The 57,671-nt window shown below is 43.5% G+C and carries 60 protein-coding genes (1 of these 60 cut by a window edge); 34 read left to right on the top strand and 26 right to left on the bottom strand.

What is annotated here, in order from left to right; genetic code table 11:
* From plsX to EKN56_RS08565, 10 genes are all read left to right on the top strand, one after another.
* Positions 1–306: the 3' end of a phosphate acyltransferase PlsX gene (plsX, locus tag EKN56_RS08610; protein ID WP_130591399.1), read on the top strand. Its footprint begins 723 nt before the window's first position; only the last 306 of its 1,029 coding nucleotides appear in the window; its start codon lies off the left edge, out of view; it ends in the stop codon at positions 304–306.
* 6 nt (positions 307–312) lie between these two features.
* Positions 313–1,266 (top strand): beta-ketoacyl-ACP synthase III, encoded by a 954-nt coding sequence (locus EKN56_RS08605; RefSeq protein ID WP_130591398.1) that lies wholly within the window; start codon positions 313–315, stop codon positions 1,264–1,266.
* Positions 1,267–1,288: 22 nt separating this feature from the next.
* Positions 1,289–2,218 carry an ACP S-malonyltransferase gene (gene fabD / locus EKN56_RS08600; RefSeq protein ID WP_130591397.1) on the top strand — a complete coding sequence of 310 codons (930 nt, stop codon included), beginning with the start codon at positions 1,289–1,291 and terminating at the stop codon, positions 2,216–2,218.
* A gap of 33 nt (positions 2,219–2,251) precedes the next feature.
* Complete coding sequence (gene fabG / locus EKN56_RS08595; RefSeq protein WP_130591396.1) at positions 2,252–2,986, top strand: 3-oxoacyl-ACP reductase FabG; 735 nt, start codon at positions 2,252–2,254, stop codon at positions 2,984–2,986.
* Between the two features lie 152 nt (positions 2,987–3,138).
* A complete protein-coding gene (gene acpP / locus EKN56_RS08590) occupies positions 3,139–3,375 on the top strand; it encodes an acyl carrier protein (RefSeq protein ID WP_029095374.1) in 237 nt (78 codons plus the stop codon).
* An 83-nt stretch (positions 3,376–3,458) separates the two neighbouring features.
* The gene (fabF, locus tag EKN56_RS08585; protein WP_130591395.1) at positions 3,459–4,700 is read left to right on the top strand and encodes a beta-ketoacyl-ACP synthase II; all 1,242 of its coding nucleotides are present in this window, start codon (positions 3,459–3,461) and stop codon (positions 4,698–4,700) included.
* Between the two features lie 139 nt (positions 4,701–4,839).
* A complete protein-coding gene (gene mltG, locus EKN56_RS08580; protein ID WP_130591394.1) occupies positions 4,840–5,859 on the top strand; it encodes an endolytic transglycosylase MltG in 1,020 nt (339 codons plus the stop codon).
* 2 nt (positions 5,860–5,861) lie between these two features.
* Positions 5,862–6,497: a dTMP kinase gene (gene tmk / locus EKN56_RS08575; protein WP_130591393.1), complete on the top strand. Its 636-nt coding sequence runs from the start codon at positions 5,862–5,864 to the stop codon at positions 6,495–6,497.
* Entirely contained in the window at positions 6,494–7,471 is a 978-nt protein-coding gene (gene holB, locus EKN56_RS08570; RefSeq protein WP_130591392.1) for a DNA polymerase III subunit delta', read from the top strand. Before tmk ends, holB begins: the two co-directional genes overlap by 4 nt.
* A 28-nt stretch (positions 7,472–7,499) precedes the next feature.
* On the top strand, positions 7,500–8,276 hold the full coding sequence (locus EKN56_RS08565) for a metal-dependent hydrolase (protein WP_130591391.1): 777 nt from the start codon (positions 7,500–7,502) through the stop codon (positions 8,274–8,276).
* Between the two features lie 274 nt (positions 8,277–8,550).
* Here EKN56_RS08565 and EKN56_RS08560 read toward each other — a convergent pair whose 3' ends face one another.
* Positions 8,551–11,565, bottom strand: coding sequence for a Tn3 family transposase (locus EKN56_RS08560; protein ID WP_130591295.1), 3,015 nt, complete (start codon positions 11,563–11,565; stop codon positions 8,551–8,553).
* Between the two features lie 159 nt (positions 11,566–11,724).
* On the opposite strand from EKN56_RS08560, the gene EKN56_RS08555 reads away from it, so the two are divergent.
* The 7 genes from EKN56_RS08555 (at position 11,725) to nagK (ending at position 18,602) form a co-directional block, all read left to right on the top strand.
* Entirely contained in the window at positions 11,725–12,297 is a 573-nt protein-coding gene (locus EKN56_RS08555) for a recombinase family protein (RefSeq protein ID WP_130591296.1), read from the top strand.
* 80 nt (positions 12,298–12,377) lie between these two features.
* Positions 12,378–13,571, top strand: coding sequence for an SIR2 family protein (locus EKN56_RS08550; RefSeq protein WP_130591297.1), 1,194 nt, complete (start codon positions 12,378–12,380; stop codon positions 13,569–13,571).
* Positions 13,561–15,321, top strand: coding sequence for an ATP-binding protein (locus EKN56_RS08545; RefSeq protein ID WP_130591298.1), 1,761 nt, complete (start codon positions 13,561–13,563; stop codon positions 15,319–15,321). The genes EKN56_RS08550 and EKN56_RS08545 overlap by 11 nt, the downstream gene beginning before the upstream one ends.
* A 16-nt stretch (positions 15,322–15,337) precedes the next feature.
* Entirely contained in the window at positions 15,338–15,550 is a 213-nt protein-coding gene (locus EKN56_RS08540) for a KTSC domain-containing protein (RefSeq protein ID WP_130591299.1), read from the top strand.
* A 217-nt stretch (positions 15,551–15,767) separates the two neighbouring features.
* Positions 15,768–16,478 carry an RNA ligase family protein gene (locus EKN56_RS08535; RefSeq protein WP_130591390.1) on the top strand — a complete coding sequence of 237 codons (711 nt, stop codon included), beginning with the start codon at positions 15,768–15,770 and terminating at the stop codon, positions 16,476–16,478.
* Positions 16,475–17,608, top strand: a complete 1,134-nt coding sequence (locus tag EKN56_RS08530) for an AAA family ATPase (RefSeq protein ID WP_130591389.1) — start codon at positions 16,475–16,477, stop codon at positions 17,606–17,608. Before EKN56_RS08535 ends, EKN56_RS08530 begins: the two co-directional genes overlap by 4 nt.
* An 82-nt stretch (positions 17,609–17,690) precedes the next feature.
* On the top strand, positions 17,691–18,602 hold the full coding sequence (gene nagK / locus EKN56_RS08525; RefSeq protein ID WP_130591388.1) for an N-acetylglucosamine kinase: 912 nt from the start codon (positions 17,691–17,693) through the stop codon (positions 18,600–18,602).
* 78 nt (positions 18,603–18,680) lie between these two features.
* On the opposite strand, the gene sodB is transcribed toward nagK, so the two are convergent.
* The gene (sodB, locus tag EKN56_RS08520; RefSeq protein WP_130591387.1) at positions 18,681–19,259 is read right to left on the bottom strand and encodes a superoxide dismutase [Fe]; all 579 of its coding nucleotides are present in this window, start codon (positions 19,257–19,259) and stop codon (positions 18,681–18,683) included.
* Between the two features lie 404 nt (positions 19,260–19,663).
* Here sodB and EKN56_RS08515 point away from each other — a divergent pair, with 404 nt between their 5' ends.
* On the top strand, positions 19,664–20,005 hold the full coding sequence (locus EKN56_RS08515; protein ID WP_130591386.1) for a Grx4 family monothiol glutaredoxin: 342 nt from the start codon (positions 19,664–19,666) through the stop codon (positions 20,003–20,005).
* 50 nt (positions 20,006–20,055) lie between these two features.
* On the opposite strand, the gene rnt is transcribed toward EKN56_RS08515, so the two are convergent.
* Both rnt and gloA read right to left on the bottom strand, forming a co-directional pair.
* On the bottom strand, positions 20,056–20,709 hold the full coding sequence (gene rnt, locus EKN56_RS08510; RefSeq protein WP_130591385.1) for a ribonuclease T: 654 nt from the start codon (positions 20,707–20,709) through the stop codon (positions 20,056–20,058).
* Positions 20,710–20,912: 203 nt separating this feature from the next.
* Complete coding sequence (gene gloA / locus EKN56_RS08505; protein ID WP_221931556.1) at positions 20,913–21,320, bottom strand: lactoylglutathione lyase; 408 nt, start codon at positions 21,318–21,320, stop codon at positions 20,913–20,915.
* Positions 21,321–21,562: 242 nt separating this feature from the next.
* Here gloA and EKN56_RS08500 point away from each other — a divergent pair, with 242 nt between their 5' ends.
* From EKN56_RS08500 to pdxY, 8 genes are all read left to right on the top strand, one after another.
* On the top strand, positions 21,563–21,802 hold the full coding sequence (locus tag EKN56_RS08500; RefSeq protein ID WP_130591383.1) for a DUF1289 domain-containing protein: 240 nt from the start codon (positions 21,563–21,565) through the stop codon (positions 21,800–21,802).
* 161 nt (positions 21,803–21,963) lie between these two features.
* Positions 21,964–22,485 (top strand): superoxide dismutase family protein, encoded by a 522-nt coding sequence (gene sodC, locus EKN56_RS08495; RefSeq protein WP_130591382.1) that lies wholly within the window; start codon positions 21,964–21,966, stop codon positions 22,483–22,485.
* Positions 22,486–22,827: 342 nt separating this feature from the next.
* Positions 22,828–23,271, top strand: coding sequence for a transcriptional regulator SlyA (gene slyA, locus EKN56_RS08490; protein WP_130591381.1), 444 nt, complete (start codon positions 22,828–22,830; stop codon positions 23,269–23,271).
* A gap of 200 nt (positions 23,272–23,471) precedes the next feature.
* Complete coding sequence (gene anmK, locus EKN56_RS08485) at positions 23,472–24,575, top strand: anhydro-N-acetylmuramic acid kinase (protein WP_130591380.1); 1,104 nt, start codon at positions 23,472–23,474, stop codon at positions 24,573–24,575.
* 67 nt (positions 24,576–24,642) lie between these two features.
* Positions 24,643–24,951, top strand: a complete 309-nt coding sequence (locus EKN56_RS08480) for an MliC family protein (RefSeq protein WP_168189632.1) — start codon at positions 24,643–24,645, stop codon at positions 24,949–24,951.
* Positions 24,952–25,050: 99 nt separating this feature from the next.
* Positions 25,051–25,704 carry a pyridoxamine 5'-phosphate oxidase gene (gene pdxH / locus EKN56_RS08475; RefSeq protein ID WP_130591378.1) on the top strand — a complete coding sequence of 218 codons (654 nt, stop codon included), beginning with the start codon at positions 25,051–25,053 and terminating at the stop codon, positions 25,702–25,704.
* A 105-nt stretch (positions 25,705–25,809) separates the two neighbouring features.
* Complete coding sequence (gene tyrS / locus EKN56_RS08470; RefSeq protein ID WP_130591377.1) at positions 25,810–27,081, top strand: tyrosine--tRNA ligase; 1,272 nt, start codon at positions 25,810–25,812, stop codon at positions 27,079–27,081.
* A 128-nt stretch (positions 27,082–27,209) separates the two neighbouring features.
* Positions 27,210–28,070, top strand: a complete 861-nt coding sequence (pdxY, locus tag EKN56_RS08465; RefSeq protein WP_130591376.1) for a pyridoxal kinase PdxY — start codon at positions 27,210–27,212, stop codon at positions 28,068–28,070.
* A gap of 84 nt (positions 28,071–28,154) precedes the next feature.
* Here the strand turns inward: pdxY and gstA are convergent, their stop codons facing one another.
* The 10 genes from gstA to EKN56_RS08415 form a co-directional block, all read right to left on the bottom strand.
* Complete coding sequence (gene gstA / locus EKN56_RS08460; RefSeq protein WP_130591375.1) at positions 28,155–28,760, bottom strand: glutathione transferase GstA; 606 nt, start codon at positions 28,758–28,760, stop codon at positions 28,155–28,157.
* 165 nt (positions 28,761–28,925) lie between these two features.
* Complete coding sequence (locus EKN56_RS08455; RefSeq protein ID WP_168189631.1) at positions 28,926–30,359, bottom strand: oligopeptide:H+ symporter; 1,434 nt, start codon at positions 30,357–30,359, stop codon at positions 28,926–28,928.
* Positions 30,360–30,483: 124 nt separating this feature from the next.
* Positions 30,484–31,116, bottom strand: a complete 633-nt coding sequence (gene nth / locus EKN56_RS08450; protein WP_130591373.1) for an endonuclease III — start codon at positions 31,114–31,116, stop codon at positions 30,484–30,486.
* Between the two features lie 19 nt (positions 31,117–31,135).
* Positions 31,136–31,831 (bottom strand): electron transport complex subunit E, encoded by a 696-nt coding sequence (locus tag EKN56_RS08445; RefSeq protein WP_130591372.1) that lies wholly within the window; start codon positions 31,829–31,831, stop codon positions 31,136–31,138.
* Entirely contained in the window at positions 31,832–32,458 is a 627-nt protein-coding gene (gene rsxG, locus EKN56_RS08440; protein ID WP_130591371.1) for an electron transport complex subunit RsxG, read from the bottom strand.
* 9 nt (positions 32,459–32,467) lie between these two features.
* Complete coding sequence (gene rsxD, locus EKN56_RS08435; protein WP_130591370.1) at positions 32,468–33,517, bottom strand: electron transport complex subunit RsxD; 1,050 nt, start codon at positions 33,515–33,517, stop codon at positions 32,468–32,470.
* Positions 33,518–35,695: an electron transport complex subunit RsxC gene (gene rsxC / locus EKN56_RS08430; protein WP_130591369.1), complete on the bottom strand. Its 2,178-nt coding sequence runs from the start codon at positions 35,693–35,695 to the stop codon at positions 33,518–33,520.
* The gene (rsxB, locus tag EKN56_RS08425) at positions 35,688–36,266 is read right to left on the bottom strand and encodes an electron transport complex subunit RsxB (protein WP_130591368.1); all 579 of its coding nucleotides are present in this window, start codon (positions 36,264–36,266) and stop codon (positions 35,688–35,690) included. Before rsxB ends, rsxC begins: the two co-directional genes overlap by 8 nt.
* Entirely contained in the window at positions 36,266–36,847 is a 582-nt protein-coding gene (rsxA, locus tag EKN56_RS08420; RefSeq protein ID WP_130591367.1) for an electron transport complex subunit RsxA, read from the bottom strand. The genes rsxB and rsxA overlap by 1 nt, the downstream gene beginning before the upstream one ends.
* 113 nt (positions 36,848–36,960) lie before the next feature.
* Complete coding sequence (locus tag EKN56_RS08415; protein WP_130591366.1) at positions 36,961–38,667, bottom strand: formate--tetrahydrofolate ligase; 1,707 nt, start codon at positions 38,665–38,667, stop codon at positions 36,961–36,963.
* Between the two features lie 246 nt (positions 38,668–38,913).
* Here EKN56_RS08415 and EKN56_RS08410 point away from each other — a divergent pair, with 246 nt between their 5' ends.
* From EKN56_RS08410 to rlmA, 5 genes are all read left to right on the top strand, one after another.
* Positions 38,914–39,906 carry a bile acid:sodium symporter family protein gene (locus tag EKN56_RS08410; RefSeq protein WP_130591365.1) on the top strand — a complete coding sequence of 331 codons (993 nt, stop codon included), beginning with the start codon at positions 38,914–38,916 and terminating at the stop codon, positions 39,904–39,906.
* 212 nt (positions 39,907–40,118) lie between these two features.
* The gene (locus EKN56_RS08405) at positions 40,119–41,045 is read left to right on the top strand and encodes a Kdo(2)-lipid IV(A) acyltransferase (RefSeq protein WP_130591364.1); all 927 of its coding nucleotides are present in this window, start codon (positions 40,119–40,121) and stop codon (positions 41,043–41,045) included.
* A gap of 290 nt (positions 41,046–41,335) precedes the next feature.
* The gene (gene cspE, locus EKN56_RS08400) at positions 41,336–41,545 is read left to right on the top strand and encodes a transcription antiterminator/RNA stability regulator CspE (protein WP_047780981.1); all 210 of its coding nucleotides are present in this window, start codon (positions 41,336–41,338) and stop codon (positions 41,543–41,545) included.
* Between the two features lie 200 nt (positions 41,546–41,745).
* On the top strand, positions 41,746–41,952 hold the full coding sequence (locus EKN56_RS08395; RefSeq protein ID WP_130591363.1) for a cold-shock protein: 207 nt from the start codon (positions 41,746–41,748) through the stop codon (positions 41,950–41,952).
* A gap of 183 nt (positions 41,953–42,135) precedes the next feature.
* On the top strand, positions 42,136–42,957 hold the full coding sequence (rlmA, locus tag EKN56_RS08390) for a 23S rRNA (guanine(745)-N(1))-methyltransferase (protein ID WP_130591362.1): 822 nt from the start codon (positions 42,136–42,138) through the stop codon (positions 42,955–42,957).
* Positions 42,958–42,999: 42 nt separating this feature from the next.
* Here the strand turns inward: rlmA and EKN56_RS08385 are convergent, their stop codons facing one another.
* The 3 genes from EKN56_RS08385 to EKN56_RS08375 form a co-directional block, all read right to left on the bottom strand.
* Positions 43,000–44,247 (bottom strand): mechanosensitive ion channel family protein, encoded by a 1,248-nt coding sequence (locus EKN56_RS08385; protein ID WP_130591361.1) that lies wholly within the window; start codon positions 44,245–44,247, stop codon positions 43,000–43,002.
* Between the two features lie 217 nt (positions 44,248–44,464).
* Positions 44,465–45,832, bottom strand: coding sequence for an L-serine ammonia-lyase (locus EKN56_RS08380; protein WP_130591360.1), 1,368 nt, complete (start codon positions 45,830–45,832; stop codon positions 44,465–44,467).
* A 272-nt stretch (positions 45,833–46,104) separates the two neighbouring features.
* Positions 46,105–46,683, bottom strand: a complete 579-nt coding sequence (locus EKN56_RS08375) for a CoA pyrophosphatase (protein WP_130591359.1) — start codon at positions 46,681–46,683, stop codon at positions 46,105–46,107.
* A 111-nt stretch (positions 46,684–46,794) separates the two neighbouring features.
* On the opposite strand from EKN56_RS08375, the gene EKN56_RS08370 reads away from it, so the two are divergent.
* Entirely contained in the window at positions 46,795–47,007 is a 213-nt protein-coding gene (locus tag EKN56_RS08370) for a YoaH family protein (protein ID WP_407656536.1), read from the top strand.
* A 5-nt stretch (positions 47,008–47,012) separates the two neighbouring features.
* On the opposite strand, the gene EKN56_RS08365 is transcribed toward EKN56_RS08370, so the two are convergent.
* Positions 47,013–47,531 carry a M48 metallopeptidase family protein gene (locus tag EKN56_RS08365; RefSeq protein ID WP_130591358.1) on the bottom strand — a complete coding sequence of 173 codons (519 nt, stop codon included), beginning with the start codon at positions 47,529–47,531 and terminating at the stop codon, positions 47,013–47,015.
* A gap of 454 nt (positions 47,532–47,985) precedes the next feature.
* Between EKN56_RS08365 and cspE (EKN56_RS08360) the strand changes: the two genes are divergently transcribed.
* Positions 47,986–48,195, top strand: a complete 210-nt coding sequence (gene cspE / locus EKN56_RS08360; RefSeq protein WP_130591357.1) for a transcription antiterminator/RNA stability regulator CspE — start codon at positions 47,986–47,988, stop codon at positions 48,193–48,195.
* An 88-nt stretch (positions 48,196–48,283) separates the two neighbouring features.
* Here cspE (EKN56_RS08360) and EKN56_RS08355 read toward each other — a convergent pair whose 3' ends face one another.
* Positions 48,284–48,544 (bottom strand): Arc family DNA-binding protein, encoded by a 261-nt coding sequence (locus EKN56_RS08355; RefSeq protein ID WP_130591356.1) that lies wholly within the window; start codon positions 48,542–48,544, stop codon positions 48,284–48,286.
* A 159-nt stretch (positions 48,545–48,703) separates the two neighbouring features.
* Positions 48,704–50,647 (bottom strand): exoribonuclease II, encoded by a 1,944-nt coding sequence (locus EKN56_RS08350; RefSeq protein ID WP_130591355.1) that lies wholly within the window; start codon positions 50,645–50,647, stop codon positions 48,704–48,706.
* A gap of 246 nt (positions 50,648–50,893) precedes the next feature.
* Here EKN56_RS08350 and ppnP point away from each other — a divergent pair, with 246 nt between their 5' ends.
* Complete coding sequence (gene ppnP, locus EKN56_RS08345; protein ID WP_130591354.1) at positions 50,894–51,178, top strand: pyrimidine/purine nucleoside phosphorylase; 285 nt, start codon at positions 50,894–50,896, stop codon at positions 51,176–51,178.
* Between the two features lie 81 nt (positions 51,179–51,259).
* On the opposite strand, the gene fabI is transcribed toward ppnP, so the two are convergent.
* From fabI to sapA, 6 genes are all read right to left on the bottom strand, one after another.
* Positions 51,260–52,051, bottom strand: coding sequence for an enoyl-ACP reductase FabI (gene fabI, locus EKN56_RS08340; protein ID WP_130591353.1), 792 nt, complete (start codon positions 52,049–52,051; stop codon positions 51,260–51,262).
* Positions 52,052–52,240: 189 nt separating this feature from the next.
* The gene (sapF, locus tag EKN56_RS08335) at positions 52,241–53,056 is read right to left on the bottom strand and encodes a putrescine export ABC transporter ATP-binding protein SapF (protein WP_130591352.1); all 816 of its coding nucleotides are present in this window, start codon (positions 53,054–53,056) and stop codon (positions 52,241–52,243) included.
* Positions 53,053–54,048, bottom strand: a complete 996-nt coding sequence (gene sapD, locus EKN56_RS08330; protein WP_130591351.1) for a putrescine export ABC transporter ATP-binding protein SapD — start codon at positions 54,046–54,048, stop codon at positions 53,053–53,055. Before sapD ends, sapF begins: the two co-directional genes overlap by 4 nt.
* A complete protein-coding gene (gene sapC, locus EKN56_RS08325; protein WP_130591350.1) occupies positions 54,048–54,938 on the bottom strand; it encodes a putrescine export ABC transporter permease SapC in 891 nt (296 codons plus the stop codon). The genes sapD and sapC overlap by 1 nt, the downstream gene beginning before the upstream one ends.
* Positions 54,925–55,890: a putrescine export ABC transporter permease SapB gene (gene sapB / locus EKN56_RS08320; protein ID WP_130591349.1), complete on the bottom strand. Its 966-nt coding sequence runs from the start codon at positions 55,888–55,890 to the stop codon at positions 54,925–54,927. Before sapB ends, sapC begins: the two co-directional genes overlap by 14 nt.
* Positions 55,887–57,587, bottom strand: a complete 1,701-nt coding sequence (sapA, locus tag EKN56_RS08315; protein ID WP_130591348.1) for an ABC transporter substrate-binding protein SapA — start codon at positions 57,585–57,587, stop codon at positions 55,887–55,889. Before sapA ends, sapB begins: the two co-directional genes overlap by 4 nt.
* Between the last annotated feature and the right edge of the window lie 84 nt (positions 57,588–57,671).

Raw genomic sequence — 57,671 nt, 5'->3', positions numbered from 1 at the left:
CTGGAAGGTGTAGTCAGAGTATTCCTTTCATTACTGTCGTCAGGGAAGCGGAAACGATTATGGTGGATGAAGTTAATCAGTTACTGGTTTAAAAAGAGTCTTTCTAAACGTTTCGGCCATTTAAATCCTGATCGATATAATGGTGCCTGTCTGTTAGGATTACGCAGTTCCGTGATTAAAAGTCATGGGGCAGCAAACCAACAGGCTTTCACCGTAGCCATTGAGCAGGCAGTGCAGGCTGTGGAACGTCAGGTTCCTACGCAAATTGCTGCTCGCCTTCAGGCTGTATTACCTAAGAGTGAATGATCGTCCATGTATACAAAAATTCTCGGTACTGGCAGCTACCTGCCTGTACAAGTGCGTACCAATGCCGATCTAGAGCAGATGGTAGATACAACAGATGAGTGGATTGTCTCCCGTACAGGGATTCGTCAACGTCATATCGCCGCAGCGGATGAAACCGTTGCCACCATGGCATGCCACGCCGCTGATAAAGCGATTGAAATGGCAGGGATTGATAAAGATGATATTGGGTTGATTATTGTTGCAACCACATCATCAAGTAATGCTTTCCCCAGTGCTGCCTGTGAAGTGCAAAAATATTTAGGCATTAAAGATGCAGCGGCGTTCGATATTGCTGCCGCCTGTGCTGGTTTTGCTTATGCCATTAGCGTAGCGGATCAGTATGTTAAAACTGGTTTTGTTAAAACCGCGCTGGTTATCGGTTCTGATGCGTTAAGTCGCACGCTGGATCCAGAAGATCGCGGTACCATTATTCTGTTTGGTGATGGTGCCGGTGCGATTGTGGTTGGCGCATCTGATGAGCCAGGAATTATTTCTACTCATTTACATGCTGATGGTCGTTATGGTGAGCTATTAACCTTACCTAATCACGATCGTGTTGATCCTTCCAAACCTGATTATCTGACGATGAAGGGTAACGATGTGTTTAAAGTGGCGGTAACAGAACTGGCCCACATTGTTGATGAAACCCTTGATGCCAATAATATCGATAAATCTGAACTGGACTGGTTAGTTCCTCACCAGGCTAACTTCCGGATTATTTCCGCTACCGCGAAAAAACTGGGTATGGAAATGGATAAGGTGGTCATTACGCTCGATCGTCACGGTAACACCTCGGCAGCATCGGTGCCAGCGGCACTGGATGAAGCGGTTCGGGATGGACGCATCCAACGTGGTCATCTTATTTTACTGGAAGCCTTTGGTGGCGGTTTCACCTGGGGTTCTGCGCTAATTCGTTTTTAAGTTAGGGTCTGGAAAAATAAATATGAATCAATTTGCAATCGTATTTCCGGGACAGGGTTCGCAAACCGTTGGCATGTTAGCTGCGCTGGCAGAAGCGTTTCCTGTCGTTCAGGAAACGTATGCTCAAGCATCTGAAGCGCTGGGCTACGATCTTTGGTCACTGGTACAACAGGGTCCGGATACTGAACTGAATAAAACATGGCAGACTCAACCTGCGCTATTAGCTGCTTCGGTTGCTATCTGGCGCGTTTGGCAACAGCAAGGTGGTAAACAACCTGCCGTGCTGGCTGGCCATAGTCTGGGTGAGTATTCAGCGCTGGTTTGTGCTGGCGTGTTGGACTTTAAAGACGCGATTAAACTGGTTGAGCTACGTGGCAAACTGATGCAAGACGCTGTACCAGAAGGTACCGGCGCGATGTATGCCATTATTGGTCTGGATAACGACGCTATCGCAAAAGCTTGCGAAGAGTCGGCTCAAGGGCAAGTGGTCTCTCCGGTTAACTTTAACTCACCGGGTCAGGTGGTTATTGCTGGTAATAAAGAAGCCGTTGAACGTGCCGGAGCCGCCTGTAAAGCCGCTGGCGCTAAACGCGCTCTGCCATTGCCTGTTAGCGTACCGTCACACTGTGCTTTGATGAAACCAGCAGCAGATAAACTGGCGGAAGCATTAAAATCAGTTAACTTCAACGCACCACAAATTGCCGTAATTAATAATGTTGATGTTAAAGCTGAAGCCGATGGTGAAGCGATTCGCAACGCATTGGTTCGCCAGCTGTATAGTCCGGTTCGTTGGACCGAAACTGTTGAGCATATGGCGGCTGAACAGGTGACATTCCTGTTGGAAATGGGCCCTGGAAAAGTTTTAACCGGATTAACCAAGCGCATTGTAGATACCTTGTCAGCCGCTGCGGTTAACGATCCAGCCAGCTTACAAAGTGCTCTGGAACTGTAAGCCGGAACCGAGTTTATCCTAAAGGGGAAATGCATGAAGTTAGACGGAAAAATTGCACTGGTCACTGGCGCAAGCCGGGGTATCGGCAAAGCTATCGCTGAAAAACTGGTTTCTGAAGGCGCTCGTGTGATTGGCACAGCAACGACGGAGAAAGGTGCAGAGGCGATTAGCGAATATTTGGGCACTCATGGAAAAGGATTAGCACTAAATGTGACTGATTCCGCATCTATTGAATCTGTGCTTGAGACTATTCGTGCTGAATTTGGTGAAATTGACATTCTGATCAATAATGCGGGTATTACCCGTGATAACCTGTTAATGCGTATGAAAGATGACGAGTGGCAAGATATTATTGACACCAATCTGACGTCCGTTTTCAGATTATCAAAAGCAGTTATGCGTGCGATGATGAAAAAACGTTATGGTCGGATAATTACTATTGGCTCAGTTGTTGGTACAATGGGTAATGCAGGGCAGACAAACTACGCTGCGGCTAAAGCTGGCATTATTGGTTTTAGTAAGTCGCTGGCGCGTGAAGTTGCTTCTAGAGGCATTACTGTCAATGTTATTGCACCAGGTTTCATTGAAACTGATATGACGCGTGCATTGACAGATGAACAACGGTCAGGCATTTTGTCACAAGTCCCAGCTAACCGCTTGGGCGAAGCAAAAGAGATAGCCAGCGCTGCTGCATTTTTAGCCTCTGATGAAGCTGGATATATTACGGGTGAAACCTTACATGTGAATGGTGGCATGTATATGCTATAAGAATCGCATTTTTTTTAAGCAATTTGCGCTAAATTTAGCTAAATAGTTTAAAATTGTGGTTCGACCAGCCGATATTTGGTTGCATCTTTTTCAACATTGAATAAACTACGAAAACCATCGCGTTAGCGAGTTTTGATAGGAAATTTAAGAGTATGAGCACTATCGAAGAACGTGTTAAGAAAATCATTATTGAACAACTGGGTGTTAAAGAAGAAGAAGTCAAAAACGCAGCTTCTTTCGTAGAAGACTTGGGTGCTGATTCTCTTGACACCGTAGAGCTGGTTATGGCTCTGGAAGAAGAGTTTGATACTGAGATTCCAGACGAAGAAGCAGAGAAGATTACTACTGTTCAGGCAGCGATTGATTATATCACTGCTGCTAACGCGTAATCAGACATATCTAGGCGGTCATTCGACCGCCTAAGTTTTTCTCATTTCCATATACAAATCATTCCCCCTCTGGAGGATTCAACGTGTCTAAGCGTCGAGTTGTAGTGACTGGAATGGGCATGTTATCCCCTGTCGGCAACACTGTAGAGACTACATGGAAGGCTCTCCTTGCCGGGCAGAGTGGTATCAGCCTAATAGACCATTTCGATACTAGCGCCTACGCAACGCGTTTTGCTGGTTTAGTTAAAGGTTTTGACTGTGAAGAGTACATTTCTCGCAAAGATGCCAGAAAAATGGACCCTTTTATTCAATACGGTATTGCTGCTGGCATTCAAGCCATGAAAGATTCCGGAATTGAAGTCACAGCAGAAAATGCACCACGCATTGGTGCAGCTATCGGTTCAGGTATCGGTGGCCTTGGCTTAATTGAAGAAAACCACAGCGCATTGATGTCTGGCGGTCCACGTAAAGTGAGCCCATTCTTTGTACCTTCAACCATTGTGAATATGATTGCTGGTCATTTATCCATTATTTATGGATTAAGAGGCCCAAGCATCTCTATTGCAACGGCATGTACATCTGGCGTGCATAACATTGGCCATGCGGCAAGAATCATCGCTCATAATGATGCTGATGTAATGCTGGCTGGCGGTGGTGAAAAAGCCAGTACTCCTCTGGGAGTCGGTGGTTTTGGCGCAGCTCGTGCACTATCTACCCGTAACGATAATCCTCAGGCAGCTAGCCGCCCATGGGACAGAGACCGTGATGGTTTTGTTCTGGGTGATGGTGCCGGTATTATGGTGCTGGAAGAGTATGAGCATGCTAAAAAGCGTGGTGCAAAAATTTATGCTGAAATCGTTGGTTTTGGCATGAGTAGTGATGCTTATCATATGACATCGCCTCCGGAAGATGGCGCGGGAGCAGCATTAGCGATGGAAAACGCGCTACGTGATGCTAACGTGACGCCGTCACAAGTTGGTTATGTTAATGCACATGGAACATCCACTAACGCCGGTGACAAAGCCGAAGCGCAAGCGGTGAAAACCATTTTCAAAGAAGATGCGAAGCGTGTGCTGGTAAGCTCAACTAAATCGATGACGGGCCACCTGTTGGGTGCGGCCGGTGCAGTCGAATCAATTTTCTCTATCCTCGCTTTACGCGATCAGGCGATTCCACCAACTATCAATCTGGATAACCCGGGTGAAGGTTGTGATTTGGATTTCGTTCCTCATGAAGCGCGTCAGGTGAAAGGAATGGAGTACGTATTATGTAACTCATTTGGTTTTGGTGGTACTAACGGTTCTGTACTGTTCCGTAAGGTGTAATGCCAGAATAAATAAGTTTTGTAATGAGTAAATAAACGGCCTGGTATATTCACCGGGCCGTTTTGCTTATAAAATCAGGATAATTTCGTTAAACGACCAAAACGTTTCAGAAACACGCTTGAAGGGAATGGCCAGGGCAATGAAGAAAAAAATTTTAGGGATCTTTGCAATATTAATACTGGCTGGCGCTGCCGGTGTATTTGCCGGGTATAAATGGCTACAGAAATATGCAGAGACACCACTGATTATTGAGCAGGAAACCTATTTTACGCTGCCAGCAGGAACCGGGCGTGTGGGCCTGGCACAGCTGCTGGTTGATAAAAAACTGATTGATGAGATTAAGCCTTTCCCGTGGTTACTGCGAGTACAGCCAGAGCTGGCTGGATTTAAGGCGGGTACCTACCAGATTACACCGGGAATGACGTTAAAACAGTTATTGCTGTTATTACGCTCCGGCCGTGAAGCTCAATTCTCAATTCGCTTTATTGAAGGTACCCGGATGAAGGACTGGATGCCTCTGTTAGCCGATGCTAATTTTTTACAACACACTCTAAATGGGTTAACGAATAAAGAGATTGCGGAGAAGTTGGGAATTCAAGACCCTGAACATCCTGAAGGTTGGTTATATCCTGATACTTATAATTACACCGCCGAAACCAGCGATCTTGCAGTATTAAAACGTGCTTATTCACGCATGAAGACGGCACTTGATGAAGCCTGGGCAGGCAGAGAAGAGAATCTCCCCTATAAGACGCCATATGAAATGCTGATCATGGCATCGATTATTGAAAAAGAAACAGCATTAGACTCAGAAAGAGATAAGGTTGCCTCAGTATTTATTAATCGAATGCGTATTGGTATGAAGTTACAAACAGACCCAACGGTTATTTATGGTATGGGTGAGCAGTATAACGGTAACATTACCCGCAAAGACCTGACTACGGCGACTGAATATAATACTTACGTGATTGGTGGTTTACCGCCAACGCCAATTGCTATGCCGGGGTTAGCCTCGCTGAAAGCTGCTGCCCATCCGGCAAAAACACCTTATCTCTATTTTGTCGCAGATGGTAAAGGCGGGCATACGTTTACCACTAATCTGGTAAGCCATAATCAGGCTGTACAGGTTTATCTCAAGACGTTACGAGCAGGAAAATAGCCATGACCAAAGGTAAATTCATTGTCATTGAAGGGCTGGAAGGTGCAGGTAAAACGACCGCCCGGGATACCGTGGTTAAAGCACTGCGCGACAGCGGTATCCAAAATATTGTTTTTACCCGTGAACCAGGGGGAACACCGCTGGCTGAGAAATTACGAGAACTGGTAAAACAAGGGGTTGGTGATGAAGTTCTGACGGATAAGGCAGAGCTTTTGATGATGTATACCTCCCGGGTTCAGCTGGTTGAGAATGTGATTAAACCGGCGTTAAGTCGAGGGGATTGGGTGGTAGGCGATCGTCACGATCTCTCTTCTCAGGCTTATCAGGGCGGAGGTCGGGGAATCGATAATCAATTGATGACAACCCTGAGAGATACCGTACTGGGAGATTTCCATCCGGACCTGACGTTGTATCTGGATATTCCTCCGGAAGCCGGATTAAAACGCGCCAGAGCGCGTGGAGAACTGGATCGTATTGAGAAAGAGTCCTTAGCCTTTTTTGAACGTACCCGACAACGTTATGTTGAGCTGGCGCAAGCGGATCCAACGATTGTGACTATTGACGCTTCTCAGCCACTGGAGAAAGTCACCGCCAGCATTCAAACTGCGATGCACCACTGGCTGGAGAGCCGCAAGTGATTTGGTACCCGTGGTTAACGCCCGCCTATAAACAATTAGTGGCTCAATATGCCTCTGAGCGTAAGCATCACGCACTATTATTACAATCCGTGCCGGGATGTGGTGATGAATTGTTAATTCAGGCATTAGGCCGCTGGTTAATGTGCCAGGCTCCGCAGGGAGAAAAAACCTGTGGCGTTTGCCATAACTGCAACCTGATGAAGGCGGGGACTCACCCAGACTGGCATGTCGTTGAACCCGAAAAAGGGAAAACCGCTATTGGTGTCGACCAAATACGCCAGCTAACCGAAACGCTGTATAACCATGCACAGCAAGGTGGGGTTAAAGCGGTTTGGTTTACCCAGTCTGAACTGCTTAGTGAGGCTGCGGCCAACGCTTTATTAAAAACCCTTGAAGAACCGCCCGAAGGCACCTACTTTTTATTAGCCAGCCATGATATTTCGCAAATACCAGCAACCATACGTAGTCGCTGTTTATTGTGGACGTTAGGTTGTCCAAATGAAGCATTCAGTATTGAGTGGTTATCTCGCCAGAATGCAGGACAGCCGGATAGCCTGAAAACGGCGCTACGCCTTAGCCATGGAGCACCATTAGCAGCACAACAACTGCTGACCGCAGAGGTTTGGAAACAGAGGGAGGCCGTGTGTCAGGGGCTGGATAGTGCGTTTGCTCAGCGGGATTTACTGTCGTTTTTACCGCAGCTTAATCATGATAATGCAAATGAGCGGATCCATTGGGCGGTCTCTCTGTTGCTGGATGTGGTTAAATATCAACAGGGTGCTGCGAGCTTTGTGGTAAATCAGGACTGTATGTCGCTAATTCAACGGCTGGCTACGATGGGTTCAACCTCAGCGTTCAATCAACTGGCAAAAGATTGGTTACATTGTCGATATGAGCTGTTAAGCGTTGCCGGTGTGAATAAAGAGCTGTTACTGACCAATATGCTAAATCAGGCAGATAGCTTACTGGCCTGATTGTCTATTCTAATGAGTTAATATTCCTATGTATTTAGTTGATTCACATTGCCATCTTGATGGTCTGGATTATGCCGGATTACACACCGACCTCGCCAGTGTACTTCAGCAGGCCAGAATGCGTGATGTTAAAGCTTGTCTGGCAGTATCGACCACACTACCAGGGTTTAAAACCTTGAAACAGATGGTGGACGGGCACGATGAAGTTTTTCTTTCTTGCGGTGTTCATCCATTAAACCTGGATGAAGTTTACCAGCAGGAAGAGTTACTGGCGTTGGCTGACGATCCTCGAGTGATAGCGCTGGGAGAAACGGGGCTGGATTACTATTATCAAAAAGATAATATTCCACTGCAGCAAAACTGTTTTCGTCAGCACATTCAGGTTGGGCGAGAACTCAATAAACCAGTGATTGTTCATACTCGTGATGCGCGTACCGATACGTTGGCTATTTTGAAAGATGAGAAGGCCGATGAATGTGGTGGTGTTTTGCACTGTTTTACGGAAGATTGTGATACCGCCAAAAAGCTTTTAGATATTGGTTTCTATATTTCCTTTTCTGGCATTGTTACTTTCCGTAATGCTGACGCTTTGCGCGAAGCTGCACGTTATGTTCCTCTGGATCGAATGCTGGTTGAGACTGATTCGCCTTATCTGGCTCCGGTACCTCATCGGGGCAAAGAGAATCAGCCTGCATATGTTCGTGACGTGGCGGAGTATCTGGCAGTATTAAAGCGCGTTGAGTTGGAAGAATTTGCTGAAATTACCACCAGAAATTTCAGTCAGCTGTTTAAGGTTACGTTGTAACTTATAGTGAGTTGCCTGACGACGGTTATAACGTTGTCCGGCAGCTATTTTTTATTGGATAACAATATTTATCCAATAATCTGTTGATAAATTCATCGTTAGCCTGCTAAGATGCGCCCGCCTTCAAGTACCACCGCGTTAAAATCCCTCTGTTTTACGCAATATCATCTGCTCATTTGGGTAGGATGAATTATGCATAACTATTTCAACGAATCTGTTTTAACGAATTATTACTGTTAGTGGGGTTTGAGGGCCAATGGGGCGAAAACCTACGCTAAGCGTCTATATATTCGTTAACCTGTTGATTCAACGGCCTTAGCTCACCCTTCATCACCTTTTCAGACAAGGTGAATGAGTAATGCCCTAACATATTGATATGGCCATGCATCAATGGCGATAATCTGGATATATCGTCTTCATTAATTTCACCAGGCTGACTATCGGTATTAATATGTCCAAGGGCTTCCTGCATATACAGCGTATTCCATAAAACAGCAGCATTTGTTACCAGCCCCAATGATCCCAGTTGATCCTCTTGCCCTTCGCGATAGCGTTTTCTGATTTCGCCACGTTGACCATGACAAATGGCGCGAGCCACACTGTGTCTCCCTTCCCCCCGGTTTAGTTGCGTTAGTATTCGACGACGATAATCTTCATCATCAATATAATTCAGCAGGTAAAGCGTTTTATTTATTCGCCCCGCTTCAATGATGGCCTGTGCCAGACTGGACGGGCGCGTACTCTTCAATAAACTGCGGATTAGCTCCGATGCTTGTACAGTTCCCAATTTAAGAGAACCCGCAATCCGCATCATATCGTCCCAGTTCGCCTCAATCAGTGCCAGATTAATGCAACCACGGGCCAGGTCATCGAGAGGGCCGTAATCCGCATTTTTATCCACACGCCAGAAAACAGCCTCTCCGGCATCCGCCAGACGCGGGGAAAACTGGTATCCCAAAAGCCAGAACAGACCGAATATCAAATCGCTGGCACCTGCTGTGTCAGTCATAATTTCTTGTGGATTCAACCCCGTTTGCTGTTCAAGTAACCCCTCCAGAACAAAGATTGAGTCTCTCAACGTACCCGGTACAACAATGCCGTGAAAACCAGAAAACTGATCGGAGATAAAGTTGTACCAGGTAATTCCACGATTGGAGCCAAAGTACTTTCTATTGGGGCCGGCGTTAATCGTTTTAACTGGCGTAACAAAACGCATACCATCAGCAGAAGCGACTTCTCCTCCACCCCATCGCTGAGCCAGACTGAGCGTAGCCTGGTAATCAACCAGGCGAGCATTAGCTTTGATAAGCGTTTCGGCCCGAAAATAATTTTGTTTCACCCAGCTAAGACGATGCCGGGTTAATGATGGAATATTGTGCTTAATTAATGGTTCAAAGCCAATGTTGCAGGCTTCTGCCAGTAATACAGCACAAATGCTGATATGCAGATCTTTCGCTCGCGCATTCGACTCGCTGACATGGGTAAATTCTTCGGCAAATCCTGTATGGGCATTGATTTCCAGTAATAGCTCCGTCAGATCCACCAAAGGTAAAAGACGCCTGACTTGCCTGTTGAGAGCTATCAGACTTGGTGATTCATCCAGTTTCTCAAGGCTGCTGATAGTCAACGTAGGATATTTTCCTCCGTGTTCTATATGGACTGACGCATTATCATCAAAACCATCAGCTACTGTTTTCCAGGCAAAATCTAACTGCTGAGCAAGCTTTTCTGTTGCCTGCCGAGCATTGACTGGGTGACCTAATGCTCGACAGACAGGGATGCGTTGAGCTTGCCATTCTGTCCCTTGTAATAGCTTTGACCGTGGGTCTCCCCAACGATCGCTATTCTCAAGATAAATATCCCGCCGCCTTAATGCATCCTGAAACCGCTCCAGCAGGCATAGTGAATAGCCAGGCCGTCTTACTCGGCCTTCTTCGTCAAAAACCAGACGCTTCCAGGCACCAGTAATAATATTTTTCGGGGCATCGTCAAGGATGTGCTTTTTTGAAGTGCCTAGCGACGATAAATAGTTAAAAGCTGCCAGAGTATGTTCTCCCGCCGGGGCGGCCAGAAAAGTTAATTCCCTGAGCACTCTGGGCAGAAAACGGCGAACTCGTCCATATTGTTCAATCATTTCATCGTGGAAATTATTGTCTGCCGGTCGGGCCAACTCGTTGACCATTTTTACCGACTCAGCCAGTCTTTCTTTGGGAATACAGGAAAAAATCGATTTTCGGAGGTGCGCATCATCAGTTACCTCATCCAGCAAGAGTGCGCAGGCTTTTGCCAGTATCAACGAAGAGCGGTCCAAGTCCTTCAGCGTCCTCAACCGCTTCTTTTGCCCTGCTTTTTTAGCCTCTCCGGCAATATTAGTGATTAGCATATCCAAAACATCGATGGCTTCATCCAGCGCAATGACCTCTAATGATTTAACAAAGGCAATAAGTATCGCTGTACGTTTCTTCATGGGTATACGAGCTATCTTTTTTACCGAGGTAACATTGGCATAGCGGGCAAGACTTTTTAGCTGAGCCGGTGGAAGGCCTGTAAAATCGAGTTGCTGAAAACCCAGTTGGTGCAATTTATTATAACGATCAAGTGCATCATTAAACGCAGGACTACTGATTGTCACCGGGCCTTTTTTCAGTTGCTCGAACATGGATACTCTCTGGCCTTCGCTAAAGCTCAGTAATTCATCCAGTTGTTGTTTCTGTTCATCATTAGGCAATGCCAGTAATCTTTGCCAAAGACGGTGAGCTGCTCGTTCACGGATTTCGGTGATCACTCTGGAGAGTGTTGTGGCTCCTGGTAATAAAATTTTATGCTGTACCAGCCATGCGGTGGCGAAATCGAACATCAGGCTGGGGCGTTCGTTGCTAATCCAAGCTCGGGTATACAGCAACCGGTTCAATCTGAAGGTCCACGGAAACTCCCCGAAATCATGATAGTAATAATATTTTTTGATTTGAGCGTAATGCTCCCAGCGGGTTGGTTCGCGTTTTGCGTATTCAGCCAGAATGTCAGTCCGACTGATTGAAAGTTGCGTGGCAACAAAGGTTTGTACATTTTGCGGAATCAGAGTCAAATCAGACAGGAACGCGCCTAAAAATCGGACTGATGTTAGTTGAAGGGCTATGCCAAGACGGTTTTGGTCCCCGCGCCTTTGTGCGATGAATGTCAGGTCATTTTCGTCCAGAATAAAATAACGGGCCAGTTGTACCTCGTTCGGCTCTGCCGCATAACATCCATAATTTTGCTTCTGCTCTTCAGTCAAAAAATCGATAGGCATCCAGCACTCCTTGCGTAACTATGACTTAGGTCTATTTTTAACTATCTCAAATGTTATAAGTTTTGAGACCACTCAAAACGACTTCAAACATGAGTATCAAAAATCGCGATTTATACTTTATGATACTACGCAGTATCAATATCGATTTGTGAGACCAATATGGCATTACTGGGATATGCAAGAGTATCAACCAGCCATCAGAAACTGACGGTACAGATTATGGAGCTGAAATCTGTAGGTGTCAGAGATGACCGGATTTTTACTGATATGATGTCAGGAGCCACGGATGAGCGTGAAGGGTTACAACGGCTACTTGCCCGTGCAGAAAAGGATGACATCATTATTTGTACCAAAATGGATCGGCTTGGTCGCAATACCGCAGACATGATCCACATTGTTGATGCTTGCTATAAAAAGGGAATAGCCATTCGTTTTCTGGAGAACGGACTAAGTACAGAAGGAACTATGGGGAAAATGGTGATTCAAATTTTGGCAGCTGTTGCAGAAGCAGAACGAGAACGTCTTCTGGAACGCACTAATGATGGCAGAATTTTCGCTATGGCATCCGGTGTCAAATTTGGACGGAAACCGCACTCGAAAGCAGCACTTGTCAGGCAATTAATCAATCAGAAGCAATCAGAAAAAATAATCCTAGAAAAGACTGGGGTTTCTCGGGCTACTTATTTTCGGTTAAAAAAATCGGAAAATAATCAAAAATCATCAGAAAGATAATATTAACCATGATTTAAAACAAACTATTCTAAGCAGAGATCAGGTCATACAATAACAAATTATGATAGGGAATTAAAAATATGGAAGAAATAAATCTACTCAAAGAAATTCGTGAGCTAAAAAGTCAACTATCCTACGCTAAAAATATTGGTTTTTTTATGGGGGCCGGTACCTCCTGTGCTTTGGGCTTACCAAATATATCTCAATTAACTGAACAAGTCGAAAGTGCGTTAACAGGACCATTATTGTATTATTTTCATATAATTAAAACTGACTTATCAAGACCTGATGAAATAATTAGCATTGAAGATATTCTTAATCAGATAAGACGGATTCGCGAAATTACTGAAGAAAGGTCTGATAGAGAATTTCTCGGGGTTTCTGGTATAAATGCACGTGAACTGGATGTTGAAATTTGCAAAAATATTTATAATCTAATCACGGAGAAAGAAGTTAGTGCGAATCTGACTGCCCCAAAGAAATTTTTTGCGTGGTTAAACATGCAAAACAGAGATTTTTCAAAAGAGATTTTTACTACAAATTATGATCTGGTAATAGAAAAATCTCTTGAAGCTATTCGCGCTCCGTATTTTGATGGATTTGTTGGTTCTTATGAACCATTTTTTTGGCAAGAAAGTGTTGAAACACTTGTTCGTAGAAATGATCTAACTCAGAACTGGATTAGACTATGGAAGATACATGGTTCTCTTAGTTGGTTTTGGAAAAAAAGAGAGAATCTGAAGTCGCATAAAGTTATACGTCTTGGGAAAATAGATAAAATTGAAGAAGAGAAAAATGAGATAGTTATTTACCCATCAAAAGAAAAATATGATCTATCTCGTAGGCAACCTTTTCTAGTTTACTTCGATCGCCTTAAAAACTATTTATTGAGCAGTGAGCTATTATTCATTTTTACCGGATACTCATTTTTAGATCAGCATATTAATGAAATTATTTTTAATTGCTTGAGGCAAAACAACAGGCTTAGTGTTGTAGTGTTTTTTTATGCAGACAGTGACGTTAAAAAACTACATTCACTCTCAGCAGGATATCTAAATCTATCTGTATTCGGACCAACAACTGCGATTATAAACGGAACATTAGGAAAATGGTCCTTTGGCCAATCCGAGCTAAAAAACAAAGAAAAATGTGATAGTTTTTGGAATGCCGAAGATGAAAAATTCTTGCTTGGTGATTTTAATTATTTGGTTGAGTTCTTAGTTGGTAATTCTGGTCGTAGTAGTGAAATTGAGGTATCTATAAATGAAGACTGATTCTACATATTTAGGAAAGGTTATTCGTGTGGATTCCAGTACTGTAGAGGTGGAAGTTTCATCAGAAATACCTTCCGCTGCACCAATAATCAATGGTCGACTGTATAAAATTGGCCAGATTGGCACATTTGTAAAAATGCCAATGGGAAATATTACTATCTACGCTATCGTTGCTGCGGTAAGTGACAGACCATTCACAGATAGTAGTGATGATGAGTATAGAGTAAGCTCAAAATTTCTTTCAGTACAACTGATTGGCGAAAAAATCGGTGACAGTGAGTTTGAAAAAGGAGTGGGCACTTATCCTACAATAGGTGATGAAGTACACCTTGTAATTGAATACGACTTATTTGAAATTTATGGTGAAAAGGATGCAGGTTCCATTGAAATTGGAAAACATTCTTCATCTGAAAACTTAGGTGTTTATGTAGATACTCATAACTTAATTTTACGCCACTGTGGAATTTTAGGCTCAACAGGTAGCGGAAAATCCAATACTACTGTCAGTATTTTGAAATCTATTTTACATGGTTATGTTGGTTCAAGAATTATATTGGTAGACCCGCACGGTGAATATGCATCTGCATTTCCTGATGCCAAAGTGCTTAGAATTAATGAGGCAGGGTCTCCATTAGTAATACCTTTTTGGCTTATGACATTTGAGGAGCTTGCATATTTTTTAGTGGGGGCAGATCATCGTGATGAACAAAAAATAGAATATCGATTACTGAGGGACCTTGTAACTGAGCTAAAGAAGGAAAATATAAATTTAAAGGCTGGTATTGTTAATGGAGATCTTGTTACAGCAGATTCACCAATCCCTTTTAGTGCAAGGCGGTTGTGGCATGAGATGAATTGGTATCTTAATGCATCATTTTCTTCTACAACGAAAGATGAACAAACTAAGAAAACTGCTCAAGAAAAGAATTCTGGAGACGCAGAAACATTGACACCTGCGACATTTGAGCCTTATTCAATGGGTACTGCTGCTCCTTATAAGTCCAAGCATACAGAGTATTTTGCTTATGAGAAAAAATTACTTTCTCGTCTTAGAGATACGAGATATGACTTTCTCTTCAATCCCGGAGATTATAAAACGGCAGATTCTGAAAAAGATTTGCATGATTTACTAGCTGACTGGATAGGATGTGAGCAGAGATTAACAATACTAGATCTTAGCGGTGTCCCATTTGAGGTTCTAGACATAACCATAGGCTTGATTACGCGGTTTGTTTACGACAGCATGTTCTGGGGACGTAAAGAGTCATATACCGGTAAGCAAAGACCACTGCTCTTGGCATTCGAGGAAGCTCATACGTATCTAGGGAAAAATGATAAGAGTAATTATTCAAAAGCCGCAGTTGAAAAAATATTTAAAGAGGGTAGAAAATTTGGCGTAGGAGCACTAGTCATTTCTCAACGCCCCTCGGAGTTGTCAGAGACTATAATTTCCCAAATTGGTACGTTGATAGCTCTTAGGCTTACCAATTCAAGCGATCAATCTATAGTAAAATCATCAGCACCCGATAATTTAAATAGTCTTATGGACCTTCTTTCGTCTTTGCGTATAGGTGAGGCAGTTATTTCAGGTGAGGCTATAAAAATTCCCTCAAGAGTTCGATTGAAATTGAATCACCCAAGACCTACAAGTGAAGATCCAAAGTTAATTGAATGTTGGACAAAAACATTTTCTCTCGATGCTGATAATTATAAAATTGTTGTAACTAAAATACGTGAACAGAAAATATAACCAATGGAGTGTAAAAATGGAACGAAGAAGTATTTCATCAAACATGATTCGGAGTATCGGGTACGACGAATCTATTTCTACATTAGAGATTGAATTTAATAGTGGTGCAGTATGGAATTACTATGATTTTCCGCTTGCAAGTTGGTATGAATTTGATGGGGCAGAATCACACGGTAAATTTTTTCATAGCTCCATAAAGAATAATTATCGAGAGTCTCAAGTGGGATAACCTATGAATGAACTGCCACCGAAACATAATAGAGATCGGAGGCAGTCACTATTGGTATCTCATACGATAAGGCAACCCATTGTTTATTTGATGGTCTATCGCTTAGCGTAGGTTTTCGCCCCATTGGCCCTCAAACCCCTTAGTCCGCAATTGCGGAATACCAATGTCGGATAGTCTCGTAATGAAATAATGTGCATCTGAAAAGTGGATTAGCATTATGGATATGCAATCGAGAAAATATGGCAGAACTTACCATTATCCATTTTCTCCGGGAACCACCAGTGACGATCGTATCAACCATCAGTGGTGGCGTGATATTGAAAACATATCTAATCTGGTACATACCGAGAAATTGGATGGTGAAAATAACTGCCTGAATAAATATGGAGTATTTGCCCGCTCTCATGCCGCACCGACACAATCGGCCTGGACCCGGCAAATTCGCCAACGTTGGCAACTACTCAAAGATGATTTAGGTGATATAGAGATTTTTGGTGAAAATCTGTATGCCATTCATTCCATTGAGTATCACAAGCTGGAAGATTATTTTTTTGTATTTGCCGTACGTCATAAAGATATGTGGTTAAGCTGGGAAGAAGTCGGTTTTTACGCCGCGCTGTTTGATTTTCCGCGTATTCCACAATTAGATATTGTTGCTACAACCAGTGAATCAGAGTTTAGCCACCTGATTCTTCAGCACGCCGGTCAGGATAGTCATTTTGAATCCTGGGATACTCATTCCCATCAACGTTGTTCGATGGAGGGAATCGTTACCCGCAATAGTGATGCTTATCCGGTAGCAGATTTTTCTCATAACGTATTTAAGTACGTACGAAAGAATCACGTTAAAACCGATATTCACTGGAAGAGTAACTGGCAACGAGCACCACTTTATTATGAACGAGATGCAACAGGAGGCCCGAAATGAACTGGATGTTGAGTAGTGACAAATCGTGGCGGTTCCTGCAGCAAAATTTCTCATGGGTTGCTGATATGAGTGGTGTAATGCAGGACCCGATTCATCATGCTGAAGGGGATGTCTCTGTACATACCCGGAGCGTGCTGGCAGCGCTGATATCCTTATCTGAATATCAGCAGTTGCCGGTGTTGCAGCAGGAAGTTTTGTGGAGTGCCGCGCTGCTTCACGATGTAGAAAAACGCAGTACTACCCGAACCGACCACGATGGTCATATTGTTTCACCAGGACATGCCCGCAAAGGCGAGCTGACTACGCGTCAGATACTGTTTAAGGAGCTGGCTGCTCCCTTTGCTATACGAGAAATGATAGCCGCTTTGGTGCGCTATCACGGATTACCACTATGGGTGATGGAGAAGCCGGATCCACAAAAATCGCTGTTTTCTGCTTCACTGCGGGTAGATAGCCATTTACTGGCTCTGTTGGCCAAAGCGGATGTACTGGGGCGGGAATGCGCTGATACAGAAGAATTACTAAATCGTATTGAACTGTTTGAGCTGTATTGTCATGAACAGCAGTGCTGGCGACAGGCTAGAAAGTTTCCTTCTGCAGAAGCTCGGTATCGTTACTTTTCTACCGATAATGCACCACCGGACTATCAACCTTATGGTGATTATCAAAGTCAGGTAACTTTGCTCTCTGGATTACCGGGAATGGGCAAAGATAGTTATATTCAGCAATATTGCCTGGGATTATCGGTAATTAGTCTGGATGATATTCGCCGCCAGCATCGTATTGCACCTGATGACAAAATGGCAAATGGCTGGGTGGTTCAACAGGCGAAACAACAGGCGAGAGAGAAGTTACGACGCAGCGAAAATTTTGTCTGGAATGCGACCAATATTACCCATCAGATGCGTCAACAGCTGATAAATCTGTTTGTTAGCTATAACTCTCGGGTCAGGGTGGTCTATATAGAAGTACCCTATGTGAAGTGGAAACAGCAGAATAGTGCACGTACATATGCAGTACCCGATATGGTGATGGACCGTATGTTAACTAAACTGGAATTGCCGGTACCTGAAGAGGCCCATGAGGTTATCTATTATATTGATGGTCGAATAGAGTCGGTGTTTTTATAGTGTATTTTCTGTGATTTAACTGATTGTTAAATCATGGCATCAGAGGCTATAGTCAGGGATAAATATTATTTAGGAGTCTGATATGTATTATGGTTTTGATATGGGCGGCACAAAGACGGAACTGGCCGTATTTGATGCAGACTTAAATCAACTATGGCAGAAGCGAGTTCCAACGCCTAAAGATGATTATCAGGCTCTGCTACAGGTATTTATCGATCTTACCAGTGAAGCTGACCAACGGTTTAATACCAAAGGGCAGGTAGGGGTAGGTATCCCGGGAATTGTTAATGCCAAAGAAGGAACGGTATTTACCACCAATGTGCCAGCGGCTAAATATAAACCATTGGTAGCTGACTTGACCCATTGTTTACAGCGCCCGGTGAAAATTGACAATGACGCCAACTGTTTTGCACTCTCAGAGGCATGGGCCCCTGAATTTCGTCAATATTCAACGGTACTGGGATTAATTCTGGGTACTGGTGTCGGCGGTGGGTTTGTGGTCAATGGAAGAGTGATCTCCGGTAAGAATGGCATCGCGGGTGAAATAGGGCATTTGAATCTGACCAGCGCCGCCGATAAAGTGCTGACTGATGCGGTACCTCAAATAGTCTGTGGCTGTGGCAAAATGGGGTGTTTTGAAGGCTATCTGGCAGGGCCGGGGTTTGAACGAATCTACCGCAGTTTTTATCAAAAGCCGCTGACCGCGGTGCAAATAATTGAAGATTATCATGCAGGTGATGCATCAGCTAAAGTTCATGTAGAGCGCTATCTCACTGTATTATCGATCTATTTTGGCAACATCCTGACATTATTTGACCCACATTTATTAGTGATTGGTGGCGGGTTGTCACAGTTTGATGAAATCTATCGCCTATTGCCTGAGTATTTGCCTCAATATCTGTATGGTATAGCGACCTTACCGGCTATTGAAAAGGCGCGTTATGGTGACGCCGGTGGAGCAAGGGGAGCGGCCTGTCTTAATTTGGTCGATTAATCAGGATAGATGGATGAGATAAAAAATGCCGCAATGATATGCGGCATTTTTGTGTTGCGAGATAGTCAGGCGAGATAATTAAGCCAGATTCTTAGCAACGAATTCCCAGTTAACCAGCGCCCAGAAATTTTCTAAATATTTAGGACGGGCATTACGGTAATCGATGTAATAAGCATGTTCCCATACGTCTACGGTTAACAGTGGTTTATCACCGTCTGTCATCGGGTTAGCCGCATTGGAGGTATTTACGATAGCTAATTTACCGTCAGCTTTTTTCACCAGCCATGTCCAACCTGAACCGAAGTTTTTTACGGCTGAATCAGATAGTTGTTCTTTAAATGCAGCGAAAGAACCGAAGTTTTTAGCAATAGCGTCTGCCAGTACACCTGTTGGTTCACCACCCGCTTTAGGTGCCAGACAGTTCCAGTAGAAGGTATGGTTCCAGACTTGTGCTGCGTTATTAAAGATACCACCAGAAGATTTCAAAACGATCTCTTCCAGAGATTTACCTTCAAACTCAGTACCTTTTACTAAGTTATTCAGGTTAACAACGTAAGTGTTGTGGTGTTTACCGTAATGATATTCCAGAGTTTCAGCCGAAATGTGTGGTTCCAGGGCATCTTTAGCATAAGGAAGGGCTGGTAGTTCAAATGACATTTTATTGCTCCTCAAGAAAAAAATAGTGCTCATTGATTTCATCAACCCTGAGAAAAAGTTGTATGAATCATGAGTCATTTGCAAGAAAACTGTTATTACTTTGTTATAACTTCTGATTTTATCAACTTTTTTTTATATTTAAAGGGAAATAGTGGAAAAGATTGGTGTCTGAATCGGGATATATCAATGAAGAAGCCGGTATCAAAGGAACTGAAGAAAAATAAAAATTAGTTTATGCGTTAACTTTTGCCTGAAATAAATCAGGTAATTGCGTTATAAGCCAGGCGCCATAGAATGCTTTCTATCTGCTATAATATAACCCTATAAAAAGTGGTATTTTTTCCTGTCACTATAGTCGCTACAATAGTCATACAATAAGCGCAATGTCTGCTTGAGGAAGCAAAATAATGACGACACTAGAAAAGATTCAGCGCCAAATCGCTGAGAACCCAATTTTACTCTATATGAAAGGCTCGCCAAAGCTGCCTAGTTGTGGTTTCAGTGCTCAGGCGGTTCAGGCACTCTCCGCTTGCGGCGAGCGTTTTGCCTATGTGGATATTCTACAGAATCCGGATATTCGTGCTGAATTACCTAAATACGCTAACTGGCCAACTTTCCCTCAACTATGGGTGAACGGTGAACTGGTTGGTGGCTGCGATATTATTCTGGAAATGTATCAACGCGGTGAGTTGCAGACATTACTAAAAGAAGCTGCGGCAAATACCGACTCTCAAGACGCAGAGTAAATAATTCTTTATTGAAATATAAAGCCCCGATTTTCGGGGCTTTATCATAATTAGTCTCTGACTTGCTGGTCGGGTGTTATTGGCCAGCCACCAAGTTTTTTCCAACGGTTAACCAGTTCACAAAACAGTTCAGTGGTTCTTTCAGTATCGTAAAGGGCTGAATGAGCCTGAGAGCTGTCAAAAGGGATACCTGCCGTAATACAGGCTTTTGCCAGTACGGTTTGCCCAAGCACTAAACCACTTAGCGCTGCGGTATCGAAGGTTGCAAAAGGGTGAAAAGGGTTACGTTTCAGGCCTGCTCGTTCTGCGGCGGCCATGAGAAAACTATGGTCAAATGTGGCGTTGTGCGCAACGACAATAGCCCGGTTACAGTTTTGATCTTTAATTCCTTTACGTACCATTTTAAAAATGGCGTGTAATGCATCATGTTCACTGACCGCTCCACGCAAAGGATTAGTCGGGTCGATACCGTTAAAGGCCAAAGCATCAGGGGAAAGCACAGAACCTTCAAAAGGCTCAATATGAAAATGCAGAGATTGGTCGCGCATCAACCAGCCCTGATCGTTCATTTTTAAGGTAAAGGCGGCTATTTCTAATAACGCGTTAGTTTTTGCGTCAAATCCTGCGGTTTCCACATCAATCACAACGGGGTAAAACCCGCGAAAACGCTCGCTTAAACTGTTTTGAGTATTATTATCAGCCATGTCTACCTGTTCTTTAAAATTTTCGAGCCGCTATTATGCCAAATTTTACCATTCGATGCTTGGTATAATCATTATCTCAGACAGGGATAATCCCAAAACTAAGAAATAACGCTAACCGATCATCAGAAACGATAATATGAGAAAATAGAGGTGTTTATTGAGCATACTGAAGTATGCTCAACGATAGAAAATAGAGATATGAATTAATTACCTAATGCCTGACTTGCTTGCTTATTTTCAATCAATTCAATTTTATAGCCATCAGGATCTTCGACGAATGCGATAATAGTAGAACCACCTTTTACCGGACCGGCTTCGCGAGTAATGTTTCCACCCGCTTTGCGTATTTGGTCGCAAGTCGCAGCAACATTATCAACACCCAGAGCAATGTGACCGAACGCCGTTCCCATATCATAACTTTCGACGCCCCAGTTGTAAGTCAACTCAATAACTGCACCCTGACTCTCATCACTGTAACCGACAAATGCTAACGAGTATTTATATTCGGTATTTTCACTACTGCGTAGTAAACGCATACCTAATACCTTGGTATAGAAGTCAATAGAACGCTGTAAATTACCAACTCGTAGCATGGTATGAAGCAAACGCATGTCGTTATCCTCTTGGTTGTTAAATCTTTCACTCGGTAAATTTGCACAAATTATTCTGCCGCTCAGTATACCCGAGACTGAGCCGAAGTGTTTAATGATTGCTATCGTAGGCTCTGAATAGGTTGGTGAGGGGGGAATCGTCATGTCTGAATACAATAAACTCCTTGCTTTTTATCATAGTTCAATCTATTACCTATCAATACTGATTATTTTGTTTGCTAAGTAATTCGCTGAGTCTGACTATGCCACAGCAATTGGAATTTTTTGATATCCCTTCGCCATGCCGCGGCGTTTGTCAAAGTGACAGCCGGGGATATTGTCTGGGCTGTTTTAGAAGTAGGGATGAACGCTTTAAGTGGATGACGTTAAACGATACGGAAAAACGGGATGTTTTACGTCTCTGTCATCAACGTCGCCTTATCAGAAATCGCAAAGCAATTGCTCAAGATGATAATCAACCAGAGCAACCTTCTTTATTTTAAATTCACTACTTCTTTCGAGTTATTAGTAAGTTAAAGCGCTTTCATTTAATTTGTATAGCGTGATAACGATCACTTGGCGCGATGTTTACCCTGAAATCGCTCTGTTTATCGCCCATAATTAAAAGGCTTAGATAATAAGCGATTTATTTAAAGGATAAACAATGAAACGTTATTTAACCGCATTAGCTGCTCTGGTTATTTCTGGTGGAATTCAGGCTGCAACTGTTGAAGTTCCTGTTAATAGTGTTTCCGCTGAAGGAATCGGACAATCAGTGGGTACTGTAACCATTAGTGAAACAGATTATGGCTTGCTGTTTACCCCTAATTTAAAGTCATTACCGGCAGGCGTGCATGGATTTCATATCCATGAGAAAGGAAGCTGTGAACCAGGAATGAAAGAGGGGAAAGCGGTTGCTGCATTAGCTGCTGGAGGTCATTTCGATCCAGAGAAAACGGGTAAACATCTGGGGCCTTATGCTAATGGTCATTTAGGTGATTTACCTGCTGTTTACGTTGCTGCTGATGGAACGGCGACTTATCCGGTATTAGCACCGCGCCTGAAAACGCTTGAGCAAATTAAAGGTCTTGCCTTAATGATTCATGCCGGAGGGGATAATCATGACGATCACCCGGAACCACTTGGCGGTGGTGGTGCCAGATCGGCCTGTGGTGTAATCAATTAATTTATCACACACATTATAACTTAATTAATTTAACTTTTTTTTCATCTATTAACGCCAATATATGTTGGCGTTAATTTCAATCTGTAATTATTTAACATTAATATAATAATTAATTCAAAATTAATCAATATATCAAATCCATTCACATCTCATTGAAAATAAATATAAAAAATCATTAACGCTATAATTTGAATGATTAAAGTACATGTTAATTGTCGTTCAAATCATATTTATTGAAATTAATTGCAGATTAATGTTTTAATTATTAGCAATTGAGTGGTGAAAAAAGTCATAATTAGCTTCGTAATAATATCATTCACTTTACGACTATTGGATTAACATATGAATTCAAAAACTGAATATACATTAGGTGCAGACATTGCACGATTAGTACGCAGCTGGCGTAGCATCATCGATCTCCAGCTTAAACCGATTGGCTTAACTCAAACGCATTGGATTACGCTTTACTATTTAAATGGCTTACCGCCAAATCAATCGCAAATACAATTAGCGAAAGCAATTGGAATAGAGCAACCTTCATTAGTTCGTACTTTAGATCAATTAGAAGGAATGGGATATGTAAGAAGAGATCCTTGCCCATGCGATCGCAGAGCAAAACAAATAAATCTGACTGAGGACGCTAAACCAATTTTAGGTCAGGTGAAAGAGGTTGTTGATGGAGTGAGAGAAGGCATTCTGCGTGGCGTTAAGGACGAAGAGTTAGCAACATTTGTCAATCTGATCAGGAAGTTTGAGCAAAATATTGCTGATTTATCTGGGAAATAATTTTCTGGCGAACATAAGATTAATTATCTTAGTGTGAATTAATGGTTAAGCACCCCCGTTAGGGGTGCGCACCTTATCTTCGTATAACAATGCTTCCACACTTTTCCTCGATTTATCTCTGGTAATTGCTAATTATTTTGCTCTAATACTTGCTCTGGTCATTTTGATTTTTTCATCACAATCACTGAGAAGGTATAACCATGAAAGCAGGCAATTATATTGGCGTCATGTCAGGCACCAGTCTGGATGGTGTCGATGTAGCATTAGTCAAAATTGATAACGCCACAGTTACACAAACTGCCAGTTATTCACATCCAATGCCTGCAGATCTCAAAGCGGATGTTTTGTCGGTATGTCAGGGACAAAAAACGACACTATCTCAAATTGGTCAATTAGATCTTCGTTTAGGTATTCTGTTTGCTGAAGCCATCCAGGGTTTACTGAATACTCATCATATTAAAGCCGAAACCATCACTGCTATTGGATGTCATGGACAAACGGTGTGGCATCAGCCAGAAGGCACTTATCCTTTTACTATGCAACTTGGGGATAATAACCGCATTGCTGCCACTACCGGCATTGTGACCGTTGGTGACTTTCGTCGAAAAGATATGGCGTTTGGCGGACAGGGAGCGCCACTGGTACCCGCTTTCCATCAGGCATTGTTGATGGTGGAAGATGAGCGGCGAATTATTTTGAATATTGGTGGTATCGCTAATTTATCATTACTGATTCCCAGAAGTGATGTCACCGGGTTTGATTCGGGCCCGGGAAATATGTTGATGGACGCCTGGATTCAACAGCAACAGGGGTTACCTTATGACAAAGATGCTTTGTGGGCGCGTCAGGGGCAGCTCTGCGAACCTTTATTACAACAAATGATGTCAGATGCCTACTTTGCGTTACCCGCGCCTAAAAGCACCGGAAGAGAGTATTTCAATATACAGTGGTTACAGCATCATTTAGCCACATATCCTCATCTCAAACCTCAAGATGTGCAGATGACACTGGCTGAATTAACCGTGCGAACCATTATCGATCAGGTAAATGCTTCTGGTGGTTGTGACCGGTTGCTGGTATGTGGCGGTGGAGCACGTAACCCATATTTGATGGCGCGTATGGCAGAAATGCTTCCGGAGAGCGTGGTAGATACTACAGATAACTACGGTATAAGCGGTGATGATATGGAAGCCATTGCATTTGCATGGTTAGCGGCTCGGACATTGTCAGGATTGCCGGGAAATTTACCCGCGGTTACCGGAGCATCCAAAGCAACAGTGTTAGGGGCTATCTACACGCCATAGTCTAAGCTTAGATACGGTTATCTATTTATATTGTGTTTTTTCTTATCATTAACCAATGGGAGAGATGATGAAAAAGTTATTAGCAGGATTATTCGTTATGGGGCTGGCCGGTTGTACTGTAACAACAGAACAGCGGGTTGAAGGTACAGCGCTGAACTATCAATGCGAAAGTCAGCAGCTGTCGGTAATACTGAATAATGAGCAACAGCTGGTTAATGTGATTATTGCCGGAGAACCTCAGCAGCTTCATCAGGTAGTATCAGCTTCCGGTGCAAAATACAGTAATGATAAATATTCATTCTGGTCTAAAGGTGATACCGCAATGGTGTTGAAAGGTGACAATATCATTATTAATGATTGTAAACTGGTTCAGTAATCGATTATTTTCTGTTGGTTTTCTTTTCTACAAGGTTTGAAATCCAGCAGCAGTGAGTGCAAGATAAGGCAAAATAAGATACCAATAGGTTTTCTGATTATGCCAACTCAATTAAGTGATGATATAGCTGACCTACGGCGTGAATACACTCAGGGTGGTTTGCGCCGGAAAGATTTACCTGAAGATCCTCTGGCTTTGTTTGAACTCTGGTTAAAGCAAGCCTGTGAAGCCCAAATCCCCGATCCTACTGCAATGTGCGTTGCTACCGTTGATGCTCAGGGGCGACCTTCTCAACGTATTGTGTTACTAAAACACTATGATGAAAAAGGTTTTGTCTTTTATACCAATTTGGGCAGCCGTAAGGCGCAGCAAATTGCACAAAATAATCAGGTCAATTTATTATTTCCTTGGCACTTTTTTGACCGACAGGTGATGGTTTCCGGTAAGGCCGAGCGACTTTCATCCATCGAAGTACTGAAATACTTTCACTCACGCCCTAAAGACAGCCAGATTGCCGCCTGGGTATCTCAACAGTCATCCCGTATCTCAACTCGTGGTGTACTGGAAAGTAAATTTCTGGAGTTAAAACAGAAATTTCTTCAGGGTGAAGTTCCATTACCCAGTTTTTGGGGTGGATTTCGCGTCAGTATTGAAGAAATGGAGTTTTGGCAAGGTGGTGTAAATCGGTTACACGATAGATTTGTTTATCAACGTACAGAAAATCACTGGAATATTGACCGACTGGCACCTTAAATACTGGTCATTGCGTTAATCGGCGTTTATGCTATCCAGTTCATTAAAACTAATTAATTCAGCGGTAATAAATATCGCATCTTATAACAACGGAGTTATGTATCGATGGCGAATAACCTGATTAAACAATTGCAGGAGCGGGGGCTGGTAGCCCAGGTTACGGACGAAGAGGCACTGGCAGAACGACTGGCGCAAGGGCCTATCGCGCTGTATTGTGGCTTCGATCCTACCGCTGACAGCTTGCATTTGGGCCATTTGGTTCCGTTATTGTGTTTAAAACGTTTTCAGTTAGCCGGACATCAGCCCGTTGCATTAGTGGGTGGCGCTACCGGTTTGATTGGTGACCCTAGCTTTAAAGCAGCTGAACGTAAACTGAATACCGAAGATACGGTTGCTGATTGGGTGGATAAAATTCGCCAGCAAGTTTCACCGTTCCTGGATTTTGATTGTGGCAGCAACAGCGCCAAGATGGCCAACAACTATGATTGGTTTGGTGGCATGAAAGTGCTGACTTTCCTGCGGGATATCGGTAAGCATTTTTCTGTTAACGCGATGATTAATAAAGAAGCGGTAAAACAGCGTCTGAATCGTGATGATAGCGGAATCTCTTTCACTGAGTTCGCCTATAACTTACTACAAGCCTATGATTTTGCCTGTCTGAATAAAGAACATGGTGTTGAACTACAAATCGGTGGCTCGGATCAGTGGGGTAACATCACGTCCGGTATCGATTTAACTCGTCGTCTGCATCAGAAACAAGCTTATGGCTTTACCGTACCGTTAATTACTAAGTCTGATGGTACCAAGTTTGGTAAAACTGAAGGCGGTGCGATTTGGTTAGATCCGAAGAAAACCAGTCCTTATAAGTTTTATCAGTTCTGGATCAACACTGCTGATGCGGATGTGTATCGCTTCCTGAAATTCTTCACCTTTATGAGTATTGAAGAGATTAATGCACTGGAAGAAGAAGACAAAAACAGCGGCGTAGCTCCACGTGCTCAATACGTGCTGGCAGAGAAAGTCACTCATTTAGTGCATGGCGCTAAAGGGTTAGATGCAGCAAAACGCATCACTCAAAGCTTGTTCTCTGGCGAACTGGCGGATATTACTGAAGAGGACTTTGCACAACTGGCTCAGGATGGTATGCCGGCAGTTGAGTTGGAAAATGGTGCTGATTTACAGCAAGCCTTAGTCAGTGCAGAGCTGGTTCCGTCACGCGGTCAGGCCAGAACTATGATTAGTTCAAATGCAGTCACGATCAATGGTGAGAAACAATCCAGTCCGGAATATGTCTTTACCGATGGCGATCGTCTGTTTAATCGTTATACGTTATTACGTCGTGGTAAAAAACATTATTGCCTGCTGATTTGGAAATAAGCTGGAAATAAATTGTTCCATAAATTCGGTCGCTAAGCGGCCGAATTTTTTGCCTTGAGCGTAGTATTCATCGTCTGATATCTGACACAATATTGCTAATACCTTTCTTATCTTAGGGACATGCCATTATGAAAAATATCTTATCCATTCAATCCCACGTGGTATATGGCCATGCTGGGAATAGCGCAGCTGAATTCCCAATGCGCAGAATGGGTGTGAACGTATGGCCGCTAAATACGGTACAGTTTTCTAACCATACTCAGTACCGTCAATGGGAAGGGTGCGTAATGCCCGCCAGTCACTTAACGGATATTGTTCGTGGCATCAGTGAAATTAATCAATTGGTTCGTTGTGACGTTGTTTTAAGTGGGTATATTGGCTCTCCGGAACAGGGAAAGAGTATTTTAAATGCGGTGGCATCAGTTAAAGCCGCAAACCCTAACGCGCGCTATTTTTGCGATCCTGTCATGGGGCATCCGGAAAAAGGCTGTATTGTTGCGCCAGGCGTTTCAGAATTTTTCTGCCAGGAGGCATTACCTCTGAGCGATATGATGGTGCCAAACCTGCTGGAGTTAGAAATATTAAGCGGTAAAACCATTACTTCGGTTGATGAGGTTGTCAGTGCTGCTCGTGAGTTGTGTAAGCAAGGCCCTGAGCTGATTTTAGTTAAGCACTTGAGTCGTGCAGGCTATCGTGCAGATGCCTTTGAGATGGCGTTGGTTACACCTGATGAAGCATGGCATATCAGCCGCCCGCTAGTGGATTTTGGACCTCGTCAACCGGTTGGCGTTGGTGATATTACTAGTGGTTTGTTACTGGTTAATTTATTACTGGAAAAATCGTTGCCAGATGCACTGGAACACGTAACCGCTGCGGTTTATGAAGTGATGCTGGAAACTCAACGCAGAGGAGAGTATGAACTGCAATTGGTGGCGGCACAGGACAAAATGGTTAACCCGGAACATCATTTTAAAGCAATTAAGCTTTAAAATGGCATCGATATGTATCGTAATGTTTACAAATAAAAAAACGGGCCAAAAGGCCCGTTTTTTTATCTTCTGACTAAGAAAAAATCAATGTAAGCCTTCTGCTTTAAGCGCAGCAGCTGTCGCTGGTCTGGCGGCAATTCGTTCCATATAGGCAGCCAGTGATTTTAATGCGCTTAGATCCAGTTTTACCGCTGCAGCCCAACGGGTCACGGTAAACAGATAGGCATCCGCTACGCTGAATGAAGCGCCTAAAACATAGTCTTGTTTTTCCAGTACGCTATCAACATAGGTAAACTGCTTGAGTAATTTCTCTTTAGCAATTTTCTTATATTCTTCAGGTGTTTGTGGATTGAACAGCGGGCTAAAGCCTTTGTGCAGTTCGGTTGAAACAAAGTTCAGCCATTCAATAGCGTGGTAATACTCGGGGGTTCCTGCACCTGGCATCAGGTGTTTACCCGGAACTTTATGTGCAATGTACTGAACAATAGCCACACCTTCAGTCAAAATACTGCCATCATTCAATTCCAGGGTAGGGACTTGGCCTTTTGGGTTAACGGCCAAAAAGTCTGCACCATGCTCAGTTTTCTTGGTGGCTAAATCCACTTTTTCTACTGAGTAGTTAAGGCCGCTTTCATTCAGAATGATGTGAGGGGATAACGAACAGGCACCTGGCTTATAATATAATTTCATTAAAACTCTCCGTGCAGTTAAAGGTATGAGACTAACGGGATAAAACCTTAAGGTATCGTATTGTATCCTGCCTGAAAGATGTTTGATATATGTTGTTAAATGGTAACTAAATATCAGTAGAAAAAGTGGTGGACTGCAAATATACCTTGTTAAGAAGCGATTAAATCAAGACGATTCACTCTGCATCATTCGGTGTATTAATGGTGCTGAGATGACCATTAGTACTGCGATCACCGCAGCCACGATACCGAACTTCATAAACCATTCACCGTATAACGCCAGAGAGATGTAAGGCGATTTACTGTCCAGTGGCGCAATAGTTTGTGTTGCAATTTTACCAGCCATCAAAGCCGCTGCAGCAAAGGTGAAAAACCACATTGAGGTTATAAAATTTTTCAATTCCGACGGTACCATGCGGTTAACCACAATAAGCCCTAATGCGGAGATCGACAGATGGCCAATGCTGTGTAAGGCATAGCTTAAAATTAACCAGTTAACCGAGATAAACCCTGAACTGTCAGAAAAAGCCGCGCCCCAGGGTAAGACCAAAAATGAAGCGGAGCAAAGCACCATACCAATAGCTAATTTATGGGGAATAGGCAGATAACTACCCAATCGATTGTATAAGGCTGCGAGCATAGGCGCGGTAACAATAATCCAGATAGGATTTAGCACCTGAAATTGTTCAGGCAAAAACGAAACGCCTAATATCTGATGGGAAACGTGATTAATCGCAAAAAAGTTAAGCGAGGTAGGGATTTGAAGATAGAGCGTGAAAAAGACAAACACTATCAATAATAGAATAAAGATAACGCCTATTTTCCGGCGTATTTCAGGCTTAAGATGAATGAGCTCTTTCCAGTAAAATATAACGCTGATAATGACTAAAACTGCTAAAACCCAGGGCGCGGCAGTCTGATTACGTAACAGAACTACGCCAAAAAGTATGGCAACGGCAATAATAGTCGTTACCAGTAAACCGCTCTTTATGGAAACTGGCTGTTGGTCAGCCAGAGCGCCTTGTTTATCGAGATGATGTTTGCCGAAAGCTAAATGGATGATGACCAGAAACATACCAAATACTCCCAAAGAAAAGGCAATATTCCAGTCATAATGATGGGCAACCCAAGGGGTCAAAAGTATAGCGATAGTAGAGCCGAAGCAGGCCAGGATATGATATAGCGTAAAGCGAGTACGGTCATAAATACCCGATAACAGGGTGGCAGGATTCGTTTTAAACAGCCCATGACCTACTGCAATGGCAGCCAGACCGGAATAAATAAGCTTATTTTCACGGGTAGAAAATACCAGCAGGACATAACCAGCCATCATGATTAACGAACCTAAAAGTAGAGTGCGTTTAATGCCGATAACCTGTTCACCCAACCAGCGACCAACTGAAATAAAACCAAAAGCCAGAGCGACATAGACAGAGAATAGTCTGAAGGCCTCGGCCTGTGTTAGTTCAAGTTGCCAGACGAAATAGAGAGGAAGGATGCACTGTAAACCGTAATAGCTAAAACGCTGCCATAACTCCAATATCGATACCAGATAGAAAGAGCGGGACTGGTTGAAAAGATCCTGAGTTGCTATAGACACGATCACCTCTGACTTTTAGATCGTCTAACGAGCGGCGATATTGATTAATTATGGCATTAAGTTTAGCTAAAGCAGTAGAAAACCCAAGGGGTTACCATCAGATTACTAGCGCTTGCAAATCATTCTATTCAGTCTTTTCTTTAAACTCGCACAGGTCTTCAATTAAACAGGAACCGCAACGAGGTTTACGGGCAACACAAGTATAGCGACCGTGTAGAATTAACCAGTGATGACAATCAACTTTGAATTCAGCCGGAACGACTTTAAGTAATTTTTCTTCTACCAGTTCAACGGTCTTACCTGGGGCAAAGCGGGTACGGTTACATACGCGAAAAATATGAGTATCAACAGCAATAGTTGGCCAACCAAAAGCCGTATTTAAGACGACATTAGCAGTTTTACGACCCACTCCCGGTAAGGCTTCAAGCGCGACACGATCTTCAGGCACCTGACTGTTATGTTTCTCAATTAAAATACGGCAGGTCTTAATGACATTCTCAGCCTTGCTGTTAAACAGGCCAATAGTCTTGATGTACTCTTTAACACCGTCGACGCCTAACGCCAGAATAGTCTCGGGCGTGTTGGCAATTGGATAAAGCTTAGCCGTTGCCTTATTTACGCTAACATCCGTTGCCTGTGCTGAGAGTAATACAGAGATCAATAGCTCAAATGGGCTGGAGAACGCCAGTTCAGTGGTAGGCGTAGGGTTGTTATCACGCAGCCGGGTTAATATTTCTATACGTTTTGCCTGATTCAAACCGGGTATCCTTACTTTATTATTTAATGTTTTCACCTGACAGAGTGGAGATTTTTACCTCTGTGTTTTTTTGTTTATAGGCTTTCATTTTCTCATCAATAACATATTTCAGTGCCAGCAGAAAACCGAGGCCTAAAAAAGCACCGGGAGGTAATATTGCCAACAGGAAAGCATTATCCAGATGCAACACCTCGATACGTAGTACCTTGGCCCAGGAACCTAACAAAGAATCGGCTCCGTCAAACAGGGTACCATTCCCCAGAATTTCACGCATGCCGCCCAAAATAAACAGCACAATAGTTGCACCAAAGCCCATAGCAAAACCATCCAGTGCAGATAAGGATACCGGGTTTTGCGCGGCATAGGCTTCTGCCCGGCCGATAACTATACAGTTGGTAGTAATCAGAGGAATAAAAATACCTAATGATTGATACAGGCCATAGGCGTAGGCATTAATCAACAATTGAACGACGGTAACCACGCAGGCAATGATCATAACGTAGATAGGAATACGGATCTCTTGTGGTACCCAGCGGCGCAGAGCGGACACGGCTACGTTGGTACAAACCAGAACCAGCGTGGTCGCAAGACCAAGGCCAAGAGCATTGGTTGCGGTAGAAGAGACCGCCAGCAGAGGGCAAAGGCCTAATAGTTGAACCAGCGCAGAGTTGTTCTTCCACAAACCCTGATTAAGCAGCGTTTTTATTTCGCTCATTTACTCTGCCTCACAGTGGGGTAATGATTCAAATTGCTGGTGATGTTGCTGTATATAGAGCGTCGTCTGTTTTACTGCTTTTACCACCGCTCTGGGAGTAATAGTGGCCCCAGTGAATTGATCAAACATACCGCCATCTTTGCGTACCAACCATTGCTTATCCTGTTCACCATTGACCTGTTTTCCAGAAAAATGGGTGATCCAGTCAGAAATACGTAACTCTATTTTATCGCCCAGTCCGGGAGTTTCATGATGTTCAAGGGTACGAACACCTAGCACGTTACCATTAAAATCAGCAGCAACCATTAATTGAATAGCGCCAGAGTAGCCATCAGTCGCCGTGGTTTCTATGACTGCCGCGACCGGAGCATAGCCTTTACGGGCGATAAACAACCGATGGGCACGATCGGTTCCTAAGGAGTTGTCTGTGACAACGTAACACTCATTCTGTAATGCGTTATCATAAATAGTTGCAGGAATCACCTGATCAAAAAGCGCTTTTTGTTGTTGAATCGCCTGTTTCTCTATCGTAGATTTCGTCAGCAGATAAACACCTGAAGTAATACCAGTTGCCAGTGCGGCATAAAGGGCTAACGTCAGGCCGTGTCGTCTCATGGTACTCAGCATGGGGGCTCCTTAGCGATGTCCATAAGCACGAGGTTGAGTATAGTGGTCGATCAACGGTACGGTAATGTTTGCCAGTAAAATAGCAAAAGCTACCCCATCAGGATAACCTCCATAACTACGAATCAGCCAAACCAGCACGCCAACTAACACACCGAAAATCAACCGACCTTTGACCGTAGTACAAGCTGTTACCGGATCGGTAATAATAAAAAAGGCACATAGCATGCTGGCTCCCGAAAGCAGGTGAAACCACGGAGCCGCATTATGTGAAGGATCCAGTAGCCAGCCAATGGTGGAGACAATGGTTAACGTTAGTAGAAAACTAACGGGAAGATGCCATTGGATCACTTTCTTCCCAAGCAGGAATAGTCCGCCAAGCAGGAATCCGACGTTCACCCATTGCCAGCCAATACCCCCCAAACTGTTATAAATGGGCTGACTTAATACTTCAGTAATGCTGTGACCGCTGCGCAGTCCGGTCTTTAAGGTATCTAACGGTGTGGCCTGACTGACACCATCAACCCCTAGCATTAATTTGAAAACATCATCACCTTGAGTGCTGTGTCCACTAAAAATAATACTCAGTGTATCCATCAGGCTGATATGGGTTGCCTGTAGCGGAGCTGGAGGCAACCAACTGCTCATTTGTACCGGGAAGGAGATCAACAGAATAACGTAACCAACCATCGCCGGATTGAAAGGATTTTGTCCTAAACCCCCATACAGCTGCTTGGCGATTACAATAGCGGCAAAAGTACCGATAACAATAATCCACCAGGGTGCCAGAGGAGGAATGCTGATACCCAATAATATAGCGGTTAGCAGGGCAGAATTATCGCTTAGCTGGGAGGCAATTGGCTGATGCCGCAGCTTCAATACCGTGGCTTCAGCGCATAAGGCAACAAATGAGGCCAGCATCACTTGAATTAAATTACCGTAACCAAAGAAATACCATTGAGCAGCAATTCCCGGTATACAGGCCAGTACCACCAACAACATTAATCGCTGTGTTGATTGCTGACTGTGTGAAAATGGTGAACTGGTTATACGAAATGACATCTATTCTTCACCTGTTGCGGTTAACTGAAGTGCGGCCTGTTGAGCTTTACGAGCTTTTACCCGAGCAATAGCCTCGGCAACGGCAGCTTTACGCTCATCGACTTCGGGTACGGGTTGCGTCTCAATGGTTTGGTCTTGCTGTTCAGAGAATTCAGATTGTTGCTGTATTTCTTGACGTTGCTCTTTTCGCGCTTTAGCACGGACGATAGCTTCAGCTACCGCCGCTTTGCGAGCGTCCACAGATTCTGAGGCTTGTTGAGTAACAGCGTCTTTTTGGTTTACGGATGTTATGACAGGCTCTGAATTAGCTTGTTGCTGTGCCTTACGCGCCTTAACGCGAGCGATAGCTTCGGCAACCGCATTTTTACGATCGTCTGTATCAGAAACATTTTGTTCAGCAGGTTTTATCTCATCTTGCTGCTGTTGTTCTTTTTTCGCTTTGGCGCGAGCTATAGCGACAGCCAGCGCGGCTTTACGTGGGTCTTGCTCAACATCAATATTATTGCTAACTGAAGTTTCTGGTTGTTCTGTCGTTTTACTGACTTGACGTTGAGCTTTTCTGGCTTTTCTGAGCGCAATAACAGCGCTGTTATCCGGTAGTAATTTACCATCGACGGATTTAATTACCGGTATTGTTGAGCTATTACTATCTTCAACGGATTTCTGCTGATTTACTCGTTCCAGCGCGGCCTGAATAATATGATTGTCTTTATCATCTAAACGGGTTTCAGCCTTTTTATGGCGCTGTTGACGTGCTAATTTCTCTTTTTCCAGACGAGCCTGTCTGGCTTCAAAACGAATTTTGGCGGTACGGGCCAATTCAGCTAATTGATCCTGTTCGCGAATTTCTGCTTTTTCCTGGCGGTAGTATTGCACCAAAGGAATATTGCTGGGGCAAACGTAAGCACAGGCACCACACTCTATACAATCAAACAGATTATAGTTACGCGCCTTTTCATGCTCCTTGCCGCGACTGAACCAGTAAAGCTGTTGGGGTAATAATCCTGCCGGACAGGCATCGGCACACTGAGTGCAACGAATACAGGCCTGCTCTTGCTGTGGTGGTTCAATTTCATCGCGGGAGGGCGCAATAATACAGTTGCTCATTTTGGTTACCGGCACCTGGATATCCGGTAATGCAAAGCCCATTAGCGGGCCACCCATAATCACCATCGGTTTGGTTTGAGGCTGATATAGCGCCTGTTGCAGAAGCTCAGACACAGGAGTACCCAGAAGTACCCAGAAATTACCTTTATCCTGAAGTGCTTCTCCCGTTAGGGTAACAATACGCTCGATCAGCGGTTCACCATTAATCACTGCACGTTTGATGGCGTATACCGTCCCAACGTTCTGCATTAATACACCAATATCCGATGAACGTCCGCCATGTGGCACTTCAAGCCCGGTAAGGATCTTTGTTAATTGTTTAGCGCCGCCGGAAGGATATTTAGTAGGAATAACTCGTAAGAAAATATCTGCCGATCCGTTACGTTGTAACGCTTGTTTTAACTGTTGAATGGCTTCTGGTTTATTGTCTTCAATACCAATCAGAATGCTTTCAGGCTTCAGTATATGACGCAGGATTTCGCAGCCGGTAATCAGTTCATCGGCATATTCCTGCATCAACCGATCGTCGGCGGTAATATAAGGTTCGCATTCGGCACCGTTAATGATCAGGGTATTTACCCGGCTTAACGCGCCGTTGATTTTGCTGGCAGTAGGGAATACCGCACCGCCTAAACCTGCAATACCGGAACGATGAATATGAGCAATTAGCTGTTCCGGTGTATAAGACAGGTAATCATCCAATGTCTTTAATTCAGTCCATTGTTCAAGGCCATCTGGTTTCAGGTGAATACAACGTTCAGGAATGGCTGATGGATGAGTACTTGGATAATAACCGATATCCATAACTGTGCCGGATGTAGAGGCATGTACCGGTAAAGCACGGTTCTTACCGGTGGTTAGCTTTTGGCCTTTAAGAACATAATCGCCTTGTTTTACCAACAGGTCTCCTTGCGGGCCAAGGTGCTGTTGCAGAGGGATCTGTAAGTAATCCGGTAGCGCAGGGCGTCGGATAGGGATAAGGCGCGTTTGATCTTTCATCTCCGGAGGATGAATGCCACCGTCGAAATCCCAAACTTTAGTTTTTCTGAACTTAGCAAATAGATCAAACATGTGAATTAATCTCTATCACTTTAACGGGTATGGCTTGCAGGTCCCATTTCCAGGTTGAGGTTGTCTGTTCCACCGGACGCATTTCAATACAGTCTGTAGGGCAAGGAGCAACACAAAGATCGCATCCGGTACAAAGATCGGTGATTACGGTATGCATTGCTCTGGTTGAACCAACGATGGCATCAACAGGACAAGCCTGAATACATTTGGTACAGCCAATACAGTTGTTTTCATCAATAAATGCCACTTTACGTACCGGATTACTCTCCATAGTGGTTTGATCAAGTGGCTGAGGTTCGATGCCTAGCGTATCTGCCAGTTTTAGCATCACCGCTTCACCACCAGGGGCACATTTATTAATCATTTCACCATTATTAGCCACGGCTTCGGCATAGGGACGACAGCCGGGATAACCGCATTGACCACACTGGCTTTGGGGCAATAATGCCTCCACCTTATCAACGATAGGGTCGGCATCCACCTGAAAACGTCGGGCAGCAAAACCCAAAATAGCACCACACACCAACGCCAGTAGCGTCAGTGCAATAATGCTGGACCATAAAGAAAACATTAAAACCTTACCAACCCTGTGAAGCCCATAAATGCCAGTGACATTAATCCGGCGGTAATCAACGCGATGGATGAACCTTTAAATGGAGCAGGTACATCGGCAGAGGCCAGACGTTCACGAATAGCGGCAAAAAGAACCATAACAAATGAAAAACCAACCGCAGCGCTAAAGCCATACACGGTAGACTGCATAAAGTTGTGAGATTGATTAACGTTAAGTAACGCTACACCCAGCACCGCACAGTTAGTGGTAATTAATGGTAAAAATATTCCCAGCAGACGATAAAGTACCGGGCTGGTTTTACGCACGACTAACTCTGTGAACTGAACCACAACGGCGATAACAAAAATAAACGCCAGGGTGCGCAAGTAGGACAACCCTAACGGTTCTAAAATATAATTTTCAACCAGCCATGCACAGATGGAGGCAAGCGTCAGCACAAATGTTGTTGCTAATCCCATTCCGATGGCCGTTTCCAGCTTTTTCGACACCCCCATAAAAGGGCATAAGCCTAAAAACTTAACCAACACGAAGTTATTGACAAAAACAGTGCCAACAAAAAGTAGCAAATAATCGCTCATTAAACTGCCTAAAAGAGAAGAAGCCGCCATATTATCAATAATTGGCGGCTTAATCACAACACTGTAAGTGTAGGGGTATTGGTATTTACCTCTATAGAGGTAAATAAACGACGTTAACTCAGGCCAATAATTTCTCCAGATTGATCGATATCAATATTACGATAGGCGGGTAGTGTACCTAAACCCGGCATAGTCATAATATTTCCTGCGTAAGCGCGGATAAACCCGGCACCAGCAGAAACCCGGAAAGAAGAAATAGTGACAGTAAAATCTTTTGGCACATTCTTTAACGCCGGATCGGCACTGATCGACAACGGCGTTTTTGCTATACATAACGGAAGATGACCAAACCCGGCTTTCTCCAGTTGTGCTAACTGGTCAGAGGCTTGAGCGGTCAGGACTGCCTGTTTTGCGCCGTAAGTATTAACCAAAGTCTGCACTTTTTCCAACAGGCTAACGTTATCAGGATAGAGCAAGGTGACTTCCTGTTGTTTTTCGCATACTCCGGCAACCAGTTCAGCCAGTTTTGCTGTTCCGGCACCGCCAGCAGCAAAAGCATCACTGATTTCTACGCCTTGAGCACCGCAGGATAGGGCGTATTTACGTAGATACTCCAGCTCTTCACCCGAGTCGGTTGGGAATCGGTTAATGGCGATCACAACCGGTAAACCATAACGTTTGGCGTTGGCAATATGCCAGCCTAAGTTTTCACAACCTTGTGCTAATAATTCAACGTTGCTTTCGGCTATTTCTGCTGGCAGAGGTTGGCCCGGTTTAATATTAAATTTACCGCTATTGGCTTTCAGGCTGCGTAATGTAGCCACCAATACCACACAGGATGGTTTGATGCCGGACTGGCGATATTTGATATTGAAGAATTTCTCCATTCCCATATCAGAACCAAAACCCGCTTCGGTTACGACATAGTCCGCCTGTTGTAAACCAATACGATCGGCAATAACCGAGGAGTTACCGTGGGCAATATTGGCGAAAGGCCCGGCATGGATCAGTACCGGTGTATTTTCACTGGTTTGCATCAGGGTTGGCTGGATAGCATCTTTCATTAATACTGTCATGGCACCGGCCACTTCCAGACGCTCAGCAGTAATAGGCTTACCGTTAGTATCAAGAGCCAGAATTACACGACCAATTCGTTGACGCATATCTTTCAGGTCTTCTGACAGAGCAAGGATCGCCATCAGTTCAGAAGCGGCAGTAATATCATAGCCATCAGCGCGCTCAACACCGTTAACTCCACCGCCAACACCAACAGTGATATGACGTAAAGCACGGTCGTTATGGTCAACAACCCGCTTCCAGAGAATATGGTTCATATCAATATTTAACGCAGGCAGGCCAGTCTGTTCGGTGAACTGATCTCCCAGACGGTGTTCATGATATAGACGTGCATCTAATGCTGCTGCTGCCAGGTTATGCGCTGCGGTTATTGCATGAATATCGCCAGTAAGATGAAGGTTTAATTTCTCCATCGGCAACACCTGAGCTTTTCCTCCTCCGGCAGCACCGCCTTTTACGCCAAACACCGGGCCAAGACTTGGCTGGCGAATACAGGCAATACAAGATTTGCCGATAAAATTAAAACCTTGACTTAAACCAATAGTCGTCACGGTTTTACCTTCACCTAATGGCGTAGGAGTGATGCTGGAAACTAAAACCAGTTTACCTTTAGAAGCCTGAGAATTGATTAATGACAGATCGACTTTGGCCATACTGGGCCCATAAGGGATAAGGTATTCTGAGGTGATGCCATAACGTTGTGCAATTTCTTGAATTGGCTTAAGTGATGGTGAAGATGCCATTCTCTACATGATCCTATGTATTAAAATCAAGATACCCAGCGGGCGGGAGTAAGCGAAGGCCAAATTATGTCATAAATCAAAGTAAAAATGGGTAAGAATAATCACTTTATTTGTCTTTTCGTTTTGATAAATCTGCTGACAATGAAGTAAGGATATCGTTTGCGTAATGGCAAAATTTGCATTTTTGCTAAAACGGCATAGATTACGAGATTCGATTAGTGGGTATGTAGCTAAAGGTTGTTTTCCATGTCGTGGTTGAAGTTTTTAAAAGTAGATACTTTTCTGGTTATGTTGATTGGCGTGATGATTTTAGCAACGCTATTTCCCTGTGAAGGGGATGCCAGAGTGTTTTTTGGTTATCTGACTAAAGCTGCAATTGCGTTACTGTTTTTTATGCATGGAGCAAAGCTGTCCCGACAAAATATTCTTAATGGTATTCGACACTGGCGTTTGCATCTGATTGTTTTCGCCAGCACATTTGTGTTATTTCCATTATTGGGCCTTAGCCTGACAGTGTTTGTGCCCGATTTAATGTCAACGGGCATCTATCTGGGTTTTCTTTATCTTTGTGCTTTGCCTGCTACCGTTCAGTCAGCGATAGCCTATACCTCTATTGCTGGTGGCAATGTAGCTGCGGCAGTTTGTAGTGCTTCTGCATCAAGTTTATTAGGGGTATTTATTTCACCCATTCTGGTTGGGCTTTTGATGCATACCCAAGAGGGGAGTCAGGACACGTTACAGGCAATAATTGATATTATAATACAATTAATGTTGCCTTTTATTATTGGGCATATATCTCGTCCCTTTATTGTTAATTGGATTGAAAAATATAAAAAATTGATTAATGTCACCGATCGCAGTTCTATTTTATTAGTGGTGTATACCGCCTTTAGCGATGCGGTTATTGGTGGAATATGGCATCAGGTTAATCAATGGTCCCTGTTAATTATTATTATTTTTTCAATATTACTATTAGCAATTGTATTAGTTATTAATACCTGCCTGGCCAGATGGATGGGTTTTAGTATTCAGGATGAAATAACGATTATATTTTGTGGGTCTAAAAAGAGCCTGGCTAATGGCATACCTATGGCTAATGTGCTTTTCCCTGCTGCATCCGTTGGGATGATGGTGTTACCATTGATGATCTTTCATCAAATCCAACTCATGGTATGTGCATTTTTAGCACAACGCTATGCAAAGAAAATCGCTATAATAGAAAAATCGAACAATAAATAACTGCACCAATATTTTAATTATTGAAAATGTTATTTTATGTAAATAATTGTCTTGATAAGAACTTGCTTATCAAGCCGTTGTCATACAGTATGCACAGCGTTGTCTCAATTACACGTTAATTTGCTATCTCTTTTAGCCTATTAATATCTACTTGAACAAAGGCTAATTTTGTCCATTAGCGCTGCGTTGCAGCAAGAGAAAGCAGAACCTGAATGTCGAAATTTAAACAACCTGAATTTCATTACTCCTACCTAATGCCAAAGTATTGGTTAACCTGGTTTGGGCTTATTACGCTCTATTTATTAGTGCAATTACCTTATCCGGTGATTCATTTTATTGGTACCCGGACTGGTCATTTATCAATGCGCTTTTTAAAGCGTCGTAAACATATTGCCCGGCGTAATTTGGAACTTTGCTTTCCAAATCTGAGTTTAGATGACAGAGAGAAGCTTCTGGTTGAGAACTTTGAATCATTAGGAATGGGGCTACTGGAAACGGGAATGGCCTGGTTTTGGTCCGATAATCGGATCAAAAAATGGTGCAAGGTTGATAACATTGAAATCATGTCACGTATTCGTGCTGATGGAAAAGGGGTGTTGCTGGTCGGCGTCCATTTTTTAACCCTCGAATTAGGGGGCCGAATTTACGGCATGTATAACCCTGGTGTTGGTGTATACCGCCCGCATAATAATAAACTGATGGATTGGATTCAGTGCAAAGGTCGTAGCCGTTCAAATAAGTATTTTATTGATCGTCATGATATTAAAGGCATGATCCGCGAATTGCGCAAAGGGGAGATCCTTTGGTATGCGCCCGATCATGATTACGGCCCGCGTAATAGCGTATTTGCGCCATTCTTTGCGGTTCCTCAAGCGGCAACGACTATTGGAACCAGCATATTAATGCGTCAGGCTAATCCGGTAATATTGCCCTTTACGCCAAAACGCCATATTGATGGTAGTGGTTATACCGTGATGGTAACTGAACCACCAACCGGCTTCCCGATGGATAACTCCACGGAAGCAGCAAAATTTATGAATAAAGTGGTTGAGAAAGAAATATTGAAAGCACCTGAGTTGTATATGTGGCTGCATCGTCGATTTAAGACGCGGCCAGCAGGTGAGATATCTCTTTATTAATCAATTTATAAGGGTGAAAAGTAACCAGTTACGTTGTTTTACCCAAAAGAGTGAGAAATCGCTTGCGTTATGTGGTTCATTATGAGTAAATGTGAACCGGCCTGTGCTACAGACCTATTTATGTACGACATTAGAGTAAAGCAGTTCCTTCTTAAAGCCGTTATCTTTTGATTTCGCTTATTAGACGAACATCTTCTTAGTGCCTCCATAAGTAATGACTCTGAAAATCTGGCCATAATGCCTATACCCTATGATGTATGGCAGGTTAACTAATTTAAAGGTAAGTAAAGATGTCCAAGAAAACTGGCAAAGTTAAATGGTTCAATGAAAGCAAAGGTTTTGGTTTTATTGAGCAAGATGATGGTGGTAAAGACGTATTCGTTCACTTCTCTGCTATCGCTAGTGAAGGTTTTAAAACTCTGGCTGAAGGCCAGAAAGTTGAATATACCATTCAAGACAGCCCACGCGGTCCAGCAGCTGCAAACGTTGTTGCTCTGTAATTAGCAGCAAACGTTAAGGAAGATAAGATAAGTCTCTGACTTTCTTAACTTCAGTGACAAGGAACCCGCATCGCTGATGCGGGTTTTTTTGTGGTCTTGGAACAGAAAATTTACTTGAACCTGATATTCCAGGTACAGATGTTGTAAAAACTTACTGTAGAAGGAAATGAAATAACTGAATAAATTAAGAGGTAAAAATTATGACCCTAAGAATGGGACTCGTAAAATGGTTTGATAAAAACCAAGGTATCGGTTTAATTACTCCACTTGATGGTAGTAGTGAACTTTATGTAGATCGTAAATCAATCGCGACATCCACTAAATCATTGACTGAAGGGCAAAACGTAGAGTTTTCTACTTATAAGACTTCCCGCGGTCTGTTAGCAACGGATGTTATCGCATTTTAATCAGTTAATTGACAACGATATGGAGGAAGAGATTAATTAAAGTTTCTGCATTATTAACGTGTTAAATCACAATTAACACGCCTCTCAAACCTTGCTGCTTTAATGTTATACTTCCTTCATAAAAATTTTATTTACTAACATATCGGTATTTCCGATATCCATTATTTTCGCCGGGATTTCGCTATGCAATATCAATGTCCACTTTGTCATCAACCGTTGCAATTGGACAATCAGGTATGGCAATGCAGTAATCGCCATCAGTTCGACCGGGCAAAAGAAGGGTATGTGAACCTGATGCCTGTTCAACACAAAAAATCTAAAAATCCCGGTGATAACCAAATGATGATGCAAGCCCGCCGCCAGTTTCTGGATGCGGGTTATTATCAGCCATTAAGAGATGCCATTCTCGCACTGCTGGATAGTTCATTACCTGATGATTTATCGCCTCAGGCACTGTTAGATATCGGTTGTGGCGAAGGTTATTACACCGGCCTTATCGCTGAAGAATTAAAACAACGCAGATACATTGCGGTGTATGGCCTGGATATTGCAAAAGGTGCAATACGTTCAGCCGCCAAACGTTATCGTTCTGCTGAATTTTGTGTCGCATCCAGCCATCTTTTACCCTTCAGTGACCAATCTATGGATGCTGTATTAAGAATCTATGCGCCCTGTAAGGCTCAGGAGCTCTGCCGGGTAGTTAAGCCAGATGGTTTGATTGTGGCGGTTACTCCCGCCCCTAATCATTTAATACAGCTTAAAGGGCTGATCTATCAAACCCCTCAATCTCATGAAGATAGTGAAGAACAAATAGAAGGGTTTTATCTGATAGAAAGTCAGCGTTTAAGCTATGGATTGAATTTACCGGGTGAGCAGACGGTTAATTTACTACAAATGACACCGTTTGCCTGGAAAGCCTCAGAACAGTTGATCGCTGAGCTTTCTGATAATACCGATTTTTATTGTGAAACCGATTTTTACATCCGTTTATACCGCAAAAAATAGTAAACGGGACCTAAAGCCCCGTCATACTAAAACATCCCATTTTTAGGCCAGGTTGTTAACCATTGCCCGCATATCACTACCGGTTGGTGTCTGATGCAATCGCAAACCAAACTGTGGAATGATAGAGAAGATATGATCGAAAATATCCGATTGAATACCTTCATATTCAACCCAGGCAACCGTATTGGTAAAGGCGTAAATTTCCAAAGGAATACCTTCTGAGCTTGCCTCTAACTGTCTGACCATTAAGGTCATATTCTGGTGAATTCCCGGATGTGCTTTTAGATAGGCGTGAATATAGGCACGTAATGTACCAAGATTGGTTAATCTGCGGCCATTAATGGGCAGGCTCAAATCAATATGATGTTGATGATTATATTGTTCGATCTCTTTTGCCTTACTTTCAATATAAGGTTCAAGCAGATAACTATGTTGTAGCGATTGTTGTTGCTCTGGGGATAAAAAGCTGACGCTGGTAGCATCAATTCTGATGCTACGTTTGATGCGACGACCGCCGGATTCTGACATAGAACGCCAGTTTTTAAACGAGTCGGAAATCAGAGCATAAGTCGGTATGGTGGTAACTGTATTATCCCAGTTACGAACTTTTACCGTGGTTAAGCCAATATCTAATACTGCACCATCAGCCCCATATTTTGGCATCTCCAGCCAGTCGCCAATCTTTAGCATATTGTTAGCTGATAGTTGAATACCGGCGACGAGTCCCAGAATTGGATCTTTAAATACCAACATCAGAACAGCCGTCATGGCACCTAAACCGCTCAGTAACAGAGCAGGGGATTTACCAATCAAAATCGAGATAATCAGAATAGCGATAAAGATAGCCGCTATCAGCTTAACGCTTTGAAAAATACCTCTTAGTGGCAACTGGCTGGCGATTTTGGTTCTCTGAGACAGGCTAAGTAGTGTATCCAGCATAGAAAACAGAGAAAGCAGACCGTAAATCAGGATCCACAACTGTGCACAGGTAAGAATAAACTCCAGAACTTCCGGATCGCGCGTTAACCAGAGTGATGAAACCACGTGAACAATAATACCCTGTAATACAAAAGATAAACGATCAAACAGGTTATGCTCTATAAGCAACTGACGCCAAAATTTATGATTTTTAGCCTCACTTTTTCTCATGCTTTTGAGGATCACATGGTGAAGAAACAGGTGAATGACCACAGAAAGTAGAATGATCATGGTTAGTGTCAGAACCAGAATAATCATTGGTGTGGCTTCAATGCCCAATTTGCTTAAAATAAGCAGTAAATATTCCCGCATTAACTTCTTCTCCATATAAAAAACTAGATTCAGCTGGCAAAATTGAACCAATTGCTGAAATACAGCTATTAACCTAATGATTTATCTGGTTGTGTCAATGTCGGTGAGAGATTTAATCGGGAAAACAGGCAATTGTGTTGGTGAGCAGGTGATAAGTCAGGTAAGTGCAGAACATTATAAACGCCCTCTCAATTAATAAGAGGGCGTTGGAACGATATTAATCGCAGTGAACAACCTTGATAGCTAATCCACCACGTGATGTTTCACGGTATTTGGAATTCATATCCTTACCGGTTTCATACATGGTTTCAATGACCTTATCCAGCGATACACGCGGTTCACTGGTACGACGCAGTGCCATACGCGCTGAGTTAATCGCCTTAACTGAAGCAATGGCGTTACGTTCAATACAAGGCACCTGAACCTGGCCTGCGACAGGGTCGCAAGTTAATCCCAGGTTATGTTCCATGCCGATTTCGGCGGCATCACAAACCTGTTGAGGGCTACCGCCAAGTAATTCTGCCAGTCCCGCAGCAGCCATTGAACAGGCGACACCAACCTCACCCTGGCAACCAACTTCAGCACCAGAAATTGAAGCATTCATTTTATACAGTGTACCAATGGCACCTGATGCCATGAAATAGCGAATATAGGCTTCCGGACTTACCGGTTGAATGAACTGATCATAGTAAGCCAGAACGGCGGGTACGATGCCGCAGGCACCATTGGTTGGTGCGGTGACGACCCGACCACCTGCCGCATTCTCTTCGTTCACCGCTAAGGCAAACATATTGACCCAATCAATGATATTCATTGGATCATTAGATAATTTATCCGAAGAGATCAGCATACGGCGTAGTGGGGCTGCACGACGAGGTACTTGCAGTGGACCTGGTAAAACGCCCTCGGTATTCATACCACGGTCAATACAATCACGCATGGTTTGCCATACTGCCGCAAAATAAGTTTCGATCTCTTTTTTACTGTGCATTGCCAGTTCGTTTTGCATTACCAGACCAGAGATAGACAGACCGTGATGTTTGCATAAGTCCAACAGTTCTGTTGCAAATTTGAACGGGTAAGGCACCGTCACTTCATTTTCAGATGTTTTACCAAAGTTTTCTTCATCAACAATAAAACCTCCGCCGATGGAGTAATAAGTTTTGGTATAAATGGTTTTATTACCGGCAAAAGCGGTAATCGTCATGCCATTTTCATGCAACGGCAGGTTATCACTGTGAAAAACCATGCCGCCCTGACGAGGGAAATCAACTTCTTGCTGACCATTTGCCAGCGGCAGGCGCTCGGTAGTTTCAACACTACGAATAAAACCAGGAATTGCGTCAATATCTACTGTGGCAGGTAAATTACCGGCCAAACCCATAATAATAGCAATATCAGTGTGGTGACCTTTGCCCGTCAGCGAAAGTGAACCGTAAACATCCACGACGACTTTACTGACAGAAGAGATTAGTCCTTTATGACAGAGATCATCGACAAACTCTTTGCCCGCTTTCATCGGACCAACGGTATGTGAACTGGACGGGCCAATACCAATCTTGAACATGTCGAAAACGCTAATCACACAAAACTCCTCAATAGGTAAACTTGTTTTATCATTTGGCCGAAAGTAGAAATAACCGTAAAAATACCAGGGACAATCATCAGTCAAATGACCTGCCTGAATTTATCTGTATAAGATTTCATCTTGGCTCATGGGTTAATTATAGTCTTTTTGCATAGTGTTCGGCTATAAATATAGTGTATTGAAAGGTATATTATTGTTGATGATTGCTTTCTTTTTGACTAGTAAAAAAGCAAAAACGAATTAGTTGCAAAAATAAGTTTAGTTACCCGTTAGTTAAAGGAGATAAATCCTTTAACTTGAAGCGCTAAGCGTTGAAGGATGGCGGCGGTAAGACCCCAAATTAGATTATCTGCGTAATAAAGAAAGTAAATGCGCAAGGGTTTACCACGGCGAACAATATCAATGAAATGATAGTTTTCGCTATTTAATGCGAACGCCAAAGGAACTTCAAATAACGCTTCCACTTCATGATGATTTTTAACGAAATTTAATCCTGCTGGTAGCACCCCAACAACCGGGGTAACCTGAAAACCGCTAACGCTGTCCATTGCTGGTAGTTGACCAATAATCTCAACGCATCCCGGATTGAGTCCAACCTCCTCGTAGGCTTCCCGGAGTGCGGTGGTTTCTGGCAATACATCCGAATCATCCGTCGCACCGCCAGGAAAGGCAACCTGACCGGGATGTTTACGCAAACCCGAAGAGCGTTTAGTGAGTAGCAAAGAGGGTTGTCTGCCATTAATTATCGGGATCAAGACTGCCGCTTTACGTAGCTGGTGAGTTTCACTGGCCAGTGGCGGTAGTTGAAGCTGAAAACGCTGGATAAAAAGTTGAAGAATATCGTTCATTGGCCATCATCACTGAAATTCTTGGTTGAATAGTCGAGATTAACGGGAGATATTCTCAGCTATGTATCATTCTGTGCTATTATAACCGTTGTAATAGGGTTTTGTGCAATTATGCAGCTGTTTATCCTACCGGGAACATTGAAATATATGACTACAATTGGTTCACCTGCACTTCGTCACGATCAGCAGCAAGATGCGGTAGAGCGCATTCAGCAATTAATGGCTGAGGGGATGAGCAGTGGAGAAGCTATTGCTCTGGTAGCCAGAGAGATCAGAGAAAGTCATCAGGGCGAGCAAACTTTTGCCTCCTTTGATGATGAATAATTCTTTTACGGATTAACATCAGAATAAAGTGCACCGTATTTATCCAGGTAGGTAAGATAAAGTCGAGTGTCCAACTCCAACTGATGGTAGTCCGGTTCCATATAACAGCATAAATTGTAGAAATCTTTATTGTGCTGCTTTTCTTTTAAGTGTGCTAATTCATGTACCACGATCATTCGTAATAATGCTTCCGGGGCTGACTTGAATAGATTTGATATTCTTATTTCTGCCTTTGACTTTAATTTACTACCCTGAATTCGTGATATTGAAGTGTGTAGCCCCAACGCATGTTTGATAATGTGGATTTTATTGTCGTAACAAACTTTGCTAACTAATTGAGCATTTTTCATGTATTGGTTTTTTATCTCCATTACATATTGATATAACATTTTGTCAGTGGCGTAGATATGTGGCACAGGGTAGCGACTTAGTAATAAAGTCCCCAATTTTTCTTGCTTAACTAGTTGAGCTACTTGCAGTTGGAGATGTTCCGGGTAGCCTGCGAGATAGGGAAGAGAATTCACGTTATTTTTCTTGCGCAAATGAATTTATAGTATAAATAGGTCGTTCATTCTAACAGTTAATAAGTTTTTTTGCATTGCAGATTGGTGGGATTAGTTTAGTTAATGAAATTAATGTCTCATTATGGCTGATGTTAAATTAATATTCGGATAAGAACCTTGATGGCGTATTTGCTTAACCGTTTCGATACCAATTAAAAAACAAAAATATGTGCTCTTGATCTAATTTTTTATTCAGTTGCTGAAAACACCTTGCCTAAATTTATTGGATATGCGGTAATGATTTTGGTCAGTAAAATAGAGCTACTTCAGATAAGTCATTTTGAATAAGTTATTCCCGGCAAGTTCGTTATCCTTAACTTCTTCCAGGTTCTCTTCTTAGTGCTTAACATAAGTAACCACAACTACCGGCCTTTCGTGCCTTTTGGCAGGTTAAACATCAATAGGAATTTTTGTAATGTCTAAGAAAACTGGTCACGTTAAGTGGTTCAACGAAAGTAAAGGTTTTGGTTTCATCACTCCAACTGATGGCAGCAAAGATGTGTTCGTTCATTTCTCCGCTATCGTTAATGATGGTTTCAAAACTCTGGCAGAAGGCCAGCATGTTGAATTTTCTATTCAAGACAGCCCACGTGGCCCGTCTGCGGCTGAAGTTGTTGCTCTGTAATTTATTACACAATAACCGAATTGCCAAAAACCCGCACTAAGCGGGTTTTTTATTGCCTTTAAAGAACCAGAACAGGGGCTATTATTGCTTAATCCGCTTTTTTCTTTAGTTCTTTCGCGGCTTTCTTCAAAACCTTACGAATGCGGTTCACATCAGCTGCAGGAAGTTCGACGTTACCTGCGGTGGTCTTTTTGCTTACAGAGGAAGTGGGTTCTGTCTGGTGGATAAAACTTTCCTCCAGTCGTTTGATAATTTCAGCATTCATTGAGTGTTTATTGTGTTCTGCCTGAACTTTTAATTTTGCTCTTAACTCAGCGGGAATTCGTACGCTCAGCGAAGTAATCGTCATAATAATGCTCCCGTTTGGCTATATGAAGGAAGAGTGAAACATTAGCTATTGATAATGTTATAACCTCTTTAATGTAGCGGATAAAGAATAATCGACAATAAAACAAAAATGCGCTCTGAAAATAAGAGCGCATTCAAAAGATAAGAATAATAAATGGAATTAAGAGAGTGAGGGTGCCGGGCGAGCGATAATACTGCGCGTTTCCATTCGAACCTCAGCAATAGTCACTTCCAGTGAATCACCCTGACGATAAATCACATTGCCATTGAGCTGTATAGTACCGTTTTCGGCGCTACAAACCAGTTCATCACGCACTGGGTGAATAAATGGCGCCGGAATAAAGGCTACGGCGCCATTTTCTATCAGTTTAATTCTCATACCCCCACGGGAGATATCCATAATTTCTGCCTGATAGCGAATATCTGTTCCAGCCTTATCCTGTAAAAAGCGAGCATATAACCAGTCACTGACATCACGTTCAGCAATGCGATTAGCCCGACGGCGTTCTGTCAGCGGCTGCATGACACTTTCATCTGGCGCTGTAGAGGGGCGATCGTGAATTAAGGCTTTTAATAAGCGATGATTGATAATATCGCCATATTTACGGATTGGAGAGGTCCAGGTAGCGTAAGCTTCCAAACCCAATCCATAGTGAGGCGCTGGCGCTGTACTGATTTCTGCATAAGTTTGGTATTTGCGAATACGGCTATCCAGATAGGATGTTGGCTGTTTATCCAGGAAACGTCGAAGTTCGCAGAATCCATCAAGCGTCAGGATCTTCTCTTTATTAAATTCTGCTCCATTCAGTTCCAGAATATTGATCGCCTGATCGACCACGGTAGGGTCAAAACCCGCATGAACGTTAAAGATGCCATAACCTAATCGCGTCTTTAATACGATAGCAGCACAGATGTTGGCCACAATCATTGATTCTTCAACAATACGATTAGCGATACGACGATATTCGGTAACGATATCCAATACCTGACCATTTTCACCAAGAATGAAGCGATAGTCAGGACGATCTTTAAATACCAGTGCATGTTCTGTGCGCCAGGATATGCGACGTAATGCCACCTGATGCAGCAATTCTACTTGTTGAGCTATTTCAGGTTGTTCTGGTTTCCAGCCGTCGATACCTTCCAGCCAGTCTGAAAGCTTTTCATAGTCAAGTTTAGCCTTAGACGTTACCCATGCGCAGAAAAACTCAATATCATCACTGATTGAGCCATCAGGAGAGATAGTCACCTGACAAACCAGTGCTGGACGACGTTGATTTGGCTGTAAAGAACAAAGGTTATCCGACAGCTCTCTTGGGAGCATTGGAATATTAAAACCCGGCAAATAATTGGTAAACGCGCGTTTTAAAGCAATGTTATCCAGTTCACTCCCGGCAGCGACATAAGCACTGGGATCGGCAATAGCAATGGAAAGTCGAAGTAACTGATTATCCAGTTGTTCAACATACAGCGCATCATCCATATCTTCGGTAGATTCGCTATCAATAGTAACAAAGTTTAATTCGGTTAAATCACGGCGAACAATCCCGTCATCCTGAATAGATTCTGACGTCCATTCTGGTGCTGTACGTTCTAATTGATGACGTGACAATGTCACCCACCATGGTGCTAAATGGTCATCCCCATGGGTAATGTACTCATTGATTTGCGCCTGAAACCCACGATTATCTTTCAATGGATGATTGGTTATCTCTGCGACGACCCAATCCCCCTGAGTTAAAGCATGAGTCAATCCTTTTACCGGCTTGCACGGAATGACATCTTTAATCATTGGGTGATCGGGAACCACCATTAACCGGTCATTTTTCTGTTGAATACGACCAATAAAGCGCGTCAGAAATGGCTCTATGAGCGTTTCCGGTTCCGCCAACTCACGATCCTTTTCCGTATGGATAGTGGCTGAAACGCGGTCTCCATGCATGACTTTCTTCATTTGTGGAGGTGGAATGAAGTAGCTTTTTTGATTATCTACTTCAAGAAAGCCAAACCCTTTTTCGGTGGCTTTAACAATGCCTTCAACCCGTGGAGTATTAGCATGAAGTTGCTGTTTAAGCTGAGCGAGCAGCGGGTTATTTTGAAACATATATGAGGAGCGCTATTCAATGAGTTAACCATTTTTGTGATGGCTTGTTTTACACAAAAGGCGAGTCCGGAGCAAGCTTATCCTGTCGTTTACCATAATTAATTGATATGTCATGATGGGGGTGTTCGATAATAAAAAGGTGAATATCGGCTATGCCTCACAAACTGACATTTTGTTTGTGACAATAATTTACTGATTTTCTTAATATAAAGATTCTGTTTTACAACTCACATCAGGTACCCAATTATGCTCAATGTAAATGAATATTTCGCCGGAAAAGTAAAATCGATTGGCTTTGAAAATGGGAGCATTGGTCGTTCCAGCGTAGGGGTGATGGCGGCAGGTGAATATAACTTTGGCACGGCGCAACCTGAAGAGATGACGGTCATTACTGGCTCTCTTAAAGTATTGCTTCCGGGTGCGACGGAATGGACAGTTTTTTCCGCTGGGGAGTCATTCCATGTACCAGGGAAAAGTGAGTTTAACGTGCAGGTATGTGAGAGTACGGCCTATCTGTGCCGTTATTTGTAATAATTTCTAATTTGTTATTAAGAATGTAGTTAAGAATATTTCGGCTTACCGCATCAGCAGTAAGCCGAAATTACATGAGGATTAGGCTTTTAGCTCAAGCTCATTCATTGCAGCGATGCTGAAACCGCCATCAACGTGCAGAACTTCACCACTCACACCTGCAGACAGGTCAGAACACAGGAAGGCTGCTGAGTTACCTACGTCTTCAATGGTCACAGTACGACGAATAGGGGTAACGGCTTCACAGTGAGACAACATCTTTTTGAAGTCTTTAATGCCGGAAGCAGCTAGGGTACGAATTGGGCCAGCGGAGATGGCGTTAACGCGAACGCCTTCAGGTCCCATTGCATTAGCCATATAACGAACGTTAGCCTCCAGAGAGGCTTTAGCTAATCCCATAACGTTATAGTTTGGAATTGCGCGCTCAGCACCCAGATAAGAAAGAGTCAGTAACGCAGAGCCAGGATTTAACATGCTGCGGCAAGCTTTGGCCAGGGCTACAAAGCTGTAAGAACTGATATCGTGAGCAATGTTGAAGCCTTCACGGGTTACCGCGTTCACATAGTCACCATCTAACTGGTCGCCAGGGGCAAAGCCGATAGAGTGAACGAAACCGTCGAATTTAGGCCATACTTTAGCCAGTTGAGCAAACAGCTCAGTAATGCTTGAATCTTCAGCAACATCACATGGTAATACGATATTACAGCCTAATTCTTTAGCAAACTCTTCTACGCGAGATTTCAGTCTTTCATTCTGATAAGTCAGCGCCAGTTCTGCACCTTCACGTTTCATTGCTTGTGCAATACCAAAGGCGATTGAACGATTGCTGGCAACGCCAGTAACCAGAATGCGCTTACCGGTTAAAAAACCCATAGCTATGATCCTTGTAGTCAATTTTATGGCTGCCGGTGTATATCCGGAGCAGTCATTGTTAAAAAAACGAAGCGATTCTATCATGCAACTACGATGGATAGTGCATGTTTGTCATACTGCTCCGATCAGTGATATGAAACAGGCAACGTAATCGGATATTTTTTAGTCCCCGAGTGCTTCTGCCTGTAGTTAAATATCTGAAACATCTTTACGCCAGTGGTCAGCCGTTAGCGCTTCGGTAAAGTGGCTATTAATCATACGGCGAGTAATGTCATGCAAAGGTGAAGCGATAACCTCTGCCGTATTACCCCGTTCAACCACTTCACCATTTTGCATTACCAGCAATTGGTCGCTGACGTGTTTAATCATCCCAAGATGCTGGCTCACATAGATATAGGATATACCGTGCTTTTCCTGTAATTCCATCATTAAGTTCACTAACTGTGAACGCATGGACATATCCAGCGAAGCCAAGGCTTCATCAGCAATGATAATTTTAGGCTGCAATATTAAGGCTCTGGCCAGAGCTACCCGCTGTTTCTGCCCGGAAGCCAGCATCTGTGGGTAATAGTAAGCATGATCGGGGAGTAAGCCCACCTGACGCAAGGTCAGATTGATCTGTTTTTCCCGCGCGGAGGCCTCCAGGTTAGTATTCAGCTTAAGCGGAATATCTAACAATTGCCCGATGCGTTGCCGTGGGTTAAATGATGTGTTCGGATCCTGAAATATCATGCGAATATGCTGGCTGCGGTAGCCATAATCGCCAAATTCCAGTTTATGATCTCCGATCATCATTTCTCCTGAAGTGGGCCTAATCATGCCTGAAATCATTTTTGCCAGCGTTGATTTACCCGAACCATTCTCACCAATAATCGCCATAGTCTGTTTTTCACGCAGAATAAAACTGACGGGTTTCACAGCCTCCAGTTCGTGAGGGCGAAACAGCCCGGTGCGAAAATGGAAGGTTTTGGATAAATTACGGACTTCAAGTAAGGTACCCATCAGGATGGCTCCTCATAGTTAAGAGGAAAATGGCAGGCAAACTTATGGCCTTTCACATCTCTCAAGCGTGGTGTTTCTATGCATTTTTTCTGTGCATAAGGACAACGAGGTCCTAAACGACAACCAATAGGTAAATGCTCAAGAGAGGGAATAACTCCCGACAGGGTATTTAGACGGCTTTTATGGGGTAAGGCTCGACCAAAATCAGGCATTGCACGAATTAACGCCTGAGTATAAGGATGGTGAGGTGCGGTCAACAGTTCATCACATAACGCACTTTCTACCGTTTGACCACAGTACATTACGTTAATCCGGGTTGCCCATTTACTCATCATTTGCAGGTCGTGACTAATCAGCAGAATAGTGGTGTTGTTGTTCTGATTCATTCTGGCTAACAAGCGGAAGATTTGTGCCTGAGTCGTGGGTTCCATGGCGTTGGTTGGCTCATCGGCTATCAGCAATCTTGGCTGATTCGCTAACGCAATGGCGATCATCACTTTCTGGCATTCACCCTCAGTGATCTCATAAGGGAAACTACGCATGATATCTTTATGATCTTTAATACCGACCCGATGCAATAGTTCGATAGCCCGATGTTTACGCCAGTTAAAGCGCTGCCACCAGTGACCCTTATAAGTCCATCCCGGAATTGCCTGGATTAACTGGCGACCGACTCGCTCGGATGGATCGAGACAAGATTGAGGTTCCTGAAAGATCATCGAAATATTATGGCCAACCAATTTTCTGCGCTGGCGAGGGGTAAGCTTGAGTAAGTCGATATCATCTAAACGAAAACGGTCTGCGGTAATGCGCCAGTTATCCTTACTGATACCGCAAATGGCTTTTGCTATCAGGCTTTTTCCTGAGCCGGATTCTCCCACCAGCCCCCGGATTTCCCCTTCGGTCAGGGTCAGGCTAACGCGGTCGACGGCTTTTACCGGACCATCCGCCGTCATAAATTCAATGGTGAGATTACGAATATCGAGTAGAGGCATTATTCATCACCCGTAGAAATAGCTCGGTATAACCCATCGCCGAGAAGATTGACCAGCAATACGCTAATCATAATGGCAGCCCCAGGTAACATTACGCTCCAGGGAGCAACATACAGCAACTCCAGAGAATCTCCCAACATGGAGCCCCATTCGGGGGATGGCATTTGAGCACCAAGATTTAAGAAGCCTAACGCAGCGATATCCATAATTGCCATGGATAGCGAACGGGTAAATTCTGTAACCAATACTGGCGCGATATTCGGCAGCAAACCATTCCACAAAATATAGGCCGTGGATGCCCCGTCCAGACGAGCTGCAATAACATATTCTTTTTCCAGCTCATCGTGCACGGTTCTGTAGATGGTATGAACCATCCGGGGTAATAGCGCCAGCCAGATTGCGAACATGGCATGTTCCAGCCGGGGCCCCAGGAAGGCAACGACGATGATTGCCAGTAGCAACGAAGGGATCGCCAGTAATATGTCCAGCATATGGTTCAGCGCTGCGGAACGTAATCCATGACTGACGCCAGCCAATAAGCCAAGCAGGGTGCCACAAAAAGCAGCGGCCAATGTAACCAGTAATGCTGCTCCGAAGGTTGGTGCAGCACCATTAAGCAGACGGCTTAACAAATCCCGACCTAAATCGTCAGTGCCCAGGAAAAAAGAGACATCACCGTGACGCGACCAGGACGGTGGCAAAAGCTGATAACCGAGGAATTGCTGATCGAGCTGATAAGGCGCAATCAGCTCACCAAACAGGCACAAAACAATCAACATCAGCACACCGTAAAGACCAATCATCGCCAGAATGTCTTTATGGAGTCGCTGCCAGATATAACTCACGGCCCCTGGCATTTTCTTCTCGCGGTATACATTATCGGAAAGCATACCACTCCTTATTTTTGAAAGGGTTAGTCATGGCACTAAAGATATCGGCAATCAGGTTAACCGCGATAGACAGGCTCCCCATGACAACAATGCCCGCTGAAATTACCGCAAAATCCTGCTGACGAATGGCCTGTATTAGCCAACGTCCTAAACCCGGCCAGTTAAACACTGATTCAGTTATCATCGCTAAGGCTAACATAGTGGAGAACTGCAAACTCAGCTTAGGCATTATCATCGGCAGAGCATTGTGCAGCACATGACGACGAATAATGGTAAAGCGAGACAGACCACGCGTCGCTGCAGCTTTAATGTAGTTTTGTCCAATAATTTGCGTAACGCTTTGGCGCGTCAGACGAATAACTTCTGTAGTTGGAGCCAGGGCCAGCGTCAGTACGGGTAGAATCAGATGCTTCAATACACTAATAATGATCTCTTCACGATACTGTGAATCAGAGAGCCAGGCGTCAATTAAGGCAACGCCGGTAATTGGCTTAATTTGATACAACAAATCGTAACGGCCGGAAACCGGTAACCAACCAAGGGTTAACGAGAAAAACAACATCAGTAGTAGTGCCAGCCAAAAAATAGGAATAGAGAAGCCGAACAGAGAAAAAGAGGTAATAATGTAATCAGGCCATTTCTGTTTCGACATGGCTGCCAAAATGCCTAATGGAATCCCTAAACCCAAAGCAATCACAAAGGCAAACACACAGAGTTCAAGAGTGGCAGGAAACACGATTTTTAACTGTTCACCAATAATCTGTCCGTTAATCACTGAAGTACCAAATTCCCCCTGAAGCAGACTTTCCATATAAAAAGCATAAGCGTCAAGCAGGTGTGCTCCAGCCAATGGCGCATTTGGCGTATAGTAAGAAATACTGAAGCTAACAAAGGTCAGAATCAGTAAGGTGACTAATGCCAGCAGTAGCCGCCTGAGAATATAAATAATCATTTATTATTCGTCTCTGATTTTTCCCGATAGACACCGGCAAATGAAACGTTGCCCAGCGGACTCAATACCAGCCCCTTAATATCGTATCGATAAGCCTGAATTCGTAGTGACGAGGCCAATGGCAGTACGGGTAGCTCTTCTGCCAGAATCTTCTGAGCTTTAGTATAGGTCTCAATTCGCATAGAAAGATCCTGAGAAGTCACCCCTTTGGATAACAGCTGATCGAACTCCTGATTACACCAAAGGGCATAGTTGGTTTGTGAATCAATACCAGCACAACTGAGTAGTGGACGGAAGAAACTGTCAGGATCGTTACTGTCAGTCGCCCAACCGGTTAATGTCAGGTCGTGCGCGTCATCGCTAAGACGAAGCTCCTGAAAACGACCATCAACCGGAACAATGGTGACCTTAATATTCACTTTGGCTAAATCGGCCTGAAGCAGTTCTGCCATTTTCAATGGACTGGGATTATAAGCCTGAGAGGCAGTAGGTACCCACAGGTGCAACCGAAGGTTATTCACTCCCGCTTCTTTCAATAACTGTTTAGACTTTTCAACATTGTACTCAGTAATTTCTGATTCATTGTCATAAGCCCATGAAGTACGTGGAAGAATAGATGACGCGGTTTCAGCGGTACCATAATAAATTGACTGCATCAGGCGTGGGTTATTGATAGCCAGTGCAATCGCGTGACGAACCCGACGATCGTTGAAAGGCGCCTTTCCGGTATTAAAAGCCAGATAGGCGACATTCATACCGGTACGTAGAGAAATGCGCAAACGAGGGTCGTCACGTAATATAGAAAGCTGACTGGCTGCCGGATAAGCCAGAACATCACATTCACCGGTTAGTAATTTAGACAGACGACCCGTACCGCCAGCACCTAAATCGATAACTACCTGTTGCATCTTAGGTGAACCGCGCCAATAACCTTTATTACGATACAGGCGAACAAATTGCCCCGGGTGATACTCATTAAGCAGAAAAGGGCCGGTGCCCACAGGCTGACGATCGATACGTTCCTGCATGCCAGTACGAGTCAAATTATTTGCATATTCGGCAGAGAGAACAGGAGCATAGTGGGTTGCCAGATGCCACAGAAAAGAGGCGTCTGCATTATGCAGTTCAATATCGACAGTGTAGTCATTAACTTTACGAATGCTTTTCACCGAGTCGGAGAATTGCATACTGTCAAAATAGGGATAATGCCCACCGTTTACCATATGGTAAGGTGCTTCGGCGTTAAAGATTCGGCTAAAGCTAAATACCACATCATCCGCATTCATGGTACGGGTTGGCGTAAACCATTCGGTGGTTTGGAAACTAACCCCTTTACGCAGGTGGAAACGATAAGTTGCGCCGTTATTCAGACTTTCCCAACGTTCTGCCAATTCAGGGATCAATCGATAAGAATAGGGATCAACATCCAGCAGGCGGTCATATAGCTGTGCGGCAATGGTATCAATCATCACTCCGCCATTGGCTATTTGTGGGTTAAAGCTATCAACAACACCGCTGACGCAATAAACAAAACCACTCTGGCGAATATCTGGCTGAGCAGGTGTTGATGGCACCACTGCCGGTGTCGCTTCAGGAGTGGTAATCAAGGGTGGCGTTTCCAGTTTCCCGGTTGGTGCTGCCCATGCAGGAATAAGAAAACCGGCACAGAGCAACGCCCCAATTTTTAAACCGCGCATATATAAAGGATTCTTTGATATATAGTTCAAGTTATCGATTATACAGGAGTATAGCCGTCATCCCAATGCTTAGCATTGCTTAAG

Origin of the sequence: Limnobaculum zhutongyuii (assembly GCF_004295645.1) — a bacterium.
Taxonomy (GTDB): Bacteria; Pseudomonadota; Gammaproteobacteria; order Enterobacterales; family Enterobacteriaceae; genus Limnobaculum; species Limnobaculum zhutongyuii.
This window is presented reverse-complemented; position numbering and strand designations above follow the sequence as displayed.

Bases quoted from the DNA above. Each gene is read 5' to 3' on its own strand.
- gloA (WP_221931556.1), bottom strand. From the start codon at position 21,320: ATGCGTTTGCTTCATACCATGCTACGAGTTGGTAATTTACAGCGTTCT.
- EKN56_RS08540 (WP_130591299.1), top strand. From the start codon at position 15,338: ATGGAACGAAGAAGTATTTCATCAAACATGATTCGGAGTATCGGGTAC.
- rsxC (WP_130591369.1), bottom strand. From the start codon at position 35,695: ATGTTTGATCTATTTGCTAAGTTCAGAAAAACTAAAGTTTGGGATTTC.
- EKN56_RS08500 (WP_130591383.1), top strand. From the start codon at position 21,563: ATGCCACAGCAATTGGAATTTTTTGATATCCCTTCGCCATGCCGCGGC.
- EKN56_RS08545 (WP_130591298.1), top strand. From the start codon at position 13,561: ATGAAGACTGATTCTACATATTTAGGAAAGGTTATTCGTGTGGATTCC.
- sapC (WP_130591350.1), bottom strand. From the start codon at position 54,938: ATGCTTTCCGATAATGTATACCGCGAGAAGAAAATGCCAGGGGCCGTG.
- EKN56_RS08535 (WP_130591390.1), top strand. From the start codon at position 15,768: ATGGATATGCAATCGAGAAAATATGGCAGAACTTACCATTATCCATTT.
- tyrS (WP_130591377.1), top strand. From the start codon at position 25,810: ATGGCGAATAACCTGATTAAACAATTGCAGGAGCGGGGGCTGGTAGCC.
- EKN56_RS08555 (WP_130591296.1), top strand. From the start codon at position 11,725: ATGGCATTACTGGGATATGCAAGAGTATCAACCAGCCATCAGAAACTG.
- sapD (WP_130591351.1), bottom strand. From the start codon at position 54,048: ATGCCTCTACTCGATATTCGTAATCTCACCATTGAATTTATGACGGCG.
- EKN56_RS08480 (WP_168189632.1), top strand. From the start codon at position 24,643: ATGAAAAAGTTATTAGCAGGATTATTCGTTATGGGGCTGGCCGGTTGT.
- rnt (WP_130591385.1), bottom strand. From the start codon at position 20,709: ATGGCTGATAATAATACTCAAAACAGTTTAAGCGAGCGTTTTCGCGGG.
- EKN56_RS08350 (WP_130591355.1), bottom strand. From the start codon at position 50,647: ATGTTTCAAAATAACCCGCTGCTCGCTCAGCTTAAACAGCAACTTCAT.
- EKN56_RS08560 (WP_130591295.1), bottom strand. From the start codon at position 11,565: ATGCCTATCGATTTTTTGACTGAAGAGCAGAAGCAAAATTATGGATGT.
- EKN56_RS08355 (WP_130591356.1), bottom strand. From the start codon at position 48,544: ATGACGATTACTTCGCTGAGCGTACGAATTCCCGCTGAGTTAAGAGCA.
- sapA (WP_130591348.1), bottom strand. From the start codon at position 57,587: ATGCGCGGTTTAAAAATTGGGGCGTTGCTCTGTGCCGGTTTTCTTATT.
- EKN56_RS08605 (WP_130591398.1), top strand. From the start codon at position 313: ATGTATACAAAAATTCTCGGTACTGGCAGCTACCTGCCTGTACAAGTG.
- EKN56_RS08530 (WP_130591389.1), top strand. From the start codon at position 16,475: ATGAACTGGATGTTGAGTAGTGACAAATCGTGGCGGTTCCTGCAGCAA.
- rlmA (WP_130591362.1), top strand. From the start codon at position 42,136: ATGCAATATCAATGTCCACTTTGTCATCAACCGTTGCAATTGGACAAT.
- gstA (WP_130591375.1), bottom strand. From the start codon at position 28,760: ATGAAATTATATTATAAGCCAGGTGCCTGTTCGTTATCCCCTCACATC.
- rsxA (WP_130591367.1), bottom strand. From the start codon at position 36,847: ATGAGCGATTATTTGCTACTTTTTGTTGGCACTGTTTTTGTCAATAAC.
- acpP (WP_029095374.1), top strand. From the start codon at position 3,139: ATGAGCACTATCGAAGAACGTGTTAAGAAAATCATTATTGAACAACTG.
- cspE (WP_047780981.1), top strand. From the start codon at position 41,336: ATGTCCAAGAAAACTGGCAAAGTTAAATGGTTCAATGAAAGCAAAGGT.
- rsxG (WP_130591371.1), bottom strand. From the start codon at position 32,458: ATGCTGAGTACCATGAGACGACACGGCCTGACGTTAGCCCTTTATGCC.
- mltG (WP_130591394.1), top strand. From the start codon at position 4,840: ATGAAGAAAAAAATTTTAGGGATCTTTGCAATATTAATACTGGCTGGC.
- rsxD (WP_130591370.1), bottom strand. From the start codon at position 33,517: ATGTCATTTCGTATAACCAGTTCACCATTTTCACACAGTCAGCAATCA.
- tmk (WP_130591393.1), top strand. From the start codon at position 5,862: ATGACCAAAGGTAAATTCATTGTCATTGAAGGGCTGGAAGGTGCAGGT.
- EKN56_RS08550 (WP_130591297.1), top strand. From the start codon at position 12,378: ATGGAAGAAATAAATCTACTCAAAGAAATTCGTGAGCTAAAAAGTCAA.
- EKN56_RS08370 (WP_407656536.1), top strand. From the start codon at position 46,795: ATGCAGCTGTTTATCCTACCGGGAACATTGAAATATATGACTACAATT.
- anmK (WP_130591380.1), top strand. From the start codon at position 23,472: ATGAAAGCAGGCAATTATATTGGCGTCATGTCAGGCACCAGTCTGGAT.
- EKN56_RS08415 (WP_130591366.1), bottom strand. From the start codon at position 38,667: ATGGCATCTTCACCATCACTTAAGCCAATTCAAGAAATTGCACAACGT.
- cspE (WP_130591357.1), top strand. From the start codon at position 47,986: ATGTCTAAGAAAACTGGTCACGTTAAGTGGTTCAACGAAAGTAAAGGT.
- rsxB (WP_130591368.1), bottom strand. From the start codon at position 36,266: ATGTTTTCTTTATGGTCCAGCATTATTGCACTGACGCTACTGGCGTTG.
- sodC (WP_130591382.1), top strand. From the start codon at position 21,964: ATGAAACGTTATTTAACCGCATTAGCTGCTCTGGTTATTTCTGGTGGA.
- pdxH (WP_130591378.1), top strand. From the start codon at position 25,051: ATGCCAACTCAATTAAGTGATGATATAGCTGACCTACGGCGTGAATAC.
- nagK (WP_130591388.1), top strand. From the start codon at position 17,691: ATGTATTATGGTTTTGATATGGGCGGCACAAAGACGGAACTGGCCGTA.
- EKN56_RS08385 (WP_130591361.1), bottom strand. From the start codon at position 44,247: ATGCGGGAATATTTACTGCTTATTTTAAGCAAATTGGGCATTGAAGCC.
- sodB (WP_130591387.1), bottom strand. From the start codon at position 19,259: ATGTCATTTGAACTACCAGCCCTTCCTTATGCTAAAGATGCCCTGGAA.
- EKN56_RS08445 (WP_130591372.1), bottom strand. From the start codon at position 31,831: ATGAGCGAAATAAAAACGCTGCTTAATCAGGGTTTGTGGAAGAACAAC.
- pdxY (WP_130591376.1), top strand. From the start codon at position 27,210: ATGAAAAATATCTTATCCATTCAATCCCACGTGGTATATGGCCATGCT.
- EKN56_RS08565 (WP_130591391.1), top strand. From the start codon at position 7,500: ATGTATTTAGTTGATTCACATTGCCATCTTGATGGTCTGGATTATGCC.
- EKN56_RS08375 (WP_130591359.1), bottom strand. From the start codon at position 46,683: ATGAACGATATTCTTCAACTTTTTATCCAGCGTTTTCAGCTTCAACTA.
- sapB (WP_130591349.1), bottom strand. From the start codon at position 55,890: ATGATTATTTATATTCTCAGGCGGCTACTGCTGGCATTAGTCACCTTA.
- slyA (WP_130591381.1), top strand. From the start codon at position 22,828: ATGAATTCAAAAACTGAATATACATTAGGTGCAGACATTGCACGATTA.
- fabI (WP_130591353.1), bottom strand. From the start codon at position 52,051: ATGGGTTTTTTAACCGGTAAGCGCATTCTGGTTACTGGCGTTGCCAGC.
- EKN56_RS08410 (WP_130591365.1), top strand. From the start codon at position 38,914: ATGTCGTGGTTGAAGTTTTTAAAAGTAGATACTTTTCTGGTTATGTTG.
- EKN56_RS08405 (WP_130591364.1), top strand. From the start codon at position 40,119: ATGTCGAAATTTAAACAACCTGAATTTCATTACTCCTACCTAATGCCA.
- fabG (WP_130591396.1), top strand. From the start codon at position 2,252: ATGAAGTTAGACGGAAAAATTGCACTGGTCACTGGCGCAAGCCGGGGT.
- ppnP (WP_130591354.1), top strand. From the start codon at position 50,894: ATGCTCAATGTAAATGAATATTTCGCCGGAAAAGTAAAATCGATTGGC.
- fabD (WP_130591397.1), top strand. From the start codon at position 1,289: ATGAATCAATTTGCAATCGTATTTCCGGGACAGGGTTCGCAAACCGTT.
- EKN56_RS08395 (WP_130591363.1), top strand. From the start codon at position 41,746: ATGACCCTAAGAATGGGACTCGTAAAATGGTTTGATAAAAACCAAGGT.